Raw genomic sequence first — 55807 nt, 5'->3', positions numbered from 1 at the left:
CCGGGGTGCGCGACGGCCCTAAGCTCGCGCCCATGGCCTGCCGGATCACCGAACTCGTCCTCGACTGCGCCGACCCGCAACGGATGGGTGATTTCTGGTGCGAAGTCCTCGGCTACGTCGAACTAGGCTGGGACGGCGACGACCTCGAAATCGGCCCGCCCGAAGCCGGTTTCGGCGGCCCGCAGCCGACGTTGATCCTCAGCCGCGGCACCGACCCGAAACCGGCGAAACTGCCGCTGCACCTGGACGTGAACCCGACCGACCGGGACCAGGACGCCGAACTGGAACGCCTGCTCGCGGCCGGGGCGCGGCCCGCCGACGTCGGGCAGACCGGGGAGGAGTCGTGGCAGGTGCTCGCGGACCCGGAGGGGAACGTGTTCTGCCTGCTCCGCCGCCGGGTCGATGCGGTGTCGTGAGTGTTCATGCCGGTGAGAACCGGTAGGAACACTCACGACCCCCAGCGCTACGCCAGCCACTCCCCGTACCGAAACGGCCCGGTCCGGAGCAGGTCGCTGGCGAACTCGAAGCCGTACCCGGTCCGGCCGCGCCGCACCCGGCCCGCCGAGGGCGCGGGGAAATGCGTCGGCAGCAAGACGGAGTCGCCCGCCTCCGCAAGAATGCGGCTCCGCACCTCCGCCGCCTGCTCCGGTGCGACGCAGTACCTCGTGCTCAGCTCCGGATGCCGGAGCTGCACCCCGTGGTGCATCGTGTCCCCGGCGAGCAGCACGCTCCCGGCGCTGCCGCGGACCCGCACGCACACGTTCCCTGGCGTATGCCCGGCTGCCGGAACAAGTTCCGCGTGCTTGCCCACCACCGCGTCCGGAGCAACGAAGCTCAGCTGTCCAGCCTGCTCGATCGGCAGGACGCTGTCGGCCAGGTAGTCGCCAGTCCGGCGCATCGCCGCCCCGCCGGCCGCACTCGACCAGTACCGGAACTCCTCCTCGACCACGAAGTGCGGGACCTCCGGGAAGACCGGTTCCCGCTGCACAGTCACGGCACCAACGTGATCGGTGTGCAGGTGCGTGAACACGACAGCGTCAACCTCCCGCAGCCCGGTCGCGAGGAACTGCTGCATCCACCGGTCCGGCAGCTGGTCGAACTCCGCGCGCCGCCGGTCCTTCCCGGCCCCGACGCACGCGTCGACCACCAGCACCTCGTCCGCCGAACAGACGAGGAACGACTGGATGACGAAGACGAGTTTCCCCGCCGCCCGGTCGAACCACGGTTCCTGGGCGTACCAGCCGGCCAGGTCCGGTTCGAGTCCGGGGAAGAACTCCCCGGGCTCGATCAGCAGCCGGTCGTCCTCGATGAGGGGAACGACCGCGACGTCACCGAGATCGAACCAGTGCGCCATCGCGCTCCCTCCTCGCCTTCGGCCGCACCCGGCTCAACCCCACCGCGCAAGCGATGGCGACCAGCACCGGAACGGCGGTCGCCAGGACGATCGTCTGTGCCGACAACGCCAGCGCGAGCAAGAGACCCGCGACACCCGGCCCGACGATCGACCCGATCCGCCCCAGCGCCGCGGCCCAGCCGACGCCGGTGGTGCGAGTGTGTGCGGGATAGATCGAGACCGCGAGGGTCAACTGGCCGATCTGCCCGGCCGTGACCCCGAAACCGGCACCGGCCAGCAGCACGAACAGCAGGGTCTCGCCGACCGGCACGGTCGCGACGAGGACCATGCACACGGCCCCGATGGCGGGCATCAGGATCAGCGCCCGGGCGATTCCGATCCGCGCGGCCAGCGGGATGAGCACCAGGCCGCCCGCGATCCCGCCGAGGGTGAGGAACGCGAGTCCCAGCGGAGCCGTACCCGCAGCGAAACCGTATCCGGTGAGCAGCGTCGGCACCCAGGAGATCAGCACGTACGCGGTGATGAAGATGAGGAACGAGAACGCCCAGATGAGCGACGTCGGCAGGCGCAACCCCGGACCGAACAGCCTGCTCACCTTGGCCTCCTGCTTCGCGTTGCTCTCCACCGAGGGCTCGCGCGTGGGCAGCACCACGGCCATGACCGCGGCCAGCGCCAACGGAGCCAGCCCAGCGACGTAGAAAACCCCGGCGGACCCGACGCCGTGCAGCAGCTTCCCGCCGAAGAACCCGCCGAGGCTGCTCCCGGAAGCAAGCCCGAGGGTCACGGCCACGGAAACCAGCTCCCGACGACCCTCCGCGCTGTGTTTCGTCGCCAGCGCGACCCCGGCAGGCAGCACCAGTCCGAGGCCCAGCCCGGTGATCAGGCGGGTCGTGGCGAAGACCGGCATGGACTTCAGGTGCAGGATCGCGGCGGTCAGCACGGTCGCGCCCGCGAAGATCAGGACACCCGTGAGCACCACCGACCGAGCCTTCATGCGGGCACCGATGTAACCCGCGGCCAGATACCCCAGGACAACCCCGATGTTGGTCAGCACCAACGGCAGAGTGAAGGCGGCGGGAGCGGAACCCCATTCCTGCGACAGTGTCGGGATCGTGAACGACAGTGCGGCAGTGTCGAAGCCGTCCAGCAGGACAGCGAGGAAGCAGAGCAGGACAACTGGCCAGTGGATTCCGGGTTTACTCATGGCGTGTTCTCCAGTGCGTGAGAAGGATTCCCGATCCGGACGCTGTCGCCGCCCCAGCCCGGCGAGCCCGAGCGGGCGAATCCGGTCCACCACAAGCGCATCTGGGCACCAAGGCGTTCGACGTCAGCCCAGCTTGTTTCGCCCAGCATCGGGCTCCCGCGCCAGGATTCCCGGGTGCCTAACAGGAACGGCAGTTCGAGACAGTGGATCGCGCCGTGGCCGCCGTGTTCCGGAGCCCAGTCGAACTCGTAGGAGTACGCGCCGTACTGCTGTGCCAGCTCACGCGCCGGGCGACCGAAAAGCGGCTCGGTCTGGTCAACGATCGCTTGCCGGATCCCGTCGTCCGGCAGCCCGATCGCGAACGCCGCGCACTCCCGTGTGGTGTATCCGATCATCAAGTCCGGCAACGGATCGGTCAGTCGCACATCCAGATCGACGATCCCGAAAGGCGGCCGGGTCGACGTCGGGTCCTTCGCGGCGTGCCATCGGAGAGTGCGCAACTGCGCGGCCAGCAGCTGGTCCACCGAAGCGGTGGCCGGATCTCCGCCGGCCGCGTCGACGAAATACCGGCCGAGTTCAAGGGCCGCATCACGTTTCTGGATAATCCCAGGGTCCGGAGAACTCTGGACGATCGCCCGCCGGATGAGCGGACGACTGTCCGGCTTGGACACCAAGGCGAGCGTCGAAAGCGCGCCCGCCGACTGCCCGAAGACGGTGACGTTGCCCGGGTCGCCGCCGAAGGCCGCGATGTTGTCCCGCACCCATTCGAGCGCGAGCACCTGGTCCGCCAGGCCGAGATTGCCCTCGCTGACGCCGTCGCAGACCAGGTAACCGAACGCCCCCAGCCGGTAGTTGACCGACACGACAACCACGTCGCCGTCCGCGGCGAGCCGTCCGCCGTCGTACCAGGCAAGTGTGCCGCCTCCGCTCAGGAAACCGCCGCCGTGCAGCCACACCAGCACCGGGCGTGCGCCGGTCAGCGCGGGCGTCACGACGGCAAGGTTGAGGCAGTCCTCGGACTGGGGCGGTTCATTCCGCGGCGGCCCCATCGCGGCTTCCAGGCGCGAACCGAGCTGCGGGCAGATCGGCCCGGGCAGCACCGCCTCGGAACGCGGCGTGGCCGGTCGCGGCGGCTGGAACCGCTCGGCGGCGCCGTATCGCACGCCACGGAACCGCAGCAGGCCGTCGTCGCTGTGAACGCCGGTGACCGGACCGGACGGCGGCTGGGCAGTGACAGGCTGGCATTCGGTCATCGCGGCTCTCCTTTGAGCGGGTCCGGCACCTTCGACCCGCAGTCAGGCTAAGAAAGTCCGGAATGCCTGACCAATGCTCTTTGCCGCCCGAGACATGCTTGCCCGGCTATACCTCACCGCGAAACGCGGCTCCCCGCCTCGGCCGGTTCCGCGCGCACCATCCGATGCGCGGGCTCGACCCGCTTGCCACCGCCGGAAAAGACGTCCGAAAGCTTCCCGATCAGCATTCCCAGCAGCGGAAGCCAGATCGGGCACAGCATCAGCACCAGCAATGGTCCCATGATCTTGAAAATCTCCAGGAATCCGTGCATCCCAGCTCACGCCTTCTCGGTCTCGGCCAGCAGCGTCGCGAGCGTGCGCACCGCACGGTGCTGCAGCGCCCGGATGCTGTTGGGGTTCTTGTTCATCGTTTCGGCGACCTCGGCGACGGACAGCCCGGCGAAAAACCGGAGCCGCAGGCACTCGCGCTGCGGTTCGCTGAGGCCGGTCAGGCACCGCCGCAGCGCCGCCGCCTCGATGCGGGCCAGTGCGAGCCGGTCGGCTCCGCCGCGGATGTCCGGACCGTCGTGGTCTTTCCCGTCGAGGAGTTCACGCCGGTAGCGGGCCGACTTGCGGTGGTCGCGCAGCAGGTTGTCGGCGATCGTGTACAGCCAGCCGGTGAACGAGCCGACGTCCGGGCGGAAGTCCGGCAGTTTCCGCCACGCGCGCAGGAACGCCTCGCTCGTCAGGTCTTCGGCGACCGTCGCCGTCGGCACCCGCATCCGCAGGTAGCGAAAGACCGGCGGCGCGTGTTCCTGGTAGATGACGGCGAACGCGGCCTGGTCGCCAGACCGCGCCCGCCCCAGCAGCTCCGTCTCCACCTGGCCTCAATCCTGCAGCCGCAACGCCGCGACCGGGCACGCGCGCACCGCCGCGTCGACGAACTGCCGATCCGCCTCGGGCGGAGTCTCGTCGAGGACCTGCACCACTCCGTCGTCCCCGACCTCGAAGAACTGGTCGGCCATCGCCTCGCACATCCCGAGGCCCTCGCATTTGCCGTGCTCCGCGACGATCTTCAGCACGCCGCCTCCCGCACCACGGGCACGAAGTCGACCTTGTCGCGCACACCGCAATCGGGGCACGTCCAGTCGTCCGGGATCTCCGACCACGCGGTCCCGGCGGCGAAGCCCTCCAGTTCGTTGCCCTCCGCGACGCGGTAGACGTAACCGCAGCCAGGGCAGCGCGCCGCGTCCACGTCGTCGGCTAGTTTCGTCCGGGTGTCCTCGGCGGGTTCGTCTGCGGCAGCGACGACGACCGGGTACTTCTTCAACAGCGACGGGAGTTTGCCCGGCAGCACGTTCGCCTGCCGGAGGTCGCCGTCGAAATGCCGGTAGACCCGCGGATCCATCACCTTGCGGAACCACGCCGGGACCAGCGCGACGACCATCATCCCGGTGTAGCCGGTCGGCAGAACCGGGCTTTCCTTGAAGTCACGCAAGGTCTGGAACCGGCGCGTCGGGTTCGCGTGGTGATCGCTGTGCCGTTGCAGGTGGTACAGCAGCACATTCGTCGCGACATTGTTGGAGTTCCAGGAATGCGCCGGAGTAACCCGCTCGTACCGGATCTTGGCACCATTGGTGACCTGCTTGCGCAGCATCCCGTAGTGCTCCATGTAATTCACGATTTCCAGCAGCGAGAACCCGAACACCGCCTGAATCACCAGATACGGCAGGATCCCGACGCCCAGCCAGGCGATCAGCACACCCCACAGCACCACGCTCATCAGCCACGCGTTGAGCACGTCATTGCCGAGGTGGAACGGGTGACTCTGCTTGCGGGCATAGCGTTTCCGCTCGACGCCCCAGGCGCTGCGCAGCGAACCGAAGACCGTGCGCGGCCAGAACCGGTAGAAGCTCTCGCCCAACCGGCTCGATGCCGGGTCCTCCGGAGTCGCGACGCGGACGTGGTGCCCGCGATTGTGCTCGATGTAGAAATGGCCGTAGAAACACTGCGCCAGCGCGATTTTCGCGGCCCAGCGCTCGGTGCTTTCCCGTTTGTGGCCGAGTTCGTGCGCGGTGTTGATCCCGATGCCCGCGACCGTGCCCAGTGTGATCGCGAGGCCGATTTTGCCGCCGACGGACAGATCGCCGCGGGCGAGCATCCACGCGCCCGCCACGAAACCGGCGTATTGCAGCGGCAGGAACAGGTAGGTGATCCAGCGGTAGTAGCGGTCCTCCTCCAGCGCCTCCATCACCTCGTCCGGCGGATTGGTGTGGTCGTAGCCCGCGACGAGGTCGATCAGCGGCACGAGGACGAGCACGACGAGCGGTCCGAGCCACAGCACGGCGTCGGATCCGGTCGCGGCGTGCAGCCCGATCGCGGCGAAGGGCAGCAGCGGCACGACCAGCCCGAGCAGCCACAGGTGCCGCTTCCGGTCGTGCCAGGCGGTCTCGCCGGTCGCTCCGGCGAGGCGGTACTTCTTCATAGCGGCCTCCACGCGGTCTGTCGTTTTCCTGAAGGTAGGAATTCGCGGGCGGCGGGACACTGTGCGCGAAACCGAAACGCTCGGCTGCGTTGGGTCTCGGGCACGAACCGGGCGTACGGTGCTGCCTGTGACGTCGACGACTGCCGCCACGCTGGCCAAGGTCGCGGACTCGGTCCTGGCCGAGCTCGCGCTGCTCTGCGCGCGGATCGTGGAGGAGATCTCCGCCGAACTGCCCGCGCTCGCACCCGACGCGCAGGCCGCGGAACTGCTGGACAGCACAGTCCGGGAGAACCTGGTCGCCGCGCTGGGCGTGCTGGGCGGCGCGACCGAGCCGGTGGACGTCGGGGCACCGCCGGTCGCGCTGGAGTTCGCGCGACGGCTGGCCCAGCGGCGGGTGCCGATCACCGCGATGCTGCGCGCGTATCGCCTCGGCCAGGCGGCCTTCCAGCAGGAGATGATCGCGCGAATCGCCGCCGAGCAGGTGGAGGCCGCGGACGTCGCGGTCGCCGCCACCGAGCTGTCGCAGGTCGCCTTCACCTACATCGACAAGATCTCCGAAGAGGTCGTCGAGGCCTACCAGCTGGAACGCGACACCTGGCTGCGCCACCGCAACGCGGCCCGGCTCGCGAAGGTGCAGGCCGCGCTGTCCGGCAAGCCCGTCGACACCGCCGACGTCGAGAAAACCCTCGGCTACGCGCTGTCGGAACGGCACGTCGGCGCGGTGCTGTGGTGCGGCCCTGAACTGGACGAAAGCGCTCGGCTGACCACCCTGGAACGGCACGCGGCGCTGCTCGCGAACGCGCTCGGCACCACTCCGCTGGTCGTGGCCCCGGACGCCTCGACCGTGTGGGCCTGGTTCCCAGCCTCGACGCTCGATCTCGACGCGGTGTCCGCCGCGCTCGCCGGCTCACCCGATCCGGTGCGCGTCGCGTTGGGCGACCCGGCGAGCGGCCTCGCCGGGTTCCGCACCACCCACCAGCAGGCCCGGCAGGCCGAGGCCGTGGCGCAGATGACCGAGCGGACGCAACCGCGGCCGGTCACCGCGGCGGCGCAGCTCGGACCGTTGGCGCTGGTCGCGGCGGATCCGTCGGCGGTCGCGGGCTGGGTCCAGTCGGTGCTCGGCGCGCTGGCCGACGACGACGAGGGGCACCACCGGATGCGCGAGACGGTCTGGGCGTACCTGTCCAGCGGGAGCAGCCTGATGGTCGCCGCGCAGGAGCTCCACCTGCACAAGAACACCATCCAGTACCGGCTCCGCAAGGCCGAGCAGGAACGCGGCCGTCCGCTGTCGGAGGGACGGATCGACGTCGAGGTCGCGCTGCTGGCGTGCCGGCTGCTCGGTCCGGCGGTGCTCCGGCCGGTCGACTGATTTGTGCCGCAGGACCAGTCGGGTCCCGACCTCCCGGTCCGCAGACCGATGCCCGCGCCCGACCTCGGCGAGAAGACTTCGGGGAACGTCGCCGGGCGGTGTCCATCCTCTCTGTCCGGCGGCGTCCCCAGATCCCGGAGGGCGAGGACATGCGCGAGGCAGGACTGGTAGTCGTCGGCGCGGCGCTGGCCGGACTGCGCGCCGCCACCGCCGCGCGCCGGACCGGATACGACGGCCCGGTCACGCTCGTCGGTGCCGAGCCGCATCTGCCCTATGACCGGCCGCCGCTGTCGAAGGCGTTCCTGGCCGATCCGGACTACGCGCCGCCTACGCTGACCGACACTGGCGCTCTTTCGTCGCTGATCATCGCCACCGGCTCCGCCCCCGTATCCTTACCGTTCGGCGGACACACCCTCCGCACCCTGGACGACGCCCGAGCGATCCGCGACCGCCTCCCCACGGCCGAGCGAGCCATCATCATCGGCGGCGGCTTCATCGGCGCGGAAATGGCTTCCGCACTCGCAGGCCTTCATCGCCGTAATGATGTCGACCTCCGTTGTGGCACAACAGTTCAGTCTGTTGATTCAACCAAAGTCAGGTTGTCCGATGGCAGCGTCCTCGATGCCGACCTCGTGATCGTCGGCATCGGCGCGCGCCCAGCCCTCGACTGGCTCGCCGACAGCGGCCTCACGCTGGAAGACGGTGTGCTCTGTGCCGCACCAGGCATCGACGCCGCCGGAGACGCGGCACGCTGGCACAACCCGCTGTTCGATGCCACGATGCGACTGGAAAACTGGACCTCCGCCACCGCGCAGGCCGAAGCCGCGGCGCGCAACGCGGTCGGTCCGGTCGCGAGTCCATTCTCGACAGTGCCGTACTTCTGGTCCGACTGGTACGGCAACCAGATCCAGATGGTCGGCGTCGTGACCGACGACGTCACCCTGCTCGGCTGCCCCGGCGACGAATCCTGGCTCGCCCTCTACCGCGCGGGCGACCGGCTGGCCGGCGCGCTGGCACTGAACCAGTCGGGACGGATCATGAAGTACCGCAACCAGATCACGCGTCACGCCGCCTGGCAGGACGCACTCAAGCTCGCCACCGCGCGCTGACGCCTGCGAGGACAACGATGAACGACACCACCACCCGCGAAGAGACCGACGTCCTCGTGATCGGCTCCGGTTTCGGCGGTTCCGTGAGCGCACTCCGGCTGTCCGAAAAGGGCTACCGCGTCACCGTGCTGGAAGCCGGACCCCGTCGTACCGAGGACACACTGCCCAAAACCTCTTGGGACGTCCGGAATTTCCTGTGGGCACCACGGCTTGGCTGCTACGGAATCCAGCGCATCCACCTGCTCCGCGACGTCGTCATCCTCGGCGGCGCGGGCGTGGGCGGCGGTTCCCTCAACTACGCCAACACCCTCTACGAACCGCCCGCGCCGTTTTTCGAAGACCCGCAGTGGGCGCACGTCACCGACTGGCAAACCGAACTGAAACCGCACTACGACCAGGCCCACCGGATGCTCGGCGTCACCCAGAACCCCACTGTCACCAAAGCTGACGAGGTGCTGCACGAGGTCGCCGAAGACCTGGGCGTCGGCTCCTCCTTCCGGCTCACCCCCGTCGGTGTTTTCTTCGGCGACCAGGACACTCCCGCCGGAACCGTCGTGCCAGACCCGTTCTTCGGCGGTGCCGGACCAGCCCGCCGAACCTGCACCGAATGCGGATCCTGCATGACCGGCTGCCGCGTCGGCGCCAAAAACACGCTGGACCGCAATTACCTCTACCTGGCCGAACAACGCGGCGCGAACGTCATCCCGATGACCACAGTGCTCGACGTGCGCCCAGCGGACAACGGCTACCTCGTCACCGCGGTCCGCACTGGAAAGTCGCCTCGCCGCCGCAAAAACCTGCGCACCTTTTTCGCTCGCGACGTCATCTTCAGCGCAGGCACCTACAACACGCAAAAACTGCTCCACCAAGCCCGCGAAACCGGCGCACTGCCCCGGATTTCCGCCAGCCTAGGCCGATTGACCCGGACGAACTCGGAATCCATCCTCGGCGCGAAATCGAAACGCAAGGACGTCGACTTCACCCACGGCGTCGCGATCACCTCGTCCATCCACCCGGACGCGCACACGCACCTCGAACCGTGCCGCTACGGCAAGGGCAGCAATGCGATGTCGCTGCTGCAAACCGCGCTCACCGACGGCGGCAAGCCCGTCCCGCGCTGGCTGAGCTGGCTCGGCGCATTCGCCAGGAACCCGCGCAACCTCACCTGGTTCTCGCCGCGCCGCTGGTCCGAACGCACCATCATCCTGCTGGTGATGCAAACCCTCGACAATTCCATCACGGTTTCGAGCAAACGCACCCGAACCGGACGCCGCAAACTGACGTCCTCCCCCGGCCACGGCGAACCGAACCCCACCTGGATCCCCGCCGGAAACGACGCCGCCCGCCGCGTCGCGGAGAAAATCGACGGCATCGCCGGCGGCACCACCGGCGAGATCCTGAACATCCCGATGACCGCCCACTTTATCGGCGGCTGCGCCATTTCCGACGATCCGGCCAATGGTGTCCTGGACCCCTACCACCGCGTCCACGGCCACCCCGGCCTGCACGTCGTCGACGGCTCGGCGATCTCGGCGAACCTGGGCGTCAACCCGTCCCTGACGATCACCGCGCAAGCCGAACGCGCGATGGCCCTCTGGCCCAACCACGGCGAAGAGGACCGGCGTCCCCCGCTGGGCGCACCGTACGAACGCGTCGACCCGGTGCCGCCGCGGAATCCCGCGGTCCCGGCCGGTGCTCACGGCGCACTCATTCCCTGATCGCACGGAGAGAACCGCCGCGCCCTCCTGCCGGATTCCAGTACGCGCCAAGAAGCATTTCCAGCACGGTGGCGGGCGCAGACGATTCTTGCTTTGGAACAGGGGAAGATCAGCACTTGCGCGGGCCTCCTCCCCAGCGCCCCCTGGCTCCGACCCGCACCAAGGTCCGGCACAGCAGACTCACCACCGAGATCGCACCTCCAAGCCACGCCAGCCCTCGTCCCCCACAACCCCGTGCAGTGAGGCCGCTGCGATTCAGGAACCGTCGCCGCGATCTCGTCCACCCGGCCCTGGATCTGCCGCTGCTCAACCCGCCTGCGGCACGGTCCTTGACCCGGTTCCCGATCGCACCGTTCTGCGCGGGTGTGAACCCGGGCAATGTTGTACTGCCGCCGAACGAGAACTGCGGGTATGGCGTGCAATCTGTCACCTCACAGGTTTCGATGCGCAACTGCAAGGGGTGCATTTCGTCGCGCTTCTCGCGGGACGAATGACCCGCGACGCTGTCGACCGATGGGCCGGCCGCTGGCTGACCGACGAGAGTCTCTTGTGGGAGGCACTGGACTGGTGGGCCTTGGATCTTGTTCATGGAATCGACCTGCGCCATGGCCCCGGCGGCGCTGCGAAGCGGGCACCGTTCTTTCGCCGGGTCCACCGTTTTACGTGCTCAAGAACGAGCAGCGATCCGGTCACCACCTCCGGCGGGTTCGGACCCGGCCCAGATGCCCGCCGTCCACCGCATGTCCACCGACCGCTCATTCCCGGCGGACGACCCACCGCTCCGGGCACTCCAGCGTGGAGGGGCACCTGCGGCCCGGCACAACATCGCCGCCGTTGTCGCCACCCCCTAACCGCACCCTCCTGGAATACCAGCCGCCCGCCTCGCGGCACTGGCCCTCGCGCTCGCCATGGCCGGCGGCGGGCAGAAACGCCCCGACATCGATCAGGCAGCTACCTACCCCGTGAGCGGCTCACCGCCGAATTCGGCCGCACTTGGGAACAAGGAGGCGAACTCAGCGGAGAAACCTGCGGCAACGACTACCCCGGTCTCGACGCCGACGGTCGCGAGCTGCGCCCTGCCCCCCACTGGGACTCGCCCGGCAACCTGCCCGACAGCGACTGGCCCCGCGCCCAGGCTCTGGCCGGCCAGCTCGCCGCAGGTTACGGCTTCAACCCCACGCCCAAGGTCCTTCACCAACCAACCTGGCAGCCACGCCGTGGCCCGCACTTCGGCACCGGCAAATACACCACTTTACGAGCGGAGACCGGGCCGCGGCGGTCCCAAACCTGACCAGGCGTGAGCCGAACCCACCGCCGGTTTTCCCAAGTCAGAAGAGCAGGACACCACCCGCTTTTGTCAAACAGTGCCGGCAAGCCGCGTCTTCACCGCAACGAATACCGTTGACCGGAACGGTGCCGGTCTCGCGGTGGCGCAGGTCAGCAGGCGTATTGCCAAGCCAGGCTGTGCCGCGGCTTTTACGGAGAAGGTCACTCAGCGACTACTCCGATGCCCATCCCCAGAGGGACGTCGAGGCACCTCGGCGATAACGGTGCCGCCGACGAGGCTCGTACAGCATCCTCACGAGTGCGTGCTCCTCAAAACAGAGCCGGGCGGGTGCTTCCCCACTCGCCGACTCTCACCAAAGTAGAACTCATGTTCGATACCGGGCAAGAGGTGTCCCGTCACTGCGAGTGCGTCAGCCCATGGGTGACCGCGCTGCCTGTCACCTGACCTTCGTCTCTGTCGCCGGAACCGAGCAGCGGCGGGACTATACGCTCGCCCTACGGACGGGAAGGTTTGGGCGGTGGCGCGTCCCGACCCGTTTGACAGCTGGCGAGAGCATGCGCGAGGTCTCGTACGCGGAGCGTGTTGCGCTGCAGGCGGCGGTGTGTTGTCCGGCCACAGAGCCATCCGCGAGAATGGGAGCCAATGCGACTGGGAACGCTCGCGCCTCCGCCAGCCCCAGCGATGAGGACGGAATCCCGGGAGACGGGGCGCAACGACTTTCTGCCCCCCGGGGGCAGCTGGAACGCGTCGGACGGCGCGCTTGTCGTCGGCCGTTTCTGGACTACTCCCCGGTGCGCGCGACGACAATTAAGAAGGGCGCTGTGTTCTTTGCCGCTACAGAGATCCGCTGGCCAGCGGCGAAGTAGCCGGTTTTCACACCCTGGCGTTACTGATCGATTACAGTCATGGCTGGGGTGATCTTGCGCGGGCTGCCCCACCGTGGTGGTGACGTGTCGCTTGAGGGGGCGCATCGTGGGTCAACCTGCGTCGAAAGCAGGCAGCTGGCTTGACGGCCTGATGTTCAACATCGGGGACCCGCCGGGTGGCGGAGGCGGGGCTGCTGCGGGCGGTGGTCCGGGTTCGGGCGGGCAGGGGTTCAGCCTCAGCCATGATGAGGCGATGAGCATGCTGAACCTGGCGCGCGGCATCCGCGACGATCTGGCGAAGATGATCCCCAAGGCAGAACGTCTCACGCATCTGAGCCCGCCTGCCGAGGACCCTGCCAGCAAGGGCTACAACGCGCTTCTTTCCGGATCAGGCACGGATGCCAGCGCGTTCGGCCACGGCCTGGGCCACATTCAGCGCGAACGCGACTACGTCTCGACACTGATCGAGCGGCTGGAGAAAGCCCTGCACATCACCCAGAGCGGCGACGACGACGCGGCGGGAGCGGTGCAGAACGCCGCGAACTCGGGCGGAGGGCTCGCCTGATGGCTTCGCGCATGCTCGTGCAGTCGGCTGGGCTGGTCGTGCTTGCCGCGGTCGCGGCCGGCTGCAGTTCTCCCGGCAATTCCGGTTCCGGTCTCCCGACGTCCGCAGGCGCACCCGCGAGCACCTCCGCGTCGGCGGCCTTGCCGCACAGCGGCGCGCCCAAGGTGGCGAACCCGTTGCCGTCGACGATCCTGGACGGTTCGCCTTGCGACGGCGGCCTCACCGCGGCGCAGTTGAACGAGATCATCGGCCAGGCCCCGCAGGGCTCGCCCGACACCAAGTCCAGCCTGGGCCCGAGCTGTACGTGGATCAACAGCGTCAAGGGTTCCTACGTCGACGTCGCCTACGACACCAAAAGCGACGACGGGCTCAGCTCGTGGTACGCGAACACCAAGCCGAAGTCGGTGGTGTGGAAGGAATCCGAGGTGCTCGGGTTCCCGTCGGTCGCGCACGTGACGCAGAGCAGCGACTCCCCCGACGAGTTCTGCCAGGTCACCATCGGGATCAACGACCAGCGGACCGTGGACGTCTCCATCGGCCTCAGCTCTGCGAAAAAAGGAACCGTCGACCCCTGCTACGTGGCGAACGTCGCCGCCCAGCGGGTGATGACGAATCTGAAGCACAGAGCGGGTTCGTGATGTCGATCTTCGATGTCCTGGGCGACGCGGCGAAAGCCGTCGGGCACGCCGTCGAAGGCGCCGTCGAGTGGGTCGGAGACCGGGCCGGCGATGTCGGCGGATGGTTCGGCGATCTGTTCGAGGGCAACCTCGGCGAGCAGGCCGTGCCCCAATCCGAGCTGGTCGAGCAGATCATGGCGAGCAAGGGCGCGCCGGACTGGCACGGCGGTGCCGATCAGGCCGCGGAATTGGCCGAGCAGCACGCGCAGGTCAGCGGTCGCGTGCAGCAGCTGATGTCGGGCATGGAATCATCCTGGACCGGCGGCGGCGCGGACGCCGCGCAGGCGCGGATCAAGCCGCTGGCGGACGTGTCGCAGGCCGCGTCACAGACCTTCACCGCGAACTCGCAGAACGCCAGCGGCCTGGCGCACGGGTTCGACCAGCTGAAAACGTCGCTGCGGCCGATGCCCGAGACTCCGCCGCACCGGACGTTCCTGGACGAGGCGCAGTTCTGGCGGACCACCGACACCGAAGCGAAAATCAACCAGTACAACGAGATCGCGCAACAGAATCTCGACAAGTACAACACGTATGCGGACACCGCGAAGTCCGCAGGCCAAGGCTTGAAAATCGACTACGGGCAACTGCAGGACTTCGGCGACGGCACCGTCGACATCAGCTCACAGCCCAAGGAACCGGTCGACCACAGGGCGGGCCCGGACAATCCTCACCAGCGCAGCAGCGGCCACCAGCCGCCCGTGGCAGCTCCCGGCACCAGCGGGCCGGCGCAGTCGTTCGCTCCCCCTCCACCGCCGTCGACGGCTCCGGTGCAGTACTACCCGTCGGCCAGGCACCCAGCGGGGCTGCCGCACTACCAGCCTGGAGGCGGACCCGGCGACGGGACGACCACGGCCGGATGGACACCACCGGCATACGAGCGCCCCAACAGCCCGGGCTGGGCACCTCTCCCGCTGCCGAACACCGGCGCAGGCACTAACGGCGGCAACCCGTCGCCGGGATTCGTCGCGGACTTCGGACCCACCGGCGGGCTGCCCGGGACCGGCCCGGGCAGCCCTGGCGGGACCACGGGCGGCCGGCCCGCAGGGCCGGGCGCGGGTTCCGGTGCCGCGGAAGAGCCGATGTCCCGCGGCGGCGCGAACTCGGCCGCGGCCCGAGGCGCGGCCGGTGCCAAGGGAACACCGGGAATGGGTGGCATGGCCGGCGGCGGCAAGGGCGGAAAAGGCGAGGAAGACAAGGAACACCAGCGCAAGTACGGGCTGGACGACGATTCCGCGTTCGACCTCACCGACGACGAGGACGGCCGGCTGCGCGACCCGCGCACCGGCCTGCCGCCGACCCCGCCCACCATCGGAGGCTGACCCGCGCCGATGACGATCATCGACCGACCGGTCCGGATGCCGCGACCGGCGTTCTTCGCCGCCTGGAACTACACCGGCCTGACCAGCCTCCCCGTCGTGGTGACCCCCGAACACGCCTACCTGACCGCGGAATTCGCCGCCGAGCGAGAGCGGCGAGCGATGGACCGGTTCGCCGCCCTCGGACTCGCCACCCCGGACCGACGGTTGACCCCGCAATTCCGGGCCACCCTGGAACTGCTCGCCGCACCCGCCCGCGAGTGCTACTCCTGGGCCGCGTTCACCCACCGCCCGCACGACGACGGCGCGTTCTTCGTCGCCACGGCCGGACGCGACGCCGTCCGGCTGATCACCGACCACCAGTCGATCCAGCTCGACCCGGTCCCGCCCCGCAACCTCGCCACCGCACTGGTCGAAGCCCTGCCGGAACACCCACCCGCCCGGATGACAACCCTGCGAATCCCCACGACCTACCTCGAAGACACCGACGCCGACCCGCTATCGGAAATGTCCGGCCACGCCGACGACCTGCGCCACATCCTTCGGGCCGAACGCACCGCCGTGCACAAGCTCCACGCCGCGGTCGGACACGGCGCCGACCGGGTCCACAGCACGGCGCTGACCGTCTACGACCTCACCCGCACCGGCCGCGTGCTCGCCTTCACCAGCGACACTCCGTACGGCGGGCTGGAAGCCACCGTATGCAGCGGCAACCGCACCAACCTCGTCGACGCGCTCAACCTCACCCTCAACGGACTCGCCTGACGCCGTCGATTCACGGCAGTCCCCGTAGACGCATGCCGGTCCGACTACCAGGACAGCCGACGATCCTGCCGCAAACACCCGCGACGATCGCCCTCTTCCGCGCTCAGCACTGGCTCCACGGATACAGAGCGCTGAACTGGTCGAACACGTCGTTCAAATCCTCATCCCGAGCCAGATCGTCCACGACGACCGACGCTCCCGAAAGCACGTCCGCGGCAGCAAGCACACCGACAACAGCCTGCACTACCGCAGCATACCGACCCGGCGGCACATCAGACGGCAACTGCACCCGAAACTCACGAGGCACCACACGCGGAAAATTGCCCGTCATCAATTGGTGACACCAACTCGCGTTACGATATCGAGCATTTGCCCCTCGATGCCGGGAACGGGTACGTACTCGAATTGGCGCGAGCCGGAAGCGCAAAACCGATCCTCGACTTCGCGCAGGATCTGCTCGATCGCACCGACCGCCTGGTCGACGAGGACGTATTCCTGATCATTCTGGCCACGCCTGGCGAATGGGACGCCTGCCGCGTCCCCGCGAGCGCCATCACCGTAGTCCTCGTACCACCGACGGCCAAGGAGATCATCGAGCGCCGCCTCACTGACCGCTACGGATGCGCCGACCGCCTTCAGCACCTGGGCATACCACCTCTTATTGAGCTCATGACGGCAGAACTGCCCCGACAAGCCCGCTAGCGGACCGGATCTCAGCTGTCGTCTAAAAGCGCTCAACGCTGTCCGCATTGGGAATACATTGTCCATCACCGAGACACGACCCGGCCTCGACACTGCGGCGCTGGAGCACGTCTGGGTCGAACGACCCCAACTGCGTCCGGTCTTCCAGGACTGGGTCATCGCAATCTCGGAAAAAGCATCGCCTACGCGCTTGAGCCGTATCGCTTCCCAGCTGGTAGCTCTGGCCGTCCGACAAGCGCCCGATACTTCTCTCCGAGTTGTGGAACGGTGGGGACAAGGAACAGCCACTCAGCAACGCCTCGCTGTGGAGATGCTGGATCGCACGGTGCTCGACAGAAGCGTCGGGAGAGCGGTACGGGGCAAGCTGACGGATGGGCGACCCAGGTAAAAGTCACGCCAGAACTGCGTCAGGTAGTGGCCGAGGTCTGCGGTCGACAGCTCGCGATCGTGAAACCGGAGGTCGCGTTTGACACGCCTGCGCGGTGTCCTCTCGAAGGACATCGACCCGACGGTCGCATTGCGCTCGGTGAAGTTCATAGCCGCCCAACCTGGTCTGGCTGCAGCCACTCTGCAGCGAGTACGACGATGGATAGACGGCGAAGCGCCAGAAGCCGGCGCGAAAGCGTTCCTCGCGCTGATGCAGGTCGACGCAGAGTCAGTAGTACCCGTGCTGCTGGCAGAGCATGATCCGGAACACGACGTCATGACCGTGCTGCGTCAAGGATGGCTCTCAGTCGCTCAGATGGCCGAGCATCGCACGAAAGTTGGCATGACGATGCTCGCCTGGCTCGACGCCGCCGACAATCGCGAAGACGACAGAATGACCACGCTCGCAGTCGTGTCCGTGTTAGCGTCCGTTCTCCGGGCGAAGCTGGACAGGTCGGGCTGCCCCGTTTTGACGGACACGCAACGTGTCAGCAGATATCGGCTTCTGGCGCGCTGAACGATGATCCGAGTCTGCCCGTCTCGCCTGCGCCAGGAGCACATCCGCTGGGCGGCTGACGGCAGTCTGGTCGGCGTCCCTGTTCCGCACATCCTTGTAGAATCGAGGTCTCGCCTCCGCCGCACCCTCATCCCGACCCGCGCCGCCAACCGGCCTGTACAGACCGACCTGATGCGTGAGTCGCGGGCACCGCGTGGCGCTGATTGCTTGCAACAGGCCAGGACCTACCTCCGACCAGCCGACCAGCAGCAGTGGCCCCACCGCGTCGAACGCCGCCTTTCCGAACTGGGCTGGCAGGAGAGGCTCCGCCACGTTCAGCGCAAGGATGACCACGCTCGCGAAGATCAGCAGGCGACGGACAGGCCGGAGCACACCCGAAGGCGCGCCGCTGAGCGCGAGGTGACGCGTGGCAAGTAGCAGGCCGAGGATCGAAAGATCGACGGCAGGAGCCACCAGCGGTGCAACCCATGGGGGGGTACACCGGGTCGGAGCGCCAGGCTGAGCACGTTGCCGAAGCCGAACAAAAACGTCAGGCCGGCACCCGTGCCCATGATCAGGCAGACGCGCCAGACAACGGCGGCAGAATCAGCCTGATCCTCGTACGCAAAGCTGCTCCCCTTGGCTGCCATTAGACGCCATCTCCAGCCTTGCCGACCTGGAAACTGCCCTCAAGCACCAGCATCCCGCTGGAAACCCGCTGGTTGGTCCTGGGACCGTCTGCATGTAGCCCTGAACAGCAACAGACTGCGCTGCGACCAACCGTTCGAAACCGATGAGTTCATCGGGCACCACCGCTCTTGCGGCGACGTCGGGAAATCCGAACAGTCGCGGAAAGCCGCAGCTCACAACCAGAGCGGGCTGGTGAGGATGCTGTCTGTGCCCCCGACGGGGTTCGAACCCGCACTGGGTCGATTTTAAGTCGACTGCCTCTGCCGATTGGGCTACGGGGGCCCACCCACCCTAGCGAACCCACCGCCGGACGCGGCAAAGCCGGGCCGCCCCAAGGCGACCCGGCTTGACCAAAAAGACGTTCAGCCCTTGCTGGCCCGGTTGAACTCTTCCTTCGGGTTGTTGATCTGCCCCAGCGAGATGACCTCCCGCCGGAACAGCCCGCCCAGCATCCAGTCGAACAGGATGCGGATCTTGCGGTTCCACGTCGGCATCGCCTTGAGGTGGTAGGCGCGGTGGAACAGCCACGCCGGGAAGCCCTTGATCTTCAGGTTCAGTGCGTCCGCCACGCCCTTGTGCAGGCCGAGGCTCGCGACCGCGCCCAGGTTCTTGTGGAAATAGTCCTTCGGCTGTCCGCCGCGGATCACCTTGATGATGTTCTTCGCCAGCAGGCGGGCCTGGCGGACCGCGTGCTGGGCGTTCGGCGGGCAGGTCGCCGTCGGGTCCTGTTCGGTGCGCGACAGGTCCGGGATGGCCGCGTTGTCGCCCGCGGTCCAGACGTCCGGGTGGCCGACGACCTGCATCGCGGCGGTCGCCTCGACGCGGCCGCGCTTGTCGAGCGGCAGGTCCGAGCCGGCGAGGACCGGGTTGGCCTTCACGCCCGCGGTCCAGATGATCGTGTCGGTGTCGAACTCGGTGCCGTCCGAGAGCACGACGTGGCCGTCTTCGAACGACTTCGCCGCGGTCGACAGGTAGACCTCGATGCCGCGCTTCTCCAGCTGCTGCACCGTGTACACGCCGAGCGTCTCGCGCACCTCGGGCAGGATCCGCCCGGCCGCCTCGACCATCACCCAGCGGATGTCCGCCGGCTTGATGTTCGGGTAGTAGTTCTCGACCGCGAAGCGGGTCATGTCCTCAAGCTCGGCCAGCGCCTCGATGCCCGCGAACCCGCCGCCGACCACGGTGAACGTGAGCAGGCGCTTGCGCAGCTCGGGGTCGAGCGTGCTGGCGGCCTCGTCCAGCTTGGTCATGATGTGGTTGCGCAGGTAGATCGCCTCGCCGATGGTCTTGAAGGCGATGCCCTGCTCGGCGAGACCGGGGATCGGCAGGATCCGCGCGACGGCGCCGAGCGCGACCACGAGCACGTCGTAGTTCAGCGTCTCGATGTGACCGTCGGCCGCCTCGACCGTGACGGCCTTGCGCTCGTTCTCGATCTTCGTGACCCGCGCGGTCAGCACGTGGCAGCGCTTCAGCACGCGGCGCAGCGGCACGACCACGTGCCGCGGCTCGATCGCGCCGGCCGCCGCCTCGGGCAGGAACGGGGCATAGGTCATGTGCGGCTGCGGGTCAACGACGGTCACGGAGGCCTCGTTGGCACGCAGCATCTTCTGAAGCCCGTACGCGGTGTACAGGCCGACGTATCCACCACCGAGGACGAGGATCCGAGTCGGTTCCGACTTCGCAGCAGCCATGTACCTATAGTCGCACCTCCAAAGCGGCTCCGCTCGGGTACCCCACCCCGCTGTGACCAGCATCGCCACGCTGGTTGTCACGATTCAGATGAGCCCGGCCGCCGAGGCCGCGGAGGTGAACGCGGTCACCACCATGGGCTGTGTCACACGACCGGTCTGGACATTGCGCGGTGACACGTGGTAGCAGCCGAACACCGCGAGGTCGCCGGCCTGCATCCGGGCGCCGTGCGCGAAGGCCGGACGCGGTTTCGGCACCGGCCAGCCCGCGGCGGACAGCACCGGCAGCAGCGCCTGCCAGCCGAACGCGCCGAGCACGACGATCGAACGCAGGGTCGGCCGCAGCAGGTCCAGTTCGTCGGCCAGCCAGTGCCGGCAGGTGTCCCGTTCGGCGGGGGTCGGCCGGTTCTCCGGCGGCGCGCAACGGACCGGCGAGACGAGCCGGGTGCCGCGCAGCGTGAGCCCGTCGCCGATGGCCGTCGACACCGGCTGCGACGCGAGACCGACCTCGTACAGCACGCGGAAAAGGAAGTCGCCGGACGGATCGCCGGTGAACATCCGGCCGGTGCGGTTGGCCCCGTGCGCGGACGGCGCGAGCCCGACCACGGCCAGCGCGGCGTCCTCCGCGCCGAAACCGGGGACCGGCCGCGCCCAATACCGCTCGCCCGCGAACGCCGCCTTCGTCCCGGCCACGCTTTCGCGCCAGTCGACCAGCCGCGGGCACGCGCGGCATTCGACCAGAGCGGAGTCGAGAGCGGCGAACGTGCGCATCCAGCCAACCTAGCTCGTGAGCGGCGATCGCGGTGCTAACCGTGATCGCCGCTCACGAGCTAGGTTGGGGCCATGGCCGATACCACCGCGGACGAGACCGCCGAGAAGACCAAGGACGAGGAGACGAAGGCGACCGAGCCCGTCGACGACCTCGTCACGACGCAGCACACCCTCACCGTCAAGCGGCGCAAGCTCGCCTACACCGCCCAGACCGGCCGGATCGTGCTCCGCCAAGAGGTCAAAAAGGACGGAAAGTTCGAGGGTCACCAGGCCAAGGCCGAGGTTTTCCTCACCGCCTACACCCTCGACGACGCCGACCCCGGCACCCGACCGGTCACCTTCGCCTTCAACGGCGGCCCCGGTTCCTCCAGCATCTGGCTCCACATGGGCCTGCTCGGACCGCGCCGGGTGCTGTCCGGCGACGTCAACGACCCGGTGCCGCCGCCGTACGGGCTCGAGGACAACCCGGACAGCCTGCTCGCGCACAGCGACCTGGTGTTCATCGACCCGGTCCAGACCGGCTACTCGCGGGTGACCGACGGCGGCGAATCCCAGCCGTACACCGGTTTCCAGGGCGACGTCGAATCGGTCGCGGAGATCATCCGGCTGTGGGTTTCGCGCAACCAGCGCTGGCTGTCGCCGAAGTTCCTCGCCGGCGAGTCGTACGGCACGCTGCGCGCGGCCGCGCTGGCCGGGCACTTGCAGGAGCGCTACGGACTGTACCTCAACGGCCTGATGCTCATCTCGTCCGTTTTGGACCTCGGCACGCTGCGTTTCCACGAGGGCAACGACCTGCCGTACTCGCTGTTCCTGCCCACGTACGCGGCGATCGCGCACTACCACGGCCGCCACGGCGACCGTCCGCTCGACGACGTGCTCGCCGACGCCGAGGACTTCGCCTCGAAGGAACTGCCGTGGGCGCTTTCCCGCGGCGCGCGGCTGTCTACTCAGGACCGTACCGAGGCGGTGCAGACGCTGGCGTCGCTCACCGGGCTCAGCGAGTCCTATGTGGACCGGGTGAACCTGCGGATCGAGCACATCCGGTTCTTCACCGAACTGCTGCGCGACCAGGCCAAGACCGTCGGCCGGATGGACGGCCGGTTCACCACGTGGGAACCGGACGGCGGCGTCGAGCACATGAGCGACGACCCCTCGGTGTCGCGGATCATCGGCGCCTACTCGGCGGGCTTCAACCACTACGTGCGCGCCGAGCTCGGCTACGAGAACGACCTTCCGTACGAGATCCTTTCCACCGACGTGTTCAAGGCCTGGTCCTACAAGGAGTTCGAGGGCCGTTCAGTGTCCGTTGTAGACACCTTGAGCGCGGCGATGCGAGCCAACCCGCACCTGCAAGTCCACGTCGCCTTCGGGCATTACGACGGCGCGACGGCGTACTACGCGTCCGAGTACGTGCTCTCGCAGCTGAAGATCCCGGAGGAGCTGCGGGAGAACATCGACACGGCTTACTACCCGGCCGGGCACATGATGTACGTGCACGAACCGTCGCGGGTGCAGCAGTCGAAGGACCTGGGCAAGTTCGTGAACAAGGCGTCCAACCGCTGACCTCGTGAGTGCCTATCGCGGTGAGAACCGCGATAGGCACTCACAACCAGTCGTGCTCCCGCGCATACCGCGCCGCCTCGTGCCGCGTCCGCGTCTGCGTCTTCTGCATCGCATTCGACAGATAATTCCGCACAGTCCCCTCCGCCAGATGCAGCTGCGCCGCGATGTCGGCGACCGAATACCCCTCCCGCGTCGCCCGCAGTACGTCGATTTCCCGGACGGTCAACGGGCAGTCGTCGACCACCGCGAGCGCCGAGACGTCCGGGTCGATCCAGCGTTTGCCCTCGTCCAGCGTCCGGATCACCGCCGCGATGTGCGCCGGTTCCGCCGATTTGCTGACGAATCCCTGCACGCCGAGTTTCAACGCCTTGCGCAGCACACCCGGCCGCGCGTGCCGGGTCAGCATCAGGATCACCTGCTCCGGACGCTCCCGCCGGATCCGCGCGACCGCGCCCAGTCCGTCCACATTGGGCATCTCCAGGTCGATCACCAGCACGTCCGGCCGATGCTCCACAGTGGCCCGCACCGCCGCCTCGCCGTCTTCCGCCTCGGCGAGCACGGTGATCTCGTCCTCCATCGGCAGCAACGCGGCCATCGCCTTGCGGAGCAGGGCTTCGTCGTCGGCAAGCACCACCGTCGTCATCGCGACACCTTCTCCGGGAACGCCGCGGCCGTCACGAACCGGCCGTCCTTCTGCTCCACCGTCAATTCTCCGCCCTGGTCCGCCAGCCGCGCGCCCAACGCGGACAGTCCGCTCAGTTCTGGAGCACCGTCGGAGGCTCCGTCGTTGACGATGCTGATCCCGCTTTCGGCCAACGTGATCCGCACCTGCCGGGCTTGCGCGTGCCGGAGGATGTTCGTAGTGGTCTCGCGCAGCACTTGGCCGAGCAGTTCGTCCACACCGGAACCGGCCTCCGCGAGCCGCTCGACGCGCACGTGGATCCCCGCCGCCTCGAACAGGTTCTTCGCGTTCTCCAGCTCCGCGGACAGATTGAGCCGCCGCTGCGCGTAAGCGAGTTCCTTGGTCTGCACGATGGTCTCGCCGACCAGGGTGTGCACCTCGCGCAACTCCTCTTGCGCGCGGTCGAGATCCCGGTGCAGCAGCTTCTCCGCGAGCGCGACCTTCAGCTTCACCACGTGCAGCGTGTGCCCCTGGATGTCGTGCAGTTCGCTGGCGAACCGGACCCGTTCGCGGACCACCGCCAGCTCTGCCTCTTTCCCCCGGGACTGTTCCAGCTCCGCCACGAGGTCGTAGAGCCGTTGGCTGGCGAACATCAGCAAGGTCGACAGCGCCGAGCCGATCGCGGGGGTCACCACGTAGGCCACCACGCGCGCGCCGAGATGGTCGTGGTGCGACAGCAAATTGGCCGCGCCGATCACGCTGGTCAGCACGCCGAAGCCGACCAGCGCGGCGAACCGGTGCCGCGGCAGCGGCGGGATGAGGAACGAGCCGACCATGCTCAGCCCGTAGAACGCCATGGGGCTGTTGCTCAGCGCACCGGCGAACCAGACGAACGCGGTGAGCACCAGGCAGGGGCGGGCGACCCGGACGAAGTCGCCCGCGGTCCAGCGTTCGGCGGTGGCGGTCGCGGCCAGCAGCCCGATCACCTGGATGACGACGTGCCACCAGGTCCGGCTGCCGAGGACGATCAGCAGTACACCGACGACCAGCAGCGGCGGCATCACCGTGATGAGGTTGAGCCGCCGCAGCCGGTCCTGGACCGCGTCGCCGGACCACGACATCCGGCGGGACCGCGGCGGGCTGATCTCGGTCATGGTGCTCCAGCTTCGGCCAGGGAATTCGATCCCAGCATGCCGCAGCCGCCGAGAGCCCACCAGTGACGCAGCGTCATGTCTTCGGCTGACGTGGCCGCACTACTGCCGACCAGCGGATCCAGCTGGAATCGGAGCATGTCCACGACCCCAGTCATCGAAGTCGACCGCTTGAACCTCACCTACGGCGACTTCCAGGCCGTGCGCGATCTGTCGTTCCAGGTCGCCCGTGGCGAACTGTACGCGCTGCTCGGCACCAACGGTGCCGGGAAGACCTCGACGCTGGAGACCGTCGAGGGCCACCGCAAACCCAGCTCGGGCACCGTGCGGGTGTTCGGAAAGGACCCGCGCGACCGCGCTTCCGTGCGTCCCCGGATGGGGATCATGCTGCAGGAAAGCGGCTTCTCGCCGGACCTGACCGTGCGCGAATCGATCCGGCTGATCGGCAACCTGACCCAGCGCGACGACGATGTCGAGCGGCTGCTCGGCATCACCGACCTCACCCGCAAAGCCACCACCAGGGTGTCGCAGCTGTCCGGCGGCGAGAAACGCCGGCTCGACTTCGCGACCGCCGTGTACGGGACCCCTGACCTGGTCTTCCTCGACGAACCGACCACTGGTCTGGACATCCAGTCGCGCGACGCGCTGTGGGACGCGGTGGACCGGCTCCGCGAGGACGGCACCACCATCGTCCTGACCACGCACTACCTGGAGGAAGCGCAGCAGCGCGCCGATCGCATCGGTCTGATGCACCAAGGCACGCTCAACCGGGAAGGCACCGTCGCCGAGCTGACCCGGACGCTGCCCGCGACCATCCGCTTCGGACTTCCGCCGCACGCCCCGGCGCCGCCGCTGCAAGCGACCCGCGAAGAGGACGACCGGTTCCTCATCGAGACCTTCGGCCTCCAGAAAGACCTGCACACCCTGCTCACCTGGGCAGCGGACTACGCCGTGGAACTGGCCGAACTGGAAGCCGGGCCGACCCGCCTCGACGACGTCTTCCGCGCCATCAGCAACGCGTAATGAAAGGCTTTCCCATGCTCTCGATCGCCCGCGGCGAACTGATCCAGCTCTTCCGAAATCGCCTGGTACTGGTCACCTCGCTGATCCTGCCAGTCGCATTCAGCGCTTTCTTCATTTCCCGTCACGAAACCTTCGCACAGCTCGGAAGTCTCGGCTATATCGCGGCACTGACGCTTTTCTTCATTACCGCGATCGGCCTGTACACCACGACCGTCACCACCCTCGCCGCCCGGCGGCAGAACCTCTTCCTCAAACGCCTGCGCTCCACCGCGGCGAGCGACCCCGGCATTCTCGTCGGCCTGCTCCTGCCGATCACCGCGATCACCACGATCCAGGTCGGCGTCATCCTCGCCGTGCTCGGCGCGGTCACTGGCGCACCGAAGAACCCGCTGCTGCTGGTTGTCGCGGTCGTCGCCACCATCGCCATGATGGTCGCGCTCGGCCTGGCCACCGCCGGACTCACGAACTCGCCGGAACATGCCCAGGTCACCACCCTGCCGATCACGATCGCCGTCCTCGCGATCGCAAGTTGGATCGGAATCACCGGAACCGAACAGCTGTCCCTGCTGAAACGCCTTCTGCCCGGCGGCGCGGCCACCGAACTCGTATTGAATTCCTGGAACGGCGGAACTTCGGCAACCGACTCACTGGTCCTGCTCGGCCCGATCGCGGCGTGGCTGATTCTCAGCGTTACACTGGCGACGCGACTATTCCGCTGGGAACCGCGCCGCTGAAACCCCTTCCGGCACCGAGGAGATCAGAGTAACGTCGGCGGCCACCCGACCGGTGCCCGAACCACGGTTTCCGCGAACACAGCTTGATTTCGTGCACTTTCCGGTCATTTTCCTGAGTTCGATTGATCTCGGCAAAGGATGGAAGACCGTGCGAAAACAACTATTCGTCGCATTGGCGGCCGCCGCGTTGACGGTGACCGCCGCCCCGGCGTACGCGGCCCCGCCGAAGCCCGCGGTGCACTGGGGAGCCTGCCCGGCCGACGTCGCAGCTGCGGTGCGCTTCGCTCGACTACCGGCAGCCGGACGGCAAGAAGATCAGCATCGAGATCTCTCGGCCGCGGAGCATCGATCCGGTCGCCCGGCGCGGAGTGCCGCTGTTCAACCCGGGCGGCCCCGGCCTGACGTTCCCTGGGCCTGGTCCGGGCAGGCATCCCGACAAGCGCGCTCGCCCGCTACGACCTGATCGGCTTCGACCCCCGCGGCGTCGCCCACAGCAGTCCGGTGACCGCCGAGCGTCCCGAAGTACGCGCACAACGAGGCTGACATCGACGACGCCTCCGCGTTCGCCAAGGGGATCGCGCAGCAGTGCGTGGCCTCAAATCCGCTTCGGCGCTGCCGTATCTGACCACGCGGCACACTCTTCTCAACGACCAGGCTGCCCCGGCCGGTTCGCTGCGACCGGCAGCCAGGAGTTCGGAGCAGAGCCAGCGATCCACCATGATTTCGGTGCTGTGCGGGGACAACGCCTGGCCGCAGTCGATTTCGACCTATCAGCGCAACGTCACGCACGACCGGGTCAAGTACCCGATGCTCGGCGGTGCGGCGGCGAACGTCTGGCCCCGTGCGCACTGGGCCAAGCAGCCGCTCGAAACCCCGGTGCAGTTCAGCGACCAGGGACCGTCGAACCTGCTGCTGGTCCAGAACCTGCGCGACCCGGCGACCCCGCTGTCCGGCGCGCTCGAAACCCGCGAGGCGTTCGGCGGCCGGGCGCGAATGGTCACCGTGGACCAGGGCGGGCACGGCGCCGGCTTCCCTTATCTGAACAGCTGCGGTTTCAACGCCGTCACTGATTTCCTGGTGAACGGAACGCGTCCGGACACCGACAAATTCTGCGGTGCCGAAGCGAACACCACGCGGTCGCTCACCCCGCAGCAGTACTGAAACCGGCGGTGGGGCGGAGCACCCGCCCCACCGCCGCTCGTTCAGCGCAGGAACGCCGAACCCCGCGTCACCGCGGAATAGGCGTCCACCGAACCATGTCCGTAGAACCCGTTGAACGACGCGTCGCCCACGCAGGTCGCGGTGAACGAAGCGTCCCGGCCCTCCTTCAGGTAGTCGACCGTCCGCGGCACCGGGCACGCGATCGGCGCGGCCGTGCCCTCCAGCACCCGCTGCACCGCGTCCGGATCCATCGAGGCGGAATGCCCGGTCTTCTTTCCGTACTGGGAAACGATCAGCGCCGCGACACCAGTCGCATGTGGAGCGGCCATCGAAGTCCCTTGCAGCCACTGGTAATAGCCGACCCGGCCGTCCGCCGCCGTAGCCTTCTGCACGCCAAGCGCGACGCCGGCCGGAGTCACGTTGCCTTCCGCGTCGATGTTTCCGGCCGCCACGCCGACATTGCGCGGATAGGTGGACAGGATCTGGTTCTCCACCGTCCGGTACCAAGGCGTGCCGTAACCGTCCCGGAAATACCCGCCCGGCGCGGAGACGGAGATCTGCTCGGTGCCGTAGTTCGAGTAATCCGCCTTCGCCTGCGTCGGGCCGAACGAGCCGACCCCGATGGTGTGCGGACCTTCGACCGGCAGCGAGAAGCACGAAGAATTGTCGATCTTGCGCGGATGCGTCCCGTTCGCCGGATAGTCTGGGCTCGTGACGTCGTCGTGCGGGGCAGCCAGCTCGTCGTGCTGGTTGCCGAGCGCCACCACCATCGTCACGCCCTTGCGGTGCGCGTAGTTCAACGCCCGCGTGGTCGCTTCGATGACCGTGCGCTGTTCTGCCTGCTCCGCAGCGGAATCCGCCGGGTTCGAACGGCAGTTGTAGAGCCACGGGTCCACGTAGAAGCTCATGTTGACGACGTCGAGTCCGGCGTCGCCGGAATACGTCAGCGCGTCGACCGTCGGCTGGAGGAAGAAGTACCCGGAATCCTGGCCGGCGCGGACGTTCACCAGCGTCACGTTCGGCGCCACCCCGGACACGCCGAATCCGTTGGCCGCCGCCGCGATCGTGCCGGCGACGTGCGTGCCGTGGCCGTTGTCGTCGTGGTCCACCGGGTCGACGCAGCCGCGGTATTCGCACGGGCCGTCGACGACGGTGCCGTTGACGTCCGCGACGATGTCCTTGGTGAAGTTGCGCGAATCGGCCTTGTCGAAGTTCGGCGCGATGTCCGGGTGACTGCCGTCGACGCCCGTGTCGATGATGCCGACCTTCACCCGCTTGTCGCCAGCCTGCTTGGTACGAGCGAGGTCGGAGCGGGTGGATTTGAGACCCCAGAGCTGGTCGTCCAGCGGGTCGGTGCCGGCCGCCTTGTTCGCCGCGGCCTTGCGCGACACGCTGCCGCGGCCTTCCTTCTCGACCGCGTCCGGCTTCTCCTTCTTGCCCGCCTTCGGCGCGCTGCCGATCGATTTCGCCTTCGCCGCACCGAATACCGCACGGTTCGCCGAAACCCGCTCAGTGAAGCCGGCAGCGGGCGCGGTGGCAGTGATGAGCCCGACCGCGGTGTTGGTCGCGACGATCGTGCCGCCCGCGTCGCGCACCGCCTGCTGGGCGGTGGCGACACTCTGGCCGTCCCGCGCCAGCACGCTGAATTCCGTTACCGGTCCGGCCGGTTGGGCCGACGCCGCCGGAAGGGCGACGCCGGACACCGCACCGAACAATGGCACCGCGAGTGCCACAGCGAGCAATCTTGGTCTTTTCACGAGTCCTCCTGACGGAAACCGATAATGCAACGTACATAGCGGACACTGCGTGCGGCAATCGGCAAACCGGAGGAATCGCCTTTGTTACGGAACCACCGACTTCACCTCGGCGAAGTGGCAAGCCGACAGATGCCCGTCCGTCCGCGGTTCCAGCTTCGGTGCCTCCGTCGCGCAGATGTCCGCGGCCTTCCAGCACCGCGTACGGAAACGACAGCCCGACGGCGGGTCGATCGGGCTGGGCACGTCGCCCTCCAGCCGGATCACCTGCCGCTGCCCGCGCACCGCCGGGTCCGCGACCGGCACCGCCGAGAGCAACGCCTGCGTGTACGGATGAGACGGTCGCTCGTAGATCTCGTCCTCAGTACCGATTTCGACGATCTTGCCCAGGTACATCACCGCGACCCGGGTGGACAGATGCCGTACCACCGAGAGGTCGTGCGCGATGAACACATAGGACAGCCCGAACTCGCCCTGCAGGTCCCCGAGCAGGTTCATCACCTGCGCCTGGATCGAAACGTCCAAAGCGGACACCGGCTCGTCGCAGATGATCACCTTGGGCCGCAACGCCAGCGCCCGCGCGATGCCGATGCGCTGCCGCTGCCCGCCGGAGAACTGGTGCGGATACCGGTTCACGTGCTCGGGGTTGAGCCCGACCACCGCCAGCAGCTCCTGCACCTTCTTCGCCCGCGAACCCTTCGGCGCGACCTCGGTGTGGATCTCGAACGGCTCGCCGACGATGTCGCCGACGGTCATCCGCGGATTCAGCGACGTGTACGGATCCTGCAGCACGATCTGGATTTCCCGGCGCATTCGCCGCAGTTCCGCACCGCGCAGCTTGAACAGGTCGCGGCCCTCGAAGGTCGCGCTGCCACTGGTCGGCTCCTCCAGGCGCATCAGCACCTGAGCGAGCGTCGACTTGCCGCAGCCGGATTCCCCGACCACGCCGAGGGTTTCGCCCGGTCGCAGGTCGAAGGACACGCCGTCGACGGCTTTCACCTGTCCGATCGTCCGCTTGAACAGCACGCCGGTGCGCACCGGGAAATGCTTCACCAGTTCGCGCACGCTGAGAATGGGCTCACCCACGGCTCTCCACCACCTCCTCGGCGAAGTGACACGCACTGACCCGGCCGAACCCGAGCGCGTGTGCGGACGGTCGCTCGTCGCGGCACCGTTGCTCGGCCCGCTTGCAGCGCGGGTGGAACGGGCATCCGGACGGAACGTCGAGCAGACTCGGCGGCAGGCCCTTGATGGTTTCCAGGGTCTGTCCCTTGAGGTCCAGCCGGGGCAGCGAATCCATCAGCGCCGCGGTGTAGGGGTGCCCCGGCGAGCTGAACAGTTCCCGTACGTCGGCCTGTTCCACGATCCGCCCGGCGTACATCACCGCGATCCGGTCCGCGACCTCCGCGACCACGCCGAGGTCGTGCGTGATGAGCACGAGCCCCATCCGCCGTTCCCGCTGGATGTCCGCGAGCAGGTCCATGATCTGCGCCTGCACGGTCACGTCCAGCGCGGTCGTCGGCTCGTCCGCGATGAGCAGATCCGGGTCGAGCGCGAGCGACATCGCGATCATCGCGCGCTGTCGCATTCCGCCGGAGAACTGGTGCGGGTAATCCTTCACCCGCCTTTCCGCGGCCGGGATCCGCACCAGATCGAGCAGTTCGACCGCTCGCTTGCGAGCGTCCTTCTTGGACATTCCCAGCCGGACCCGCAACTGCTCTTCGATCTGGAATCCGACAGTGAACACCGGGTTCAGCGCCGAAAGCGCGTCCTGGAAGATCATCGCGATCTCCGCGCCGCGCACCTGGCGGCGCCGGTCCGCCGACGCGGTGAGCAGATCCTCGCCGCGATACCGGATCGACCCGCCGGTGATCACGCCCGGCGGCGTGTCGAGGATTCCCATGACGGTCTGCGCGGTGACGCTCTTGCCGGAGCCCGATTCGCCGAGCACAGCAAGGGTTTCCCCGGCGTGCACCGAATAGCCGACCCCGTTGAGCACGTTGGCCACGCCGTCGGAAGTACGGAACTCCACGTGCAGGTCTTCGACCTCGAGCAGCAGCTCGTGCTCCGCCGTCGGACCAGGTGAACTGGACACTGTGGACATTGCGGCTACCTCGACTTCGGGTCGAGCGCGTCGCGGACACCGTCGCCGAGCATCACGAACGCGAGCACGGTGATGGTGACGAACGCACCGGGGAACAGGAGCATGTGCGGAACCGCGCGGAAATAGTCGCGAGCGTCGCTGATCATGACGCCCCACGACACCACCGGCGGCCGCACGCCGATGCCGAGGTACGCCAGCGTCGCCTCGGCTCCGATGGCCGCGCCGAGCGCGATCGTCGCGTACACGAGCACTGGCGCGAGCGTGTTCGGCAGCAGGTGCCGGAACACGATCCGCGGTGTGCTCGCGCCGAGCGCACGGGCCGCCTTCACGTAGTCCAACTGCTTGGCCACCAGCGTCGCGGACCGCATGATGCGCATCGCTACCGGCCAGGTCAGCACCGCGATCGAGCAGACCACCTGCACGATGATGGTGACCTGCCCTGGATTCGTGCCGGGTGCGTTGAACGTGGTGAGGATGACGATCGCGCCAAGCACGAACGGCAGCCCGGCGAAGATGTCGCCGAGCCGGGAGAGCAGGCTGTCGACGATCCGGCCGTAGTAGCCCGCGACAATGCCGACCAACGATCCGAAAAGGACGGTCAGCAGTGTCGCGAAAACACCGACCAGCAACGAAGCCCTGGCCCCGTAGATGGTCCGCGCGTAGACATCGTAGCCCTGGTTGTCATAACCGAACCAGGCGTCCGCCGACGGGCCTTCGTTGGCGTGCGTCAGGTCGCTGTATCCGGCGGGGCGGTGCGAGAACAGTCCCGGCGCGATCGCGATCAGCACGATCAGCACGATGATCAACGCGGAGATCACGAACGTCGGCTTGCGGCGCAGCTGCCGCCACGCGTCGCCCCACAGACTGCGCGGCTTCTTCGGGCCGGCGTCGGCCGAGCTGTCCACATGCGACAGCTGTGCCGCGTCGACCCCTCCGCCGCCGACGAGATTCGGGTCAGTCATAACGGATCCTCGGGTCGAGAACGGCGTAAAGCAGGTCGACGATCAGGCTCATCAGCAGATACACCAGCACCAGCAGCACGACGACGCCGACGACGGTCGCGCTTTCCCGGTTCTGGAGGCCGCGGAAGATCAACCCGCCGAGACCGTTGATGTTGAACACGCCCTCGGTCACGATCGCACCGCCCATCAGTGCGCCGAGGTCGGTGCCGAGGAAGGTCAGCACCGGGATCACCGAGTTGCGCAGCAAATGAATGCCGATGACGCGGCTGTTGGGCTGTCCCTTGGCGATGGCGGTGCGGATGTAGTCGGCGTGCCGGTTCTCCGCGATCGACGTTCTCGTCAGCCGGGCGACATAAGCCATCGAGAGGCTGCCGAGCGCGATGCCCGGCACGATCAACTCGCCGAAGCCCGGATCGTCCGAGACGCTGGCGTCGATGATGCCCAGGTTCACGCCGAGCACGATCTGCAGCACGATCGCGGTGACGAACACCGGCAGCGAGATCAGGAACGTGGTCGAGACCAGCACCAGGTTGTCGAGGAAACCCTTGCCGCGCAAGCCGGTCAGCACGCCGGCGCTCAGGCCGATGACCGCTTCGATGAGCACCGCGACGACCGCGAGGCGCAGCGTGATCGGGTAGGAGGTGGAGATCAGTTCGCCGACCGAGGAGCCGTTGAACGTCTCGCCCCAGTCGCCGGTGAACAGGCTCCCGAGGTATTTGAAGTACTGGACGATCAGGTTGTCGTTGAGGTGGAACTTCTCGGTCATCAGGTCGATATAGGCCTGTGGGCAGGCTTGCTGACCGCATTTTCCGGAGAACGGGTCCCCGGGTACGGCCCACACCAGTGCGTAGATCAGGAAAGTGGTGCCGAAGAACACCGGGATCAACTGGAGCAGGCGACGCAAGACGTAGCGAATCATGCGTAGTTCCTAAGAGTGCGCGCCGGGCTCGTGAGTGCCTACGCCGGTTCTGACCGGCATAAACACTCACGAGCCGCGTGGTGGGAACGGACGAGTCAGCGCGTCACTTCTTGAGGACCTCGACCGACGAGTAGTCCGCGCGGCGGCGGAAGTCGAGGACCACGGTCTTGGTGTGCTTCGACTTGGCCGCGACGCCCTTCTCGTCCCATACCGGGATCGAGGGCAGGTCCTTCGCGACCAGGTCCTCGGCCTGCTGGTACAGCTTGACCGCGGCGTCCTTGTCCGCCGTCGAGTCGGCCTGCTTCAGCAGAGCGTCGACCTGCGGGTTGGAGTACGTCGAGTCGTTCGCCGAGGCCCCGGTCCGGTAAAGCGGGTTGAGGAAGTCCTCAATGGAGGGATAGTCCGCCGACCAGTCGGAACGGCCCATGCCGGTCAGCTTGTGCCCGGTCACGATGCTGCGCCACTGGCCGAAGTCGGTCGCCGGAACGAAATCGCATTCGACGCCGAGCGTGTTCTTGATGCTGTTGCACGCGGCCACCAGCGGTTCCTTGCGGCCGCCGTCGGCGTTCGAGGCGATGGTGAGCTTGCCCTTGAACCCGGACTTCGCGAACAGTTCCTTCGCCTTCGCCGGGTCGAACTTGCAGTACTCGCCGCACACGCCCGGCCGGAAGCCCGGAATGCCCTGCGAGACATAGCCGTCCGCCGGGACGTAGGTGTCGTGCATGACCGTCTTGGTGATCTGCGCGCGGTCGATCGCCATCGAGATCGCCCGGCGCAGGTCGAGGTTGTTGTAGCCGGGCACGTAGTACGGCACCGCGATCGTGCTGATGCCGAGCAGGTGCCCGGTGACCAGGTTGTCCTTGAGATCGGTCTTGTACTTGTCCGCGGTGAGCGCGGACGGCGGCAGCGTCTCGATGAAGTCGAGTTTGTTGCTCAGCAGGTCCTGGTAGGCGGTTTCCTGGCTGGCGTAGATCTTGACGTCGAGGTCCTTGAACTTGACCTTGTCCGGGCCCGGGTAGTCCTCGAACCGGGTCAGCTTGATGTCGACGTTCGGCGTGCGGCTGACGAACTTCATCGGGCCGTTGCCGATCGGGTGCTTCGCGAAGGCGGCGGGGTCCTTGAAGAAGGAGTCCGGCAGCGGCGCGAACGCGGTGTAGCCGATCTTGGTGGTGAACACGGAGAACGGCGCGTCCAGGGTCACCTGGAACTCGTAGTCGCCCTTGACCGCCAGGCCGGACATCTTGTCCTTGGCCGGCTTCGCCGCCTTGTCGGCCGGGTGGACGTCGGAGTAGCCCGCGATGTTCTCGAAGAACGTGCTGTTGATCTGGCCGTTCGCCGAGTTGGCCCCGTAGTTCCAGGCGTCGACGAAGTTCTTCGCCTTGACCTCGGTTCCGTCGTGGAACTTCCAGCCGTGCTTGATCTTGATGTCGAAGACCTTGGAATCGGTCGTGGTGATCGACTCCGCCATCAAGTTGTACGGTTCGCCGCTGTCACCCTTGTACGCGACGAGGCCGGAGAACATCGGGTCGACGGCCTTGGAACCGCCGAGTTCGTTGGTGTTCGTGGGAATCAGCGTGTTCTGCGGTTCCGTGCCGTAGACCGTGAAGGTCCCGTTCGGATCCGCTTCTCCCGACGACCCGCTGCTGGATCCGCCGCCCCCACAGGCGGTCAGGAGCAGTGACAAGGTTGTCACGACTGCGGCCGCGCTCCAGAGCCTGGATGAACCCCGCATGTCCCCTCCGTTTCTCGCGTCCGAATAGCGAGATGGAGGCTAGCGGGATCAGCGCTTCGTAACCGGATCACCGGGTTGCACCTGAATAACGACACCGATCATCACCCGGTCAGCTCACAACTAACTGCGCTTGATGACTTTCGGTGGCTTTGGTACGAGTGCGCGCGCCTGGTGACCTCGCCGCTGCGGAGCGTTCAGGCGAGCGACAAAGCGATGCCGTCCAGGATGTCGTGCTCGCTGACCACCAGCTGGTCCGGACCACCGCGCGCGGCGAGTTCCTCGGCGAGCACCTGGACGATGACCGCGCCGCCGCCGATCACGTCGACCCGGCCGGGGTGGATCACCGGGTTTTCGGCACGGGTCGCGCGGTCGGCCGCGAGGAGCTGTCCGGCGAGCTGGTCGATCTCGCCGTGCGACAGCTTCGACAGGTGCACGCGCTCGGGGTCGTACTCGGGCAAGCCAAGCGAAACCGCTGACAACGTGGTCACGGTGCCGGCGACGCCGATCCAGGTGCGAGCCTTCGCGACGTCCACGAGATCGAATGCCTCGGCGAGGATGCCGCGGGCCAGTTCGCGGGCGGCAGCGATCTCGTCGGCGGTCGGCGGGTCGCCCTTCAGCGCGCGCTCGGTGATCCGGACGCAGCCGATGTCGACGGACTTCGCGGCGATCACCTCGGCCTCGCGGCCGTTCCAGGTGCCGAGGACGAGTTCGGTGGAGCCGCCGCCGACGTCGACGACCACGAACGGCCCGTCGTCCGGGTCCTGCTCGCCGACCGCGCCGGTGAAGGAGAGCCGGGCTTCCTCGTCGCCGCTGATCACCTCGGCCTCGACGCCGAGCGTTTCGCGGGTCATCGTGAAGAACTCGTCGCGGTTGCTCGCGTCGCGGGTCGCGGAGGTGGCGACCATGCGCACCTTCTCGACGCCCTTGCGCCGCGCGGCGACGGTGTAGTCCGCGAGCGCGGCGCGGGTGCGTTCGAGCGCTTCCGGCGCGAGCCTGCCGGTGGCGTCGACACCCTGGCCGAGCCGCACGATGCGCATCTCGCGATGCAGGTCGCGCAGGTCGACCGTGCCGTCGTGGCGCGGCGTCAACTCGGCGACGAGCAGACGGATGGAGTTGGTCCCACAGTCGATCGCAGCTACCCGAGGCATGGCTCTGACTTTACTTGGTCTCCGGCGCTTCGCGGGCGAGGCGGGCATAGGCGGGCCCTATGCCCCCTCGCCGGCATTTGGTCTTTGCCTTTCCCTCTTTTCCGGGCCTACGGTTGACGTGTTCGCCGCATTTCGCTTCGCGGCGGTTTATTCTCCTTTATCGAGAGGTTTATTGGCATGCCCGATTACGGGATAGCGGGAAAACGCGCGGTGGTCACCGGTGGTTCCCGCGGAATCGGCGCGGCAATCGTGGCGCAATTGCTTGCCGCGGGCGCGACCGTGCTCACCACCGCCCGGTCGGCCGCCCCGGTGCCCGAGGGAGCGTCCTTCGTCGAGGCCGACATCCGCACCCAAGCCGGAGCCCAGACGGTCGCCTCCGCCGCACAGGAGATCCTCGGCGGCGTCGACCTGCTGGTCCACAACGCGGGCGGCGCGCGTCCGCACCCCAGCGGCCTGGCCATCCCCGACGACGAATGGCAGGACGCGCTGTCGGTGAACCTGCTGGCCGCGGTCCGGCTGGACGCGCTGCTGGCCCCGGGCATGCGAGACCGCCGATCGGGCGCGATCGTGCACGTCTCCACCGCCGCGATCCGTCCACCGTTCCCGCCGTTCCTGCACTACGTGGCGGCGAAAACAGCACTGGAGGCGTACAGCCACGGCCTGGCCGCCGAGCTGGCCCCGTCCGGCGTCCGCGTAAACACCGTGTCCCCCGGCCGGACCGCCACTCCCGGCGGCTTGGCGACGCGAGAGCAGTGGGCGAGCCTGTCGTCCGGCTCCGCTCTTCCCGATGTCCCGCTTGGCCGCGACGGCGAGCCCGGCGACATCGCCAACGCGGTGTTGTTCCTGCTGTCCGACCAGGCGAACTGGCTGACCGGAAGCGGCCTGGCCGTCGATGGAGGCGAATACCCGCGATGAATGTTTATCAGGGCAAAACCGCAGTCATTACCGGCGGCAGCACCGGAATGGGTTTCGCCACCGCGAAATTGTTCGCCGACGGCGGAGCGCGGGTAATCATCACCGGCCGTTCCCCATCCCGGCTGGACGCGGCTTTAGCCCAGCTCGGCGACGATGCGCTAGCTATCCGAGGCGACGTGGCGTTGCTCTCCGACCTGGACGCGCTGGCCGCCCAGGTACCCGGTCCGATCGACGCCTTGTTCGTCAACGCCGGGATGGCCCGGACAGCACCGTTCGAGTCGGTCACCGAGGAGCAGTTCGACGCGGACTTCGCGGTCAACGTCAAGGGCGCGTACTTCACCGTGCAGAAGCTCGCGCCGCTGCTGCGCCCCGGAGCGGGCGTCGTGCTGACCACCTCGACCGCGAACGTCATGGGCCTGCCGGAGACCAGCGTCTACTCGGCAGGCAAGGCCGCGCTGCGTTCGATGGCCCGCACACTCGCCGCCGAACTGCTCCCGCGCGGCATCCGGGTCAACGCGATCAGCCCCGGCCCTGTCGACACCGAGATCCTCGAAGCCGGAATGCCTGCCGCGGAAGCCGCGCAGTTCAAAGCCGCGCGAGCCGCCGCCAACCCCATGAAACGGCTGGGCACTCCCGAAGAGATCGCCCGCGCCGTCGCCTTCCTGGCCTTCGACGCCACCTTCACGACCGGCATCGAACTGGTCGTCGACGGCGGCGACACGCAACTCTGAGATTTCAGGCGGCCGGAGACACCGGCTGGTACCAGGTCTCGTGCCGCAGAAACTCGAGCAACGCCATCTCCGCGGGCCCCGCCCCGGGCCGGACCGCCGCGACGACGGGCTGGGACACGACCGGAAACACCGGCCGGACGAGGTGCTCATGTCCTTCCGGCACCGCCGACGCCGGAACGAGCGTCGCTCCCAGCCCGTGCGCGGCCCACCGCACCGCCGTCGAGGTCTGCGACACCCGCGCGACCGCTGTCGGCTTCAACCCGTTGTCGCGCAACACTTCGGTCAGGAACCCGTCGAGCGCGCTGGCCGGATCGAACCTGATCCACTGCTCTTCTTCCAGCTCCCGCAACGCGATCCGGTCCTTCTTGAGCAACCGGTGTTTGGCACCGAGGACGACCACGAACTCCTCGTCGCCGAGGTGATGCCCCTCGTACAACCCTTCATCACACGCCGAGCCGAGCAACGCGAGATCCAACACCCCGCGCCGGGCAAGCTGCTCCAGCTCAGCCGGATTCGGCTCCTCGAACACGGTCACCGCCAGCTTCGGATACCTCCGTCGCAACGCAGCCAGCGCACCCGGCAACTGCCGAGTCCCCAACCCCATCTGCGCCGCGACGAGCAACTCGCCGACCAGCTCGTCCGCCCCCGCCCGCGCGGTCGCCCGCGCCCGCCGTGCTGCCCGCACCGCGACCTCAGCGTCCCGGAGAAACGCCCGCCCGACGACGGTGGGCACAAGCCCGGTGGGCGTACGGGAGAAGAGCTGCACGCCGAGTTCCCGCTCAAGCCCCCGGATCTGCTGCGAAACTGACGGCTGAGCGACGTGAAGCACTTCCGCCGCAGCGGTCACCGACCCCGCCTCGGCGACCGCCAAGGCGTATTCGAACTGACGAAGACTCATCGTCTCCCCTGCGGTGTGGCGAGGTTTGTAATGGTGTAATCAAGGTTACCTCTTGTCAGCCAGAAGCCGCGGTACTGCTCGATGAGTTGCTGCTCGACGACGAGGTGCAGGTCGAAGTCGTCGACGTCGGTGCCGAGGTCGGCGTGATCGAGGTACTGGATCCGCACGTCGGACTGCTGGACTCGGTGCTCGGCTCTCCCGTCGTACTGCCCGGAGGAGACCCGGTCGGGCTGGTTTGCGGCGGCAGCCCAGTAGGCGTCGTCGACGGACCACCCGTAGCGACCGGCGGCAACGACGACTCAGTAGTCCTCGGCCGCTCCCCCGGATTCGCGGGCGGCGCGGAACTGGCCGTCGTCGGCCCGACGGGAACCGGACTGTCCGGCACCTGCGCGACGCCCTTCCGGTAAGCCTCGGCCCAGAGAATGACCGTGGTGACGTAAGCGTCGGAGTTGTTGTAGCGGTAGATCGCAGTCCGCAACTGGTCCGGATTGGCCAGGTCGAGCCCGCCGGAGCAGAGGTAGCGTGCCGCCGCGAGCGAGGCGTCGAAGAGATTGCCCGGGTCGGCCTTGCCGTCACCGTTGCCGTCCGCCGCGTAGGACCGCCAGGTCGCCGGGATGAACTGGAACGGCCCCACCGCGCGATCCCACACCGGGTCCTGGTCGAGGACGCCGTGATCAGTGTCCGGAATCGCCGCGTACGGACCTGTGCCATTGAGCTGAGGCCCGAGAATCGGCTGGAGCGTGGTCCCAGCAGCGTCGACATATCCGCCTCGGGCGTGATTCGACTCGATTCGCCCGATGCTCGCGACGAGCGCCCAGTCGATATGACACCCCGGCTGCTCTTTCCCCAACACCTCCGCCGCATGCCGATACGCGGCAAGCGCAGTAGCCGGAATCCCGAGCGGCCCGTCCGGAAGGTCGTACGCAGGCAGCGGAACCGGTGCCGGCGCATCCGGCAACCGCCCGTCGACGGCGACGCCGCGGATGCCCGGGTCGTACCCCTGATCAGGCATAACGTCCGCCGAGTGCACCACCGGCATCCGCCCGGCCCAGCCGACGACCACGCCCGCGCCGACCGTCGCCGGAAGCACCCCCAGAACCCCGGCGAGCACCGCGACCACCGTCCGATGCCGGGAAGCCACCCGCCTCGCCCGATAACGGCCCCGTCGAGCCCGCACCCGCACCCGGCCGATCAACCGCGCCTTATCCGACGGTGGCCCGATGAGCGCTGGGGTTCTCTTGGTTTCGGCCGTTGTGGCAGCCACGCCCGCCTGCACGACGGTCTCTTCGGCGGCTACTTCGCTGCTGCTCTTGCCACCTGCACCGTCGGCAACCGCTTCACCAGCTACCTCACCGCCGCTGCTGTCGTTATCCGGATCGCCGACAACCGCTTCATCCGCTACTTCGCCGCCGTGGCCTGCGCCACCGACACCGGCGACATCCGCTACTTCACCGCCGTCGCCAGCGCCACCCACATCGGCGACAACCGCTCCACCCGCAACCTCACAGCCACTGCCTGCATCGTCTGCATCCGCTCCGCCCGCAACCTCATCCCCGCCCGCAGCGCCAGCAACTGCTTCACCCGCAACCTCGCCAGCCGACTCGCGACCAGCGGCCTCGTCACCAAGGCTGCGTCCGCCAACCGCCTCGCCACCGGCAACACCGTCGCCAACCGAGTCGGCACAAGCAGCTTCGTCTCCAGCGCCAGCACTCACCGAGTCATCGGCAACCCACTCGACCGCACCGTCCGGAACCGGCTCGACCCGACTGTCCGCAGCAGAAGACGCCTCAGCACGCACCGACCGCCGGGATCTGCGTGGCACCCGCACTTTCCGCCCCTCCCCGGCGCGCCCAGCGGTGCACCCAGGCTCGCCTGCTCGGTGTGAAGCTCCGGTGCACGCCGCGAAGCATTCCCGCCCAGGCGGACACCAGCCCCTGCTGTGCCTATCCGCGCCCGAGACCGGAGCGTTACCCGGCGCAGTCGCCCGTCGGCCAGCCCTGTTCGCGGACCCAGGCGAGGGTCTCGTCACCGAACGGGTTCACCCCTGGTCCGGCCGCGAGCGTGTGCGCGAGATGGACGTGCAGGCATTTCACCCGCCCGGGCATCCCGCCCGCGGTCACCTGTGTGCCGAGCGACTCGATGGCATCCCGCTCAGCGAGGTACGTCTCGTGCGTGCGCTGGTAGGTCGCCGCGAGTTCCGGGTCGGTGGTGAGCCGTTCGGTCATCTCCCTCATCACGCCGGACGCTTCCAGCGTGCCCACCATCGACGTCAACCGAGGGCAGGTCAAGTAATACAACGTCGGGAACGGCGTTCCGTTCTCCAACCGCGGACTGGTCTGGACCACCGAGGGATGCCCGCTGGGACACCGCGCGGCCACCGCCCGCAAGGCCCGTGGCGGACGTCCAAGCTGCTGCGCGATGACCTCCCGGTCGACATCGGTGACGGGCTCGAATCGGGGTGTCTCCGTGCTGCTGTTCACGCTCTCCAGGCTAATGCCGCCACCCGCCGGCCCCCTCGCGACCTCCGCCGAAACGGCCGAGTTGTCCACAACCGGCACACCGTGTGGACAACTCGCCCCATCCGCCTCCGCCGCCCTTCCGATGTGGTTAGCGTGGAAGGCAGTCGAAGCTTCGCCACCAAATCAAGCCACCGGGAAGGAAGGTCAACGAAGAACTCTGATCGAGGGATCTGAATTCCAAGCACCGCGCAGATCTGTGACCGTCCGGCTCAGTGACCGTCCGGCCCCGGGAACTACCGAAGCCAGCAACCGAAAGGAGCGTGCCCAAGGACCCGACCGCGCTCAGCATCGAGCGCCAACCGGCTGCCCGCTGGGCGGGGGAAACCTCCGGCCGAGACGTCACCCAGCCAACAATCCGGTCGTGCCAGCCCCTTGACCAGCCAGCGATCTCGGCGGCAACCCGCCCGCCCGGAACCGCACCCGGCGAGCCATCCGGTCCAGCAAGCTCAGCCAGCCGAGTGTCCAGCCTGACCCAGCCAACAGCACGCTCCGCGTGCGAGACTCCCGCCAAACCAGAAGACCGCCAGCCAGCGCGGCTTCGCCCGGCCAGCGCCCCTACCCAGCCGTCAACCCCGCCAGGCCAGTGCAACCCCGCCAGGCCAGAGCAACCCCGCCAGGCCAGTGCAACCCCGCCAGGCCAGAGCAACCCCGCCNCAACCCCGCCAGGCCAGTGCAACCCCGCCAGGCCAGAGCAACCCCGCCAGGCCAGAGCAACCCCGCTCGGCCAGAGCAACCCCGCCCAACCCAGGAACTTCAGCCCCCGGAAACCTGCGCCCACAGGTTCTCGTACCAAGGCGCCTGCGGAGCAGGCTGCTGCCCAGGCTGGGCAGCTGCCGGCGAACCGGGCTGGCCCTCCGGCAGCTGGACCATCCACGGGGTCTCGCCTGGTTTCACGTACCGGAGCCTGCGGCGGGCTTCCGCCTCGATCTGGGCCGGGTCGCTCAGCTGGGCTTTGCGGTCGCGCAGCTGGGCGACCTCGTGCTGAAGCTGGGCGAGCTGCGCTTCCTGGTCCCGGACCTCGGAGCGCTGGGAAAGATAGGTGCGCAACGGGACCGCGACGGTGAACGCCAGTGCGCACACCACGATCGCCACCACGGCGGCGCGCCGGGTGGTCGACATGCCGAGCACTTTGGCCGCACCGGAGGCGCGTTTCGCCGCGAGGCCGCGGCGCAGCCGGGCCCTCGTCGTCTCCGTCGTGCCCGCGCCGGTGCGGCGCCGGGCCGACGCGGGACGGCGGGCCCTGCTGGACCCGCTTCCCGCTGCCCGGCCGCCGCGGCGGCTGCGCGCCCTCCCCCGGTCGGCCATGTGCCCCTCAGGCCTCCGAGCTGAACCGCGGGAAGGCGAGGTCGCCGGCGTAGCGCGCGGCGTCCGCGAGGGTTTCCTCGATGCGCAGAAGCTGGTTGTACTTCGCGATCCGCTCGCCGCGGGCCGGGGCGCCGGTCTTGATCTGGCCGACGCCGGTGGCGACCGCGAGGTCGGCGATGAAGGTGTCCTCGGTCTCGCCGGACCGGTGGCTCATCATCGACTTGTAGCCGTACGACGTGGCCAGCGACACCGCGTCCAGCGTCTCCGACAGCGTGCCGATCTGGTTGACCTTCACCAGCAGCGCGTTCGCCGCGCGGCGGGTGATGCCCTCTTCGAGCCGGTCCGGGTTGGTGACGAACAGGTCGTCGCCGACGAGCTGGACCTTGTCGCCGATCTCGGAGGTCAGCTGGACCCAGCCGTCCCAGTCGTCTTCGCTCAGCGGGTCCTCGATGGAGACCAGCGGATAGTCGCGCAGCAGTTCGCCGTAGTACGCGGACATCTGCTCCGCGCTGCGCTTCGAACCCTCGAAGGTGTAGGCGCCGTCGGAGTAGAACTCGGTCGCGGCGACGTCCAGCGCGAGGGCGACGTCACGGCCCGGCACGTAGCCGGCCTTCTCGATCGCGGCGAGGATCAGGTCGAGCGCCTCGCGGTTATTGGCGAGGCTCGGCGCGAAACCGCCCTCGTCGCCGAGGCCGGTGGCCAGGCCGCGGCCCTTCAGCACGGACTTCAGCGCGTGATACACCTCGGTGCCCCAGCGCAGCGCCTCGCGGAACGACTCCGCGCCGATCGGCGCGATCATGAATTCCTGGATGTCGACGTCGGTGTCGGCGTGCGCACCGCCGTTGAGGATGTTCAGCATCGGGACCGGCAGCACGTGCGCGTTCGGCCCGCCCAGGTAGCGGAACAGCTCCAGCTCGGACGATTCCGAGGCGGCCTTCGCGACGGCGAGCGAAACGCCGAGGATCGCGTTCGCGCCCAGCCGGGACTTCGCGGGCGTGCCGTCGAGGTCCACCAGCTTCTGGTCGACGATCCGCTGGTCGACCGCGTCGACGCCGACCAGGTCCGGGCCGATCTCGTCGAGCACCGCGGCGACCGCGCGCTCCACGCCCTTGCCGTTGTAGCGGCCGGTGTCCCCGTCGCGCAGCTCGACCGCTTCGTGCTCGCCGGTCGATGCCCCGGACGGCACCGCCGCACGGGCCAGGGTGCCGTCGTCGAGCGCCACCTCCACCTCGACGGTCGGGTTCCCGCGCGAATCGAGAATCTCGCGCGCGCCTACCTGCTCGATGAGAGCCACGCTCTGCTCCTTGGTGGGTCGTGCCTGCGGTGACGCCGCCCAGAGTAACCGCCCAGCGGGTTCACCCGTTGGAGGCCAGGCCGGTGCGGGGCCGTTCCGCTGCGTGTTCTCCAGCTCAGCCGGGCACTTCGCCGGCCTCCTCGGCGTTCGGGTCCTCCGGACGGACTTCGCGCCACCCCGACGGCAGCTCGACCTGGTCGGTCACCTGCTGCCAGAACGTCCAGCTGTTGCCGCCGGGATCGGCCACGGTGAAGATCCGCGCACCGTAAGGCTGGTCCTGCGGCGGTTCCGGCGCGGCGTCCTCGCCGAGCGCCGCGGACACGCGCTCGTGCTGTGCGTCGACGTCGGTCACGTACACGACGTTCAACTGCCCGACCGGCCCTTCTACCCCCTTGGCCTCCCAGTATTCGGGACCGACCCCGGCCAGCTGCAGGCGAGCGTCTCCCGCGCGGAGCGTCGCTTGGAAAACCTCGCCGGACCCATCCTCGAAGCGGACTTCCTCAGTGAAGCCGAACACCCTGGTCAGCCACGCGAGCGCGGCGGTCGCATCGCTGTAGTAGAGGTACGGCGCCAGTCCCACGTAATCGGGTTCCTGATCGCTGCTCATGGCGGAACAGTCCATCACGACTCGTCTGACGGTCGTGCAACGCCCTCCGCGCCGGTATCGTGAGGCGACCATGACGGACGCCGCAGCAGCCCCCGAACCCGACGGCGAATCGCGCTTCCGCAGGTTCCGCAACGCCGAGCATCTGGTCGCGCGGCGACGCCCGCTCGACGCGCTCAAAGAGCTGGAACCCCTGCTCGCCGACGAGCAGGACAAGCCGAGCGTGCAACTGCTCGCCGGGCGCGCGTACTTCCACTCTGCCCAGCTGCGCCGTGCCGAACGCGCGTTCACCCGCGTCCTGGAACTGGACCCGACCGATCACTACGCCCGGTTCGTGCTCGGCCGCACCCTCCAGCGCCTCGGCCGTTTGGCCGAGGCGCTCGCACAACTGCGGATGGCCTCGGCGATGAACCCGGTGCCGGAGTATCTCGAAGCGATCAGCGAGGTCAGGGCGAGGATCACGCTGAGCGACCGCTGAGCCCGCATGTCCTGAACGTGCACCCGCGGAGGCACTCGCGTGCAACCGCCGGATCCTGCACGGCCCCGGCGCGTCTTCTGAAGTGAACAGGGCAGCGGGGAAGCCTGGCCATCCGGCGACCCGGCTCGGCCAGTCGGCCGATCCGGGCAGAGCGGGCGAAGCGCGATCCTTGGTGTCATCACAGAGAGCGATTAGAGGAGGCCGACATGACCGCGCTGACCGTGATCGGAGCGACCGCCGGGCTGCTCGTGCTGGTGCTGATGGCGCTGGCGCCTGCGCTCGTGGAACTGAACGAACGCCACCCGGTCCAGCCGCGCAAGCAGCCCGTGCGCGCCGAGACTCTGCCGCAGAAGCCGGTGCGGGTGAGCGCCGCTCTGCCGACCCACTGACTGCCGATCGCGCCGAGCGGGCCGGGGTTTCGGCCGATTACCGCGCCTGGACCACGATGAAGAACCATCCGCGGCGCGACCGGATCTGAGGCAAGCGGCAGCCACTAGCCGAAGCGGGCAGGACCCGACCGCCGGGCCGGTCAGCACGGGTCGCGGCGCTCAGCTTCCAGCCAAGCCACGGTCAAGCTGCTGGCTGCCGAAGCGAAGGCCAACCACGACAGCCGGGCTGCCCCCAGCGAACCGAGGCAAGCTCGCCGAGCCGCTACCGATCCACCCAGCTCAGGCCGCAGCACAGGAATCGGCCATGGCGAAGTCCGCCGAATTACCGCTGATCCGCCCAACCGGCTCAGGGCCCCACCCTCACCCCAGCACAGAAACCGGCCGCTGTGAGGTCCGCCGAATTGCCGCTGATCTCCCGACCAGCTCGGGGCCCCACCCCTCACCGCAGCACAGAAACCGGCCGCTGTGAGGTCCGCCGAACCGCCACCGACCCACCCAACCAGCTCAAGGCCCCACCCTCACCCCGCATGGGAATCGGCTGCGGCGAACAGAGCCGCCATCGGCCCAGCCAGTCGGCTCAAGGCTCCACGCTCGCCGCCGCATAGGTGTCCGCGGCGGTGAAGACGTCCTGCGCGTAGTTGACCGCCGGGTGGTAGAACAGCATCGCTTTCCACCAGCCCGCCGGAGCGCCGAGGTCGTCGTCGCCGGAGCAGAGGTAGCGGGCGGCCGTGAACGCCGCGTCGTCGAGGTTGCGGGGATCCGCGGCTTTGCCGTCGCCGTTCGCTCGCTGGGCGTGTTTGTGCCAGGCGGCAGGCATGATCCGCAGCGGGCCGACCCGGTGGTCGGCCGTGCGGTCGCCGTCGAGTTTTCCGGCGTCGGTGTCCGGGCCTTCCGCTGGACCGGGGTTCACCGGCAAAGTGCCGTCCGGGCCGGGTTGTTCGGTTCCGAAGGCCAGGTTCCCGATCGCCGCGAGCGTCGCCCACGACAGGTGGCACGACGGTTTCTGCCGCTGCATCCACATTTCCGCTCGTCCGTACGCGGCGAGCACTCGTGCGTCCAGGCGCGTCTTTCCGGCGACCCGGGTCGCCCACGCGTCCAGTTCCGCTTGGTCGGACACGAGCGGGCGGTCCGGCGGCGCGGCCAGCCCGACGCGCGGGGCTTCGGAGCCGGGTTGCGGGCGCGGTTCCGCCTTGGTCGGCGCCGGCGGCGGAGCGGCCGCGGCGGGAGCGGCGGGCGGGTTCGGATTCTGGATCCCGATGGTCACCACCAGCACGACCCCGGTCAGCACCAGACCCAGCGCGAACGCGATACGGCTCGGGTAGCGGCGCGGCGGAACCGCCGGAGACGGCGCACTAGTCGGCTGAGTGGTATCGGCCACTCGGACAGGTTACTGATGAACCCGCCGGGGGGACGCTGGACTGGGCGAATGGCAAGCGGATGGTTAACTCCCCGACCGAGACGCCCAGGTCACACAATTCGTTACGCGACCCGTCGGCGAGGCCCTGACCTGCGGTTACCCTAACCTAACCGCCAACGGAACGTCGTTTTGCGCATTTTGCCGGGCCCGGGCAGCGAACCTTCCTCTGGACTTACAGGCAAGCCTTACCTAAAAACATCAGGTCAGGTAGTCGAAGGAGGACTGAACAGTGGTGTTTTCGAGCGCGCTCATCGGGCTGCGCGAAGGCCTCGAAGCCGCTCTCGTGGTGAGCATCCTGGTCGCCTTCCTGGTCAAAACCGACCGGCGGCACGCGCTGCGGTTCGTGTGGCCCGGCGTCGGCGCGGCTGTGCTGCTTTCGGTCGCGGTCGGCGCGATCCTCACCTACAGCACCGCGCAGCTGAGTTTCGAGCATCAGGAACTGCTCGGCGGAAGTCTTTCCATTGTCGCGGTCGTCTTCGTCACCGCGATGATCTTCTGGATGCGCAAGGCTTCCCGGCACATCGCCGCCGAGTTGCGCGGCAAGATGGAGGACGCGCTCAAGGTCGGTCCGGCGGCGGTGCTGCTGCTGTCGTTCCTGGCGGTGGGCCGCGAAGGGCTCGAAACCGCCGTGTTCTTCTACTCGGCCGTGCAGACCGCGCAGTCCGACACCCTGCAGCCGCTGATCGGGTTCGTGATCGGGATCGCCGCCGCGATCGTGCTCGCTTACCTGCTCTACCGCGGCGCGGTGCGGTTCAACCTGGCGAAGTTCTTCACGATCACCGGCGTGCTGCTGGTGTTCGTCGCCGCCGGCGTCCTCGGCTACGGACTGCACGACCTCCAGGAAGCCGGATTCATCCCCGGGCTGACCACGCTCGCCTTCGACGCGTCGAGCACGCTGCCGGAAACCTCCTGGTACGGAGCGCTGCTCAAGGGGATCTTCAACTATTCGCAGCAAACCACCGTGCTGCAAGCGATCGCGTGGGTCGCCTACGTGGCGATCGTGCTGCCGCTGTTTCTCAAGCCCGCCCGCAAGAACAAGACCGAGACGGCTCCAGCCGCCCCGGCCGCCGCCAAGGAGTGACCGTGTCCCAGTTCCGCAAAACCTCGACGGCTGTGCTCGCCGGCCTCGGTGCTCTCGCCGCGCTGACCGCCTGCGACAGCACGAACTCCGCGTCCGGCACTTCCGGCGCGACCTCAGGCGGGCCGATCAAGGTCGAGGCGTCCGACACCGCCTGCTCGGTGTCGGCGACGACCGCGGCGGCAGGCAACTTGACCTTCGAGATCACCAACAAGGGCAGCAAAGTCACCGAGTTCTACCTCTACGCCGAGGGCGACCGGATCATGGGCGAGGTCGAGAACATCGCGCCGGGGCTGAACCGGAGGCTCATCGTCGAGGTCCCGGACGCGGGCAAGTACCAGACCGCGTGCAAACCGGGCATGGTCGGCAACGGCATCCGCGGCGGCTTCACCGTCACCGGCGGCGCGCAGAGCCAGAACAACGCCAATGCGCAGAAAGCCGCCGCCACCAAGAGTTACGCGACCTACGTCGAGAACAACAGCTCGGCGCTGGAGACCGAGACCGCGAAGTTCGTGGCCGCGGTCAAGGCGGGGAAGGTCGACGAGGCTAAGGCCGAGTACGCGCGCACCCGCGTGTTCTACGAACGGATCGAGCCGGTCGCGGAGAAGTTCGGGGATCTCGACCCGGCCATCGACGCGCGCGAGGCCGATCTCGAACCCGGTCAGCAGTTCACCGGGTTCCACCGGCTGGAGAAGGACCTGTGGAACACCGGGCTGAAGCCGGACAGCCCGCAGATCGCGGACAAGCTGCTCGCTGACGTGAAGTCGCTCGTCGCCAAGACGAAGACGCTGCAGCTGAGCGCACTGGACCTGGCCAACGGCGCGAAGAGCTTGCTCGACGAGGTCGCCACCGGCAAGATCACCGGCGAGGAGGAGGCCTTCTCGCACACCGACCTGTGGGACTTCCAGTCCAACCTCGACGGTTCCAAGGGCGCGATCGCCGCGCTGCGGCCGGTCATCCAGGAGCGCGACGCCGCTCTGGTGTCCACTTTGGACAAGGAGTTCGCGAACGTGCAGGGGCTGCTGGACAAGACCCGCTCCGGAGACGGTTTCAAGTACTACAACGAGCTCTCCCAGGACCAGATCAAGGCGTTCGCCTCGGCAGTCGACGCGCTGAGCGAGCCGCTCAGCAAGGTCGCGGAGGTCGTGTCGAAGTGACCGAGGAGGGAACGCAGGTTTCCCGCCGGAAGCTGTTCGGGCTGGCCGGCGCGGGGGTCGCGCTGGCGGGCGCGGGCGCGGCGGCCGGGGTCGGCATCGACCGGCTCGGCGGCAGTACCCCCGCATCGGCCGCGGTGTCCACTGTGGACTTTCATGGCGAGCACCAGGCCGGGATCGACACGCCGACGCAGCAGAACCTGCACTTCGCCGCGCTCGACGTGACCACCAAGGACGCCAAGAAGCTCCGCGAACTGCTGCGCACCTGGACGGCCGCGGCGCGGCGGATGACCGCGGGCCAGGACGTCGGACCGAACGGTGCGCTCGGCGGGTCCGCGCAGGCCCCGCCGGACGACACTGGCGAGGCGCTCGACCTGCCCGCATCCGACCTGACGCTGACGATCGGCTTCGGCCCCTCGCTCTTCGACGACCGGTTCGGCCTCGCCGCGAAACGTCCGCCGCAGCTGATCGATCTGCCCGCGTTCCCGAAGGACAAACTCGACCCGGCCCGCAGCGGCGGCGACCTGTGCATCCAAGCCTGCGCGAACGATCCGCAGGTGGCGGTGCACGCGGTGCGCAACCTGGTGCGGCTCGGCTTCGGCGTCACCGAGGTGCGCTGGTCGCAGCTCGGGTTCGGCCGCAGCTCGTCGACCTCGCGCTCGCAGCAGACGCCGCGCAACCTGTTCGGTTTCAAGGACGGCACCAACAACATCAAGGCCGAGGACACCGACGTGCTCCGCGACCAGGTGTGGGCGCAGGCAGGCGACGGGCAAGCATGGATGGCGGGCGGCACGTACCTGGTCGCCCGCCGGATCCGGATGCACATCGAGACCTGGGACCGCGAAACGCTCGCCGGGCAGGAGCAGATTGTCGGGCGCACCAAGGGAACCGGTGCCCCGCTCGGGCAGACCGGCGAGTTCGACCCGGTCGATCTGCAGGTCGGCGGCGCGGGCGGGACGCCGCTGATCGCCGAGGACGCGCACATCCGGCTGGCCTCGCGCCAGACGCGCAAGGGCGTGCAGATCCTGCGCCGCGGCTACAACTTCGTCGACGGCTCCGACGGAGTCGGGCACCTGGAGGCGGGGCTGTTCTTCCTGGCGTTCAACCGGGACACCCGCACGCAGTACGTCCCGATGCAGCAGGTGCTGTCGTCGAAAGACGCGATGATGGAGTACCTGCAGCACACCGGTTCCGCGCACTTCGCGATTCCGCCGGGCCTCACCCCGACCAGCGACTGGGGTGCCGGGCTCTTCGCCTGACCAGTACAAACCTCCCCGCCCCGCCACTGCGTGGGACCGGTTGCCGGTGCCCTCCGGGCAGGCGACGGTGACCGCGTTCATCCGCGCGAGGTGAGGAGTTCGGTCGTGGTCGCTGTGGCACAGCCGCGGTTCGGGGTGTGGGCGGTCGTCTACGGGTCGTGGGGCCCGTTCGATCATCCCGCCGATCCGGTCGACGCCAGCTGGGAGCGCAACCGGCGGTTGATCGTCGAGGCGGATCGGCTCGGCTTCGATTCGACGCTCATCGCGCAGCACGTGGTGAACCCGTTCGGCGACGAACTGGACCAGCTGGAGACGTGGACGTCCGCCGCCGCGCTCGCCGCGCTCACCGAGCGGATCGAGATCATCGCGGCGATCAAGCCGTATCTCGTGCACCCGGTGGTGCTGGCGAAACAGGCGCTGCAGATCCAGGAGATCAGCGGCGGCCGGTTCGGGCTGAACCTGGTCAACGCCTGGTACAAGCCGGAGCTGGCGCGGGCGGGCGTTCCGTTCGCCGAGCACGACGAACGGTACGAGTACGGCCGCGAATGGATCAGCGTCGTGCGCGGGCTGCTGGCCGGTGAGCGGGTTTCGTTCGAGGGCAAGCATTTCCAGGTTGACGGGTACCAGCTGCGGCCCGCTGCTTCGTCGCCGACCGTGTACGTCGGCGGCGAGTCGGACCCGGCGCGAGCGCTGGTCGCGGACAAGGCCGACGTGTGGTTCATCAACGGGCAGCCGAAGGAGAACGTCGCCAAACTGATCGCGGACGTCGCCGCCCGCCCGCGCGCCGGCGCTCCGGTCCGATTTGGACTGTCCGCGTTCGTGGTGGCCCGCGAAACCGACGTCGAAGCGGAAGCGGAGCTGGCGGCGTTGTGGGACCTGGCCGAGGCGGGCAAGGCGCGGTGGGAGGCGCTGGTCGCGGACGCCGATCCGAAGGCGGTGATGTTCCAGACGTTCGCCAAGTACCCGCACATCGGCACGAACGGCGGTACCGCGGCCGGCCTGGTCGGCAGCTACGACACCGTCGCCCAGCGGATCCGCGAGTGGACTGACCTGGGAATCGAGACGTTTATGCTGCAATTCCAGCCCTTCGAAGCGGAGATGCGGCGGTTCGCCGAGCACGTGCTCCCCCGCGTGCGCTTGACTTCAAGCAAACTTGAACTTGCACAGTAGGTGCATGTTCACCGAAGCGGAACTCACCTACCTGGCCACCCAGCCGCTCGCCCGGATCGCCACCCAGCAGCCGAATGGAACTCTGCAGGTCAGCCCGGTCGCGTTCGCCTGGAACGCGGAGACGCGGACGATCGACGTGACCGGGTACAACCTGACGAAAAGCCGGAAATACCGCAACGTCGAGGCCAACGGCCAGGTCGCCATCGTGATCGACGACCAGCCCTCGACGAGCCCCATGCGCATCCGCTGCTTGGAGATCCGCGGCCGGGCGGAAGCCGTGCCGGACGCCTTCGCATCGGACGGTCACCTCGACGGAGCCGTCATCCGCATTCACCCGCAGCGCATCATCAGCCTCGGCATCGACGATCCCGACCGCGAACCCCTGGAGGTGAAGCCGAACAACCGGAACGTCTGAAGCCGCGCCGGTCCGCAGTCCCGCCCCTGCCTGGGGGAGGGGCGGGACTGCGCCTGGATTGCCGGTCCGCTGGTTCATCTGCGAGCGCCCGCCACCGTGTACACCGCCGTTCCCGCTGCGAACAGCAGCCCGGCCGTCCACCACGCCGCGGCGGAGTCCGCCGTCGCCATCGGCCAAGCCACGACGGCGTAGACCTGACCGACGGCGCTCGGGACGAACATCGCCGTCATCGCCCAGCCCAAGGGCAGCGTCCAGCCGAACTGGCCGCCGAACAGCGCGGCCGCCAGCCCGGTCAGGCCGATGAGCCCGGCCGCGTTGCGGAGGATCCAGCCGGATTCGATCGGACGGTCGACAAAACCTTGTATCGCCAGCATTGCTCCGCCAGCCACCACCCCGATCAGCAGCAGGTGCACGAGCCGCCGGGGCGGCCAGCGGAAGGAGGCCGTGCGGTCCAGATCGATGTCCTGACCGCTGAGGCCCACGCCTGCCACCGCGACCGCAGCACCGAGGGTCAATGTCGCGAAGAGCGTCGTCCAGTTGTCTCCCAGCAGCGGCGGGAGAACGACGGCACAGAGCAACACCGCCGCCAGCGACACCGCGAGGTGGCGCGAACGCGCGTACAGCGCTGTCCACCGCATCAGCGCGCACCTTCCATGAGGACTTTCAGCGGGTCACCAGTGCAGCTCAGCTCCAACTGCCGCGCCGCGGCCATGCGTGCGGTCTGCTCCGCCTCCGGCACCGCTTTGAGGGCCGCCCACGCTGGCCCCGTCCAGGTCCGAAGCTCGGCGTGCGAAGGCGGAGAGTACGAGCCGACCAGCCACTGCGCCATTACCCAGCGCGCGGCGTCCTCCCGGTCGTTTCGCTCACCTCCGTAGGACGCCGCGTGACATTGCGTTGTCCCGGCGCCGCCAAGGAGCGCCATGGTGAGGCTGGGGCCGCTTTTGTCGTAGAACACATAATTGTCCTTCTGCACCAGCACCCGGGACGGATCTCGCGGGCCTGTTTTGTTGTCCCGGTACGGCTCTGTCGATTCTTCTACCCGAGTCGCATGTTGCGGCAGCTTCTCAAGCCGCTGCAGGACTTCCTTTCCTGGACCGGCCACAGTGGACAACCAATCCTCGTGCAATCGCGTCACACACACCGGACCGTCGCAGACAAGAGCGGCTGCCGTTGTGTCCGGAGCGAAGTTGTCCTGCGGTGAGGATGGGAAGAGCGGCAACGCCGCGGCCAATCCGGCTGCCACCGGGAGCAGTGCGAGCGCCCTGGTCCGCGCTGAACTGGCCAGCAGCAGCACGACTCCGGCCGCGGTGAGCCCGAGCAACCAGCTCAGCTGCCCGATCTCGACCGCGGGCTTGGGCAGGTCGAACGGACCGTGCGGCTCCACTTGCCCGATCCCCAGCAGCGCCACCGCGTTCGGTGCCGCTCCGTTCACCCCCCACACTTGCGCGAAGAGCCCACCTGCCAGCGTGAGCACGGCCAGCGCCGGCGCGGTGATCGGATACGGCAGAAGCCGTCCGACGCCGAGCCCGACCGCGACGCCGGCGAGCACGGACAGCACGCCGAGCACCAACTGCATCACCCACGCCGTGGTGAACAATCCGCCGTTCGCCACAACCTGCCCGGCCCCGGCGGCGACGAGCACCAGATAACCCACCACTGCGGCGAGCCCGAGGGCGAGGCCAAGCGTCCCGGCTCGTTGCCCGGCGGGCCGGGGCGTGGAGCCGAACAGCTCGCCGACTCCCGCGCGGGCGTCCCGCATGCCCTGGATCGCCGCGGCTCCGACGATGATCGGCCACATCAGCACCAGCAGGTAGCGCGGCCACCGCACCGCGGTCAGCCAGGTCTCGTTCCAGGCCGCGGAGCCGTGGCTCCACGGCCCACGCGAGAACAGCAGCAGGCCCAGGCTCACTACGAGCATCGCGACCGGTGCCCAGGGAGCGATGGTGCGCCGGAGTTCGACCCGGAACACGCTCATCACCAGGACCCCTTTCCCTGTGCGTGGCCGAGCAGCGCCGAATAGCCGCGCTCGATCGGGCTGTCGCCGACGTCCGCCTCGTTCCCCGCCGCGGCCAGATCGGCTGGGGTGCCTTGGAAAACCAGCTTCCCGTCGGCGAACAGGACGACGTCCGAGCACGCCGCGGCGACATCTTCGACCAGGTGAGTGGACACGACGACGCACGCGTCCCGGCCGATTTCCTGCAGCAGCTCGCGGAAACGCAGCCGCTGCGCCGGATCGAGTCCGGCAGTGGGTTCGTCGAGCAGCAGGAGCACCGGATCGTTCACGATCGCCTGCGCGATGCCGACCCGGCGGACCATGCCGCCGGACAGTGTCTTCATTTTGTCCTCGGCGCGTTCGGCGAGACCGACCCGCTCGATCGCGCGCTGCACCGCGCCCGGCACCTCGCGCTTGGGCATTTCCTTGAGCCACGCCATGTATTCGACGAACTCGCGGACGGTGAACCGCTTGTAGTACCCGAAGGTCTGCGGCAGATATCCGATCCGGCGGCGCAGGCCGCGCTGGTCGAAGTGCCCCCCGACAGGCTCTCCGAGCAGCGTCAACCTGCCTTCCGTCGGCCGCAGCACCGTGGCCACGGTGCGAATCAAGGTGGTCTTGCCCGCGCCGTTCGGCCCGAGCAGCCCGTGCACGCCTGTGCCGAGCGCGAGGTCGAGGCCGTCGACCGCCATCTTCTTGCGGCTGACCCGCACTTTCAGTCCCTGTGCCTGGATCTCCCAGGCGTAGGTCGCCGGAGCGACCTCGGCGGCTTCCACAGCTCGCATCGGTGTCCCCTCTCGTTTCCGTCAGTGATGCGCAGCAAGCTGCGTAAAGGTGTTCCGGCGAAGCACTACGAACACGGTCGCGACGACGGCGGCCGCCAGCCAGCCCGGCCAGGCGACGTTCTCCAGCAGGACCGAGCCCCCGAACGCGACACTCGGCACCACCAGCGCGCCGAGCCACAGCCCGACCAGGATCGAGGCCGCCCAGGCGACGCCGATGAACGTGCCGAGCGCGAGGGTCCCTGTGGTGAACGCGAGGCACGGCAGTAGCCCGAATCCCATCCGCGCGCCGACCAGCCAGCCGGCGGCCAACAGCACCGCCAGCACCGGTAGGACTACCGCCGTGGTCCGGCGCAGGATCAACTCCAGCCCGGCACGTGGGGTGGCCGCGGTGAGTTCGTACGAGGGATCGAGCCCGCGGGACCACGCCGCCGCCACCCCGAAGACCGGCAGTACGGGGGAAAGCAGCTGCACGAACGACAGCCCCTCGTGCAGTGACCGGTCGAGGTAGACCGACAGCGCGCCGACCACGAGGACCATCAACAGCCACGGCACCATTACCGGGGTCGCCCAGCAATGCAGCCACGCCGCGGCCCGGCGCGGCATCGGCTGCGGCGCTTGGGCGAGATCCGGCTCCAGCCCGGCCCACACGGTGTCGAGCAGACCGGCCACCTCGGCGGTGGACGAGCCGGCGAGCCGAGCCCGGCACTGCGCGCACTTCTCCAGGTGCCCTTCGATCGCCCATGCCTCGTCCCCCGGCAGTTCGCGACCGGCGACGTAGCCGGCGAGCATCCGGTCGGATACGTGGTTCATGGCTTGACCTCCTTCAGACAGTCCTGGTTTCACGACAACGCCTCCCGCATCGCGATCCGGGCGCGCCGGGCCCGGGTTTTGACCGTGCCTTCGGGCAGGCCGAGCAGGATCGCGGTCTCCCGTACCGACAATCCGTCGAGCGCCATGGCTTGCAGGACCTCGCGCAGCTCCGGCGCGAGACTGCGCAAGGCGTCGCCCACCGAATCGCCGACCGTGCCCGCCAGCGCCTCCTCTTCGGCGGCGGGCGCGGACAGCGACTCGTGCACTCCGGGCGGCGGATGCGCGTGATGCGCCCGCCGCCGGTACGCGTCGATGAGCCGCCGCACCGCGATCGTCCACACCCAGCCCACGGCGGAGCCGCCGGCGACGACGCCCGCGAACGAGCCCGCGGCGCGCCACACGGCGAGGTAGGTCTCCTGCATCACCTCCGCGATGATCTGGTCATCGGAGCAGCGGTGCCGCAGGCGTATCGCGAGCCACGGCGACGTGCGGCGGTAAAGCTCTTCGAACGCCGCACGATCACCGCGGGCGGTGCGCCGGAGGAGGTGCTCCTCGTCCGGCTCCCTGGGTGGCTTGTGCTTCACACCCGGCAAGACGCCACCTCCGCGCTTACGGTTCTCTGAGACGAGTGATCTGAGTCACATTTGAGTTAGGGCTGGCGGACGCCATCGTGCCCGGGGATAGCGGCGGCATGGGTGGGACGGGGTGGGTCTCCGTCGTTCGGGTGAGGGTCGTCCAGGTGGAGGGCGCGCGGGAGGCTGGTCAGGGAGCGACGGCGGGAGTGGAAGCCCGGTAGGCACAAGAGCGCAGGCAAGCACAGGTGCGCGGGATACGGGCGAGCAGCGAGAGTGCGGGGCTGAGCGGCTGGCAGGTGCGTGGCTGGGTTCTCGTGAGTGGTTGGCGCCGGTTAGAACTGGCGCCAACCCAGCCACCCCACAGAAGAGCAGCAGCCGGCACGGCACGGCACGGCACGGCACGGCACGGCACGGCACGGCACGG

Annotated in this window: 56 protein-coding genes and 1 tRNA gene; 24 read left to right on the top strand and 33 right to left on the bottom strand. The window is 68.3% G+C overall.

Going from position 1 to position 55807, the window contains the following annotated elements; genetic code table 11:
• The first annotated feature begins 32 nt into the window (after window positions 1-32).
• Window positions 33-416: a VOC family protein gene (locus tag A4R44_RS01685; protein WP_067575704.1), complete on the top strand. Its 384-nt coding sequence runs from the start codon at window positions 33-35 to the stop codon at window positions 414-416.
• A gap of 47 nt (window positions 417-463) precedes the next feature.
• Here the strand turns inward: A4R44_RS01685 and A4R44_RS01680 are convergent, their stop codons facing one another.
• The 7 genes from A4R44_RS01680 to A4R44_RS01650 form a co-directional block, all read right to left on the bottom strand.
• On the bottom strand, window positions 464-1354 hold the full coding sequence (locus A4R44_RS01680) for an MBL fold metallo-hydrolase (protein ID WP_067575703.1): 891 nt from the start codon (window positions 1352-1354) through the stop codon (window positions 464-466).
• On the bottom strand, window positions 1329-2558 hold the full coding sequence (locus A4R44_RS01675; protein ID WP_067575702.1) for an MFS transporter: 1230 nt from the start codon (window positions 2556-2558) through the stop codon (window positions 1329-1331). The genes A4R44_RS01680 and A4R44_RS01675 overlap by 26 nt, the downstream gene beginning before the upstream one ends.
• Window positions 2555-3811, bottom strand: coding sequence for a carboxylesterase family protein (locus A4R44_RS01670; RefSeq protein ID WP_093573361.1), 1257 nt, complete (start codon window positions 3809-3811; stop codon window positions 2555-2557). The genes A4R44_RS01675 and A4R44_RS01670 overlap by 4 nt, the downstream gene beginning before the upstream one ends.
• Window positions 3812-3924: 113 nt before the next feature.
• Window positions 3925-4122, bottom strand: coding sequence for a hypothetical protein (locus A4R44_RS01665; RefSeq protein WP_067575700.1), 198 nt, complete (start codon window positions 4120-4122; stop codon window positions 3925-3927).
• A 6-nt stretch (window positions 4123-4128) separates the two neighbouring features.
• Entirely contained in the window at window positions 4129-4671 is a 543-nt protein-coding gene (locus tag A4R44_RS01660) for an RNA polymerase sigma factor (RefSeq protein WP_067575698.1), read from the bottom strand.
• A 6-nt stretch (window positions 4672-4677) separates the two neighbouring features.
• A complete protein-coding gene (locus A4R44_RS01655; protein WP_067575696.1) occupies window positions 4678-4872 on the bottom strand; it encodes a ferredoxin in 195 nt (64 codons plus the stop codon).
• Window positions 4866-6275, bottom strand: coding sequence for a fatty acid desaturase (locus A4R44_RS01650; protein ID WP_067575694.1), 1410 nt, complete (start codon window positions 6273-6275; stop codon window positions 4866-4868). The genes A4R44_RS01655 and A4R44_RS01650 overlap by 7 nt, the downstream gene beginning before the upstream one ends.
• A gap of 127 nt (window positions 6276-6402) precedes the next feature.
• Here A4R44_RS01650 and A4R44_RS01645 point away from each other — a divergent pair, with 127 nt between their 5' ends.
• The 8 genes from A4R44_RS01645 (at window position 6403) to A4R44_RS01610 (ending at window position 15948) form a co-directional block, all read left to right on the top strand.
• Window positions 6403-7644 carry a CdaR family transcriptional regulator gene (locus A4R44_RS01645; protein ID WP_232791460.1) on the top strand — a complete coding sequence of 414 codons (1242 nt, stop codon included), beginning with the start codon at window positions 6403-6405 and terminating at the stop codon, window positions 7642-7644.
• Window positions 7645-7793: 149 nt separating this feature from the next.
• Window positions 7794-8753: an FAD-dependent oxidoreductase gene (locus A4R44_RS01640; protein ID WP_067575690.1), complete on the top strand. Its 960-nt coding sequence runs from the start codon at window positions 7794-7796 to the stop codon at window positions 8751-8753.
• Between the two features lie 17 nt (window positions 8754-8770).
• The gene (locus tag A4R44_RS01635; protein ID WP_067575688.1) at window positions 8771-10471 is read left to right on the top strand and encodes a GMC oxidoreductase; all 1701 of its coding nucleotides are present in this window, start codon (window positions 8771-8773) and stop codon (window positions 10469-10471) included.
• Between the two features lie 490 nt (window positions 10472-10961).
• Window positions 10962-11762, top strand: coding sequence for an LppA family lipoprotein (locus A4R44_RS52140; RefSeq protein ID WP_369805817.1), 801 nt, complete (start codon window positions 10962-10964; stop codon window positions 11760-11762).
• Between the two features lie 1116 nt (window positions 11763-12878).
• Window positions 12879-13190: a hypothetical protein gene (locus A4R44_RS01625; RefSeq protein WP_067575680.1), complete on the top strand. Its 312-nt coding sequence runs from the start codon at window positions 12879-12881 to the stop codon at window positions 13188-13190.
• On the top strand, window positions 13190-13828 hold the full coding sequence (locus A4R44_RS01620; RefSeq protein WP_095213144.1) for a DUF3558 domain-containing protein: 639 nt from the start codon (window positions 13190-13192) through the stop codon (window positions 13826-13828). The genes A4R44_RS01625 and A4R44_RS01620 overlap by 1 nt, the downstream gene beginning before the upstream one ends.
• Window positions 13828-15186 (top strand): hypothetical protein, encoded by a 1359-nt coding sequence (locus A4R44_RS01615; protein ID WP_067575678.1) that lies wholly within the window; start codon window positions 13828-13830, stop codon window positions 15184-15186. Before A4R44_RS01620 ends, A4R44_RS01615 begins: the two co-directional genes overlap by 1 nt.
• A 9-nt stretch (window positions 15187-15195) precedes the next feature.
• A complete protein-coding gene (locus A4R44_RS01610) occupies window positions 15196-15948 on the top strand; it encodes an ESX secretion-associated protein EspG (protein WP_067575676.1) in 753 nt (250 codons plus the stop codon).
• 103 nt (window positions 15949-16051) lie between these two features.
• Here the strand turns inward: A4R44_RS01610 and A4R44_RS47715 are convergent, their stop codons facing one another.
• Window positions 16052-16192 carry a hypothetical protein gene (locus tag A4R44_RS47715; RefSeq protein WP_157904807.1) on the bottom strand — a complete coding sequence of 47 codons (141 nt, stop codon included), beginning with the start codon at window positions 16190-16192 and terminating at the stop codon, window positions 16052-16054.
• A gap of 86 nt (window positions 16193-16278) precedes the next feature.
• Entirely contained in the window at window positions 16279-16590 is a 312-nt protein-coding gene (locus A4R44_RS01605) for a hypothetical protein (protein ID WP_067575675.1), read from the bottom strand.
• A gap of 526 nt (window positions 16591-17116) precedes the next feature.
• Here A4R44_RS01605 and A4R44_RS47710 point away from each other — a divergent pair.
• On the top strand, window positions 17117-17593 hold the full coding sequence (locus A4R44_RS47710; protein ID WP_157904806.1) for a hypothetical protein: 477 nt from the start codon (window positions 17117-17119) through the stop codon (window positions 17591-17593).
• 877 nt (window positions 17594-18470) lie between these two features.
• Here the strand turns inward: A4R44_RS47710 and A4R44_RS01585 are convergent.
• The 3 genes from A4R44_RS01585 to A4R44_RS01575 all read right to left on the bottom strand — a co-directional run bounded on the left by A4R44_RS01585 (window position 18471) and on the right by A4R44_RS01575 (window position 20721).
• Window positions 18471-18544 (bottom strand) — tRNA-Leu (locus A4R44_RS01585).
• Between the two features lie 80 nt (window positions 18545-18624).
• A complete protein-coding gene (locus A4R44_RS01580) occupies window positions 18625-19953 on the bottom strand; it encodes an NAD(P)/FAD-dependent oxidoreductase (RefSeq protein WP_067575663.1) in 1329 nt (442 codons plus the stop codon).
• An 84-nt stretch (window positions 19954-20037) separates the two neighbouring features.
• Window positions 20038-20721 (bottom strand): uracil-DNA glycosylase, encoded by a 684-nt coding sequence (locus A4R44_RS01575; RefSeq protein WP_067575661.1) that lies wholly within the window; start codon window positions 20719-20721, stop codon window positions 20038-20040.
• Window positions 20722-20793: 72 nt separating this feature from the next.
• Here A4R44_RS01575 and A4R44_RS01570 point away from each other — a divergent pair, with 72 nt between their 5' ends.
• Window positions 20794-22284 (top strand): S10 family peptidase, encoded by a 1491-nt coding sequence (locus A4R44_RS01570; protein WP_067575659.1) that lies wholly within the window; start codon window positions 20794-20796, stop codon window positions 22282-22284.
• Window positions 22285-22324: 40 nt separating this feature from the next.
• On the opposite strand, the gene A4R44_RS01565 is transcribed toward A4R44_RS01570, so the two are convergent.
• Both A4R44_RS01565 and A4R44_RS01560 read right to left on the bottom strand, forming a co-directional pair.
• Window positions 22325-22927 carry a DNA-binding response regulator gene (locus tag A4R44_RS01565; protein ID WP_067575658.1) on the bottom strand — a complete coding sequence of 201 codons (603 nt, stop codon included), beginning with the start codon at window positions 22925-22927 and terminating at the stop codon, window positions 22325-22327.
• Complete coding sequence (locus tag A4R44_RS01560) at window positions 22924-24060, bottom strand: sensor histidine kinase (RefSeq protein WP_067575657.1); 1137 nt, start codon at window positions 24058-24060, stop codon at window positions 22924-22926. The genes A4R44_RS01565 and A4R44_RS01560 overlap by 4 nt, the downstream gene beginning before the upstream one ends.
• A gap of 135 nt (window positions 24061-24195) precedes the next feature.
• Here A4R44_RS01560 and A4R44_RS01555 point away from each other — a divergent pair, with 135 nt between their 5' ends.
• From A4R44_RS01555 to A4R44_RS49840, 3 genes are all read left to right on the top strand, one after another.
• Window positions 24196-25080 (top strand): ABC transporter ATP-binding protein, encoded by an 885-nt coding sequence (locus tag A4R44_RS01555; protein WP_067575656.1) that lies wholly within the window; start codon window positions 24196-24198, stop codon window positions 25078-25080.
• Between the two features lie 14 nt (window positions 25081-25094).
• Window positions 25095-25814, top strand: coding sequence for an ABC transporter permease (locus A4R44_RS01550; protein WP_067575655.1), 720 nt, complete (start codon window positions 25095-25097; stop codon window positions 25812-25814).
• Window positions 25815-26399: 585 nt separating this feature from the next.
• Window positions 26400-26975 carry an alpha/beta hydrolase gene (locus tag A4R44_RS49840; protein ID WP_232791459.1) on the top strand — a complete coding sequence of 192 codons (576 nt, stop codon included), beginning with the start codon at window positions 26400-26402 and terminating at the stop codon, window positions 26973-26975.
• Between the two features lie 41 nt (window positions 26976-27016).
• Here A4R44_RS49840 and A4R44_RS01540 read toward each other — a convergent pair whose 3' ends face one another.
• The 7 genes from A4R44_RS01540 to A4R44_RS01510 all read right to left on the bottom strand — a co-directional run bounded on the left by A4R44_RS01540 (window position 27017) and on the right by A4R44_RS01510 (window position 35594).
• Entirely contained in the window at window positions 27017-28732 is a 1716-nt protein-coding gene (locus tag A4R44_RS01540) for a S8 family serine peptidase (RefSeq protein ID WP_067575650.1), read from the bottom strand.
• Window positions 28733-28816: 84 nt separating this feature from the next.
• On the bottom strand, window positions 28817-29815 hold the full coding sequence (locus tag A4R44_RS01535; protein WP_067575648.1) for an ABC transporter ATP-binding protein: 999 nt from the start codon (window positions 29813-29815) through the stop codon (window positions 28817-28819).
• Entirely contained in the window at window positions 29808-30833 is a 1026-nt protein-coding gene (locus A4R44_RS01530) for an ABC transporter ATP-binding protein (RefSeq protein WP_067575646.1), read from the bottom strand. The genes A4R44_RS01535 and A4R44_RS01530 overlap by 8 nt, the downstream gene beginning before the upstream one ends.
• 5 nt (window positions 30834-30838) lie before the next feature.
• Complete coding sequence (locus A4R44_RS01525; RefSeq protein ID WP_067575644.1) at window positions 30839-31795, bottom strand: ABC transporter permease; 957 nt, start codon at window positions 31793-31795, stop codon at window positions 30839-30841.
• Window positions 31788-32714, bottom strand: a complete 927-nt coding sequence (locus A4R44_RS01520; RefSeq protein ID WP_067575642.1) for an ABC transporter permease — start codon at window positions 32712-32714, stop codon at window positions 31788-31790. The genes A4R44_RS01525 and A4R44_RS01520 overlap by 8 nt, the downstream gene beginning before the upstream one ends.
• 103 nt (window positions 32715-32817) lie before the next feature.
• Entirely contained in the window at window positions 32818-34446 is a 1629-nt protein-coding gene (locus A4R44_RS01515; protein WP_067575640.1) for an ABC transporter substrate-binding protein, read from the bottom strand.
• A gap of 194 nt (window positions 34447-34640) precedes the next feature.
• Window positions 34641-35594: a Ppx/GppA phosphatase family protein gene (locus tag A4R44_RS01510; RefSeq protein ID WP_067575638.1), complete on the bottom strand. Its 954-nt coding sequence runs from the start codon at window positions 35592-35594 to the stop codon at window positions 34641-34643.
• A 177-nt stretch (window positions 35595-35771) separates the two neighbouring features.
• On the opposite strand from A4R44_RS01510, the gene A4R44_RS01505 reads away from it, so the two are divergent.
• Complete coding sequence (locus A4R44_RS01505) at window positions 35772-36509, top strand: oxidoreductase (protein ID WP_067575636.1); 738 nt, start codon at window positions 35772-35774, stop codon at window positions 36507-36509.
• Window positions 36506-37240 carry an SDR family oxidoreductase gene (locus A4R44_RS01500; protein ID WP_067575634.1) on the top strand — a complete coding sequence of 245 codons (735 nt, stop codon included), beginning with the start codon at window positions 36506-36508 and terminating at the stop codon, window positions 37238-37240. The genes A4R44_RS01505 and A4R44_RS01500 overlap by 4 nt, the downstream gene beginning before the upstream one ends.
• A 4-nt stretch (window positions 37241-37244) precedes the next feature.
• On the opposite strand, the gene A4R44_RS01495 is transcribed toward A4R44_RS01500, so the two are convergent.
• Entirely contained in the window at window positions 37245-38138 is an 894-nt protein-coding gene (locus A4R44_RS01495; protein WP_067575632.1) for a LysR family transcriptional regulator, read from the bottom strand.
• Between the two features lie 55 nt (window positions 38139-38193).
• Window positions 38194-39279 (bottom strand): lytic transglycosylase domain-containing protein, encoded by a 1086-nt coding sequence (locus tag A4R44_RS01490; protein WP_232791458.1) that lies wholly within the window; start codon window positions 39277-39279, stop codon window positions 38194-38196.
• On the opposite strand from A4R44_RS01490, the gene A4R44_RS45180 reads away from it, so the two are divergent.
• The gene (locus tag A4R44_RS45180; RefSeq protein ID WP_157904805.1) at window positions 39265-40023 is read left to right on the top strand and encodes a hypothetical protein; all 759 of its coding nucleotides are present in this window, start codon (window positions 39265-39267) and stop codon (window positions 40021-40023) included. The genes A4R44_RS01490 and A4R44_RS45180 overlap by 15 nt on opposite strands.
• 82 nt (window positions 40024-40105) lie before the next feature.
• Here the strand turns inward: A4R44_RS45180 and A4R44_RS01480 are convergent, their stop codons facing one another.
• From A4R44_RS01480 to A4R44_RS01465, 4 genes are all read right to left on the bottom strand, one after another.
• Complete coding sequence (locus A4R44_RS01480; protein ID WP_067576518.1) at window positions 40106-40627, bottom strand: DUF501 domain-containing protein; 522 nt, start codon at window positions 40625-40627, stop codon at window positions 40106-40108.
• A gap of 783 nt (window positions 40628-41410) precedes the next feature.
• Window positions 41411-41776: a septum formation initiator family protein gene (locus A4R44_RS01475; protein WP_095213142.1), complete on the bottom strand. Its 366-nt coding sequence runs from the start codon at window positions 41774-41776 to the stop codon at window positions 41411-41413.
• A gap of 193 nt (window positions 41777-41969) precedes the next feature.
• Entirely contained in the window at window positions 41970-43256 is a 1287-nt protein-coding gene (gene eno / locus A4R44_RS01470) for a phosphopyruvate hydratase (RefSeq protein ID WP_067575628.1), read from the bottom strand.
• A gap of 115 nt (window positions 43257-43371) precedes the next feature.
• Window positions 43372-43863 (bottom strand): glyoxalase/bleomycin resistance/extradiol dioxygenase family protein, encoded by a 492-nt coding sequence (locus A4R44_RS01465; RefSeq protein WP_232791457.1) that lies wholly within the window; start codon window positions 43861-43863, stop codon window positions 43372-43374.
• Between the two features lie 70 nt (window positions 43864-43933).
• Here A4R44_RS01465 and A4R44_RS01460 point away from each other — a divergent pair, with 70 nt between their 5' ends.
• A complete protein-coding gene (locus A4R44_RS01460; RefSeq protein WP_067575623.1) occupies window positions 43934-44338 on the top strand; it encodes a tetratricopeptide repeat protein in 405 nt (134 codons plus the stop codon).
• Window positions 44339-44544: 206 nt separating this feature from the next.
• Window positions 44545-44727 carry a hypothetical protein gene (locus tag A4R44_RS01455; RefSeq protein WP_067575622.1) on the top strand — a complete coding sequence of 61 codons (183 nt, stop codon included), beginning with the start codon at window positions 44545-44547 and terminating at the stop codon, window positions 44725-44727.
• Between the two features lie 577 nt (window positions 44728-45304).
• Here A4R44_RS01455 and A4R44_RS01450 read toward each other — a convergent pair.
• The gene (locus tag A4R44_RS01450; RefSeq protein WP_093573373.1) at window positions 45305-46105 is read right to left on the bottom strand and encodes a murein transglycosylase; all 801 of its coding nucleotides are present in this window, start codon (window positions 46103-46105) and stop codon (window positions 45305-45307) included.
• 268 nt (window positions 46106-46373) lie between these two features.
• Between A4R44_RS01450 and efeU the strand changes: the two genes are divergently transcribed.
• From efeU to A4R44_RS01425, 5 genes are all read left to right on the top strand, one after another.
• Window positions 46374-47225 carry an iron uptake transporter permease EfeU gene (efeU, locus tag A4R44_RS01445; protein ID WP_067575619.1) on the top strand — a complete coding sequence of 284 codons (852 nt, stop codon included), beginning with the start codon at window positions 46374-46376 and terminating at the stop codon, window positions 47223-47225.
• Between the two features lie 2 nt (window positions 47226-47227).
• Window positions 47228-48379: an iron uptake system protein EfeO gene (gene efeO / locus A4R44_RS01440; protein WP_067575618.1), complete on the top strand. Its 1152-nt coding sequence runs from the start codon at window positions 47228-47230 to the stop codon at window positions 48377-48379.
• Complete coding sequence (efeB, locus tag A4R44_RS01435; RefSeq protein WP_067575617.1) at window positions 48376-49635, top strand: iron uptake transporter deferrochelatase/peroxidase subunit; 1260 nt, start codon at window positions 48376-48378, stop codon at window positions 49633-49635. The genes efeO and efeB overlap by 4 nt, the downstream gene beginning before the upstream one ends.
• A gap of 105 nt (window positions 49636-49740) precedes the next feature.
• The gene (locus A4R44_RS01430) at window positions 49741-50805 is read left to right on the top strand and encodes an LLM class flavin-dependent oxidoreductase (protein WP_232791456.1); all 1065 of its coding nucleotides are present in this window, start codon (window positions 49741-49743) and stop codon (window positions 50803-50805) included.
• Between the two features lie 4 nt (window positions 50806-50809).
• Window positions 50810-51220 (top strand): PPOX class F420-dependent oxidoreductase, encoded by a 411-nt coding sequence (locus A4R44_RS01425; protein ID WP_067575616.1) that lies wholly within the window; start codon window positions 50810-50812, stop codon window positions 51218-51220.
• A 74-nt stretch (window positions 51221-51294) separates the two neighbouring features.
• Here the strand turns inward: A4R44_RS01425 and A4R44_RS01420 are convergent, their stop codons facing one another.
• From A4R44_RS01420 to A4R44_RS01400, 5 genes are read right to left on the bottom strand one after another with little or no spacing between them, the layout of a single operon-like run.
• Window positions 51295-51858: a hypothetical protein gene (locus A4R44_RS01420; protein ID WP_067575614.1), complete on the bottom strand. Its 564-nt coding sequence runs from the start codon at window positions 51856-51858 to the stop codon at window positions 51295-51297.
• Window positions 51858-53195 (bottom strand): hypothetical protein, encoded by a 1338-nt coding sequence (locus tag A4R44_RS01415; protein WP_067575613.1) that lies wholly within the window; start codon window positions 53193-53195, stop codon window positions 51858-51860. Before A4R44_RS01415 ends, A4R44_RS01420 begins: the two co-directional genes overlap by 1 nt.
• Complete coding sequence (locus A4R44_RS01410; RefSeq protein ID WP_067575612.1) at window positions 53195-53998, bottom strand: ABC transporter ATP-binding protein; 804 nt, start codon at window positions 53996-53998, stop codon at window positions 53195-53197. Before A4R44_RS01410 ends, A4R44_RS01415 begins: the two co-directional genes overlap by 1 nt.
• Before the next feature lie 21 nt (window positions 53999-54019).
• Complete coding sequence (locus A4R44_RS01405) at window positions 54020-54808, bottom strand: zf-HC2 domain-containing protein (protein WP_067575611.1); 789 nt, start codon at window positions 54806-54808, stop codon at window positions 54020-54022.
• Window positions 54809-54837: 29 nt separating this feature from the next.
• Complete coding sequence (locus A4R44_RS01400) at window positions 54838-55392, bottom strand: RNA polymerase sigma factor (RefSeq protein WP_067575609.1); 555 nt, start codon at window positions 55390-55392, stop codon at window positions 54838-54840.
• Window positions 55393-55807: the final 415 nt, after the last annotated feature.

It is taken from the genome of Amycolatopsis sp. M39 (assembly GCF_001651785.1).
In the GTDB taxonomy this organism is placed as follows: Bacteria; Actinomycetota; Actinomycetes; order Mycobacteriales; family Pseudonocardiaceae; genus Amycolatopsis; species Amycolatopsis rubida.
Note: the sequence above shows the minus strand (reverse complement) of the source record. Positions and strands in the feature narration are given on the sequence as shown.

What these genes read in the sequence shown, in the direction of transcription:
- A4R44_RS01685 (WP_067575704.1), top strand. Translation starts at nt 33, where the DNA reads ATGGCCTGCCGGATCACCGAACTCGTCCTCGACTGCGCCGACCCGCAA.
- A4R44_RS01680 (WP_067575703.1), bottom strand. Translation starts at nt 1,354, where the DNA reads ATGGCGCACTGGTTCGATCTCGGTGACGTCGCGGTCGTTCCCCTCATC.
- A4R44_RS01675 (WP_067575702.1), bottom strand. Translation starts at nt 2,558, where the DNA reads ATGAGTAAACCCGGAATCCACTGGCCAGTTGTCCTGCTCTGCTTCCTC.
- A4R44_RS01670 (WP_093573361.1), bottom strand. Translation starts at nt 3,811, where the DNA reads ATGACCGAATGCCAGCCTGTCACTGCCCAGCCGCCGTCCGGTCCGGTC.
- A4R44_RS01665 (WP_067575700.1), bottom strand. Translation starts at nt 4,122, where the DNA reads ATGCACGGATTCCTGGAGATTTTCAAGATCATGGGACCATTGCTGGTG.
- A4R44_RS01650 (WP_067575694.1), bottom strand. Translation starts at nt 6,275, where the DNA reads ATGAAGAAGTACCGCCTCGCCGGAGCGACCGGCGAGACCGCCTGGCAC.
- A4R44_RS01640 (WP_067575690.1), top strand. Translation starts at nt 7,794, where the DNA reads ATGCGCGAGGCAGGACTGGTAGTCGTCGGCGCGGCGCTGGCCGGACTG.
- A4R44_RS01635 (WP_067575688.1), top strand. Translation starts at nt 8,771, where the DNA reads ATGAACGACACCACCACCCGCGAAGAGACCGACGTCCTCGTGATCGGC.
- A4R44_RS52140 (WP_369805817.1), top strand. Translation starts at nt 10,962, where the DNA reads ATGACCCGCGACGCTGTCGACCGATGGGCCGGCCGCTGGCTGACCGAC.
- A4R44_RS01625 (WP_067575680.1), top strand. Translation starts at nt 12,879, where the DNA reads ATGAGCATGCTGAACCTGGCGCGCGGCATCCGCGACGATCTGGCGAAG.
- A4R44_RS01620 (WP_095213144.1), top strand. Translation starts at nt 13,190, where the DNA reads ATGGCTTCGCGCATGCTCGTGCAGTCGGCTGGGCTGGTCGTGCTTGCC.
- A4R44_RS01615 (WP_067575678.1), top strand. Translation starts at nt 13,828, where the DNA reads ATGTCGATCTTCGATGTCCTGGGCGACGCGGCGAAAGCCGTCGGGCAC.
- A4R44_RS01610 (WP_067575676.1), top strand. Translation starts at nt 15,196, where the DNA reads ATGACGATCATCGACCGACCGGTCCGGATGCCGCGACCGGCGTTCTTC.
- A4R44_RS01580 (WP_067575663.1), bottom strand. Translation starts at nt 19,953, where the DNA reads ATGGCTGCTGCGAAGTCGGAACCGACTCGGATCCTCGTCCTCGGTGGT.
- A4R44_RS01575 (WP_067575661.1), bottom strand. Translation starts at nt 20,721, where the DNA reads ATGCGCACGTTCGCCGCTCTCGACTCCGCTCTGGTCGAATGCCGCGCG.
- A4R44_RS01570 (WP_067575659.1), top strand. Translation starts at nt 20,794, where the DNA reads ATGGCCGATACCACCGCGGACGAGACCGCCGAGAAGACCAAGGACGAG.
- A4R44_RS01565 (WP_067575658.1), bottom strand. Translation starts at nt 22,927, where the DNA reads ATGACGACGGTGGTGCTTGCCGACGACGAAGCCCTGCTCCGCAAGGCG.
- A4R44_RS01560 (WP_067575657.1), bottom strand. Translation starts at nt 24,060, where the DNA reads ATGACCGAGATCAGCCCGCCGCGGTCCCGCCGGATGTCGTGGTCCGGC.
- A4R44_RS01555 (WP_067575656.1), top strand. Translation starts at nt 24,196, where the DNA reads ATGTCCACGACCCCAGTCATCGAAGTCGACCGCTTGAACCTCACCTAC.
- A4R44_RS01550 (WP_067575655.1), top strand. Translation starts at nt 25,095, where the DNA reads ATGCTCTCGATCGCCCGCGGCGAACTGATCCAGCTCTTCCGAAATCGC.
- A4R44_RS01530 (WP_067575646.1), bottom strand. Translation starts at nt 30,833, where the DNA reads ATGTCCACAGTGTCCAGTTCACCTGGTCCGACGGCGGAGCACGAGCTG.
- A4R44_RS01525 (WP_067575644.1), bottom strand. Translation starts at nt 31,795, where the DNA reads ATGACTGACCCGAATCTCGTCGGCGGCGGAGGGGTCGACGCGGCACAG.
- A4R44_RS01520 (WP_067575642.1), bottom strand. Translation starts at nt 32,714, where the DNA reads ATGATTCGCTACGTCTTGCGTCGCCTGCTCCAGTTGATCCCGGTGTTC.
- A4R44_RS01515 (WP_067575640.1), bottom strand. Translation starts at nt 34,446, where the DNA reads ATGCGGGGTTCATCCAGGCTCTGGAGCGCGGCCGCAGTCGTGACAACC.
- A4R44_RS01510 (WP_067575638.1), bottom strand. Translation starts at nt 35,594, where the DNA reads ATGCCTCGGGTAGCTGCGATCGACTGTGGGACCAACTCCATCCGTCTG.
- A4R44_RS01505 (WP_067575636.1), top strand. Translation starts at nt 35,772, where the DNA reads ATGCCCGATTACGGGATAGCGGGAAAACGCGCGGTGGTCACCGGTGGT.
- A4R44_RS01500 (WP_067575634.1), top strand. Translation starts at nt 36,506, where the DNA reads ATGAATGTTTATCAGGGCAAAACCGCAGTCATTACCGGCGGCAGCACC.
- A4R44_RS01495 (WP_067575632.1), bottom strand. Translation starts at nt 38,138, where the DNA reads ATGAGTCTTCGTCAGTTCGAATACGCCTTGGCGGTCGCCGAGGCGGGG.
- A4R44_RS45180 (WP_157904805.1), top strand. Translation starts at nt 39,265, where the DNA reads ATGCCGGGAAGCCACCCGCCTCGCCCGATAACGGCCCCGTCGAGCCCG.
- A4R44_RS01475 (WP_095213142.1), bottom strand. Translation starts at nt 41,776, where the DNA reads ATGTCGACCACCCGGCGCGCCGCCGTGGTGGCGATCGTGGTGTGCGCA.
- A4R44_RS01465 (WP_232791457.1), bottom strand. Translation starts at nt 43,863, where the DNA reads ATGAGCAGCGATCAGGAACCCGATTACGTGGGACTGGCGCCGTACCTC.
- A4R44_RS01460 (WP_067575623.1), top strand. Translation starts at nt 43,934, where the DNA reads ATGACGGACGCCGCAGCAGCCCCCGAACCCGACGGCGAATCGCGCTTC.
- A4R44_RS01455 (WP_067575622.1), top strand. Translation starts at nt 44,545, where the DNA reads ATGACCGCGCTGACCGTGATCGGAGCGACCGCCGGGCTGCTCGTGCTG.
- A4R44_RS01425 (WP_067575616.1), top strand. Translation starts at nt 50,810, where the DNA reads ATGTTCACCGAAGCGGAACTCACCTACCTGGCCACCCAGCCGCTCGCC.
- A4R44_RS01420 (WP_067575614.1), bottom strand. Translation starts at nt 51,858, where the DNA reads ATGCGGTGGACAGCGCTGTACGCGCGTTCGCGCCACCTCGCGGTGTCG.
- A4R44_RS01415 (WP_067575613.1), bottom strand. Translation starts at nt 53,195, where the DNA reads ATGAGCGTGTTCCGGGTCGAACTCCGGCGCACCATCGCTCCCTGGGCA.
- A4R44_RS01410 (WP_067575612.1), bottom strand. Translation starts at nt 53,998, where the DNA reads ATGCGAGCTGTGGAAGCCGCCGAGGTCGCTCCGGCGACCTACGCCTGG.
- A4R44_RS01405 (WP_067575611.1), bottom strand. Translation starts at nt 54,808, where the DNA reads ATGAACCACGTATCCGACCGGATGCTCGCCGGCTACGTCGCCGGTCGC.